The sequence below is a fragment of the Streptomyces sp. NPDC046862 genome (genome assembly GCF_040704615.1).
In the GTDB taxonomy this organism is placed as follows: Bacteria; Actinomycetota; Actinomycetes; order Streptomycetales; family Streptomycetaceae; genus Streptomyces.
In genome coordinates this window covers 19,367-69,674 of record NZ_JBEYXP010000062.1, presented here as the reverse complement: position 1 = coordinate 69,674, position 50,308 = coordinate 19,367, and the positions used below count along the sequence as shown (strand labels likewise).

General features: G+C 71.8%; 33 protein-coding genes. 25 read left to right on the top strand and 8 right to left on the bottom strand.

Annotation, left to right across the window (positions count from 1 at the left end; translation table 11 throughout):
- Nucleotides 1-655 precede the first annotated feature (655 nt).
- The 3 genes from AB0959_RS44670 to AB0959_RS44660 form a co-directional block, all read right to left on the bottom strand.
- Complete coding sequence (locus AB0959_RS44670) at nucleotides 656-1,345, bottom strand: peptidyl-prolyl cis-trans isomerase (RefSeq protein WP_366832623.1); 690 nt, start codon at nucleotides 1,343-1,345, stop codon at nucleotides 656-658.
- A complete protein-coding gene (locus AB0959_RS44665) occupies nucleotides 1,342-5,673 on the bottom strand; it encodes an NEW3 domain-containing protein (protein WP_366832622.1) in 4,332 nt (1,443 codons plus the stop codon). Before AB0959_RS44665 ends, AB0959_RS44670 begins: the two co-directional genes overlap by 4 nt.
- A gap of 171 nt (nucleotides 5,674-5,844) precedes the next feature.
- Nucleotides 5,845-6,732: a MurR/RpiR family transcriptional regulator gene (locus AB0959_RS44660; RefSeq protein WP_366832621.1), complete on the bottom strand. Its 888-nt coding sequence runs from the start codon at nucleotides 6,730-6,732 to the stop codon at nucleotides 5,845-5,847.
- 250 nt (nucleotides 6,733-6,982) lie between these two features.
- On the opposite strand from AB0959_RS44660, the gene AB0959_RS44655 reads away from it, so the two are divergent.
- From AB0959_RS44655 to AB0959_RS44615, 9 genes are all read left to right on the top strand, one after another.
- On the top strand, nucleotides 6,983-7,756 hold the full coding sequence (locus AB0959_RS44655; protein WP_366832620.1) for an SIS domain-containing protein: 774 nt from the start codon (nucleotides 6,983-6,985) through the stop codon (nucleotides 7,754-7,756).
- A gap of 850 nt (nucleotides 7,757-8,606) precedes the next feature.
- Entirely contained in the window at nucleotides 8,607-11,231 is a 2,625-nt protein-coding gene (locus AB0959_RS44650; protein WP_366832619.1) for a glycoside hydrolase family 2 TIM barrel-domain containing protein, read from the top strand.
- A gap of 317 nt (nucleotides 11,232-11,548) precedes the next feature.
- Nucleotides 11,549-14,941: a hypothetical protein gene (locus AB0959_RS44645; RefSeq protein WP_366832618.1), complete on the top strand. Its 3,393-nt coding sequence runs from the start codon at nucleotides 11,549-11,551 to the stop codon at nucleotides 14,939-14,941.
- A 7-nt stretch (nucleotides 14,942-14,948) separates the two neighbouring features.
- Nucleotides 14,949-16,625 carry a hypothetical protein gene (locus AB0959_RS44640; RefSeq protein ID WP_366832617.1) on the top strand — a complete coding sequence of 559 codons (1,677 nt, stop codon included), beginning with the start codon at nucleotides 14,949-14,951 and terminating at the stop codon, nucleotides 16,623-16,625.
- The gene (locus tag AB0959_RS44635; protein WP_366832616.1) at nucleotides 16,601-17,749 is read left to right on the top strand and encodes a hypothetical protein; all 1,149 of its coding nucleotides are present in this window, start codon (nucleotides 16,601-16,603) and stop codon (nucleotides 17,747-17,749) included. Before AB0959_RS44640 ends, AB0959_RS44635 begins: the two co-directional genes overlap by 25 nt.
- 79 nt (nucleotides 17,750-17,828) lie before the next feature.
- A complete protein-coding gene (locus AB0959_RS44630; protein ID WP_366832615.1) occupies nucleotides 17,829-19,190 on the top strand; it encodes a hypothetical protein in 1,362 nt (453 codons plus the stop codon).
- 68 nt (nucleotides 19,191-19,258) lie between these two features.
- The gene (locus AB0959_RS44625; RefSeq protein WP_366832614.1) at nucleotides 19,259-19,795 is read left to right on the top strand and encodes an SLATT domain-containing protein; all 537 of its coding nucleotides are present in this window, start codon (nucleotides 19,259-19,261) and stop codon (nucleotides 19,793-19,795) included.
- Nucleotides 19,796-19,962: 167 nt separating this feature from the next.
- Nucleotides 19,963-21,492 carry a tRNA (N6-isopentenyl adenosine(37)-C2)-methylthiotransferase MiaB gene (miaB, locus tag AB0959_RS44620; protein ID WP_366832613.1) on the top strand — a complete coding sequence of 510 codons (1,530 nt, stop codon included), beginning with the start codon at nucleotides 19,963-19,965 and terminating at the stop codon, nucleotides 21,490-21,492.
- An 80-nt stretch (nucleotides 21,493-21,572) separates the two neighbouring features.
- Complete coding sequence (locus AB0959_RS44615; protein ID WP_366832612.1) at nucleotides 21,573-22,307, top strand: class III extradiol dioxygenase subunit B-like domain-containing protein; 735 nt, start codon at nucleotides 21,573-21,575, stop codon at nucleotides 22,305-22,307.
- A gap of 196 nt (nucleotides 22,308-22,503) precedes the next feature.
- On the opposite strand, the gene AB0959_RS44610 is transcribed toward AB0959_RS44615, so the two are convergent.
- Nucleotides 22,504-22,776 carry an antitoxin gene (locus AB0959_RS44610; protein ID WP_366832611.1) on the bottom strand — a complete coding sequence of 91 codons (273 nt, stop codon included), beginning with the start codon at nucleotides 22,774-22,776 and terminating at the stop codon, nucleotides 22,504-22,506.
- A gap of 24 nt (nucleotides 22,777-22,800) precedes the next feature.
- A complete protein-coding gene (locus AB0959_RS44605; protein ID WP_366832610.1) occupies nucleotides 22,801-23,097 on the bottom strand; it encodes a hypothetical protein in 297 nt (98 codons plus the stop codon).
- A gap of 181 nt (nucleotides 23,098-23,278) precedes the next feature.
- Between AB0959_RS44605 and miaA the strand changes: the two genes are divergently transcribed.
- The 6 genes from miaA (at nucleotide 23,279) to hflX (ending at nucleotide 31,818) form a co-directional block, all read left to right on the top strand.
- On the top strand, nucleotides 23,279-24,217 hold the full coding sequence (gene miaA, locus AB0959_RS44600; RefSeq protein WP_366832609.1) for a tRNA (adenosine(37)-N6)-dimethylallyltransferase MiaA: 939 nt from the start codon (nucleotides 23,279-23,281) through the stop codon (nucleotides 24,215-24,217).
- A 108-nt stretch (nucleotides 24,218-24,325) separates the two neighbouring features.
- Nucleotides 24,326-24,850: a hypothetical protein gene (locus AB0959_RS44595; protein WP_366832626.1), complete on the top strand. Its 525-nt coding sequence runs from the start codon at nucleotides 24,326-24,328 to the stop codon at nucleotides 24,848-24,850.
- A 132-nt stretch (nucleotides 24,851-24,982) separates the two neighbouring features.
- The gene (gene dapF, locus AB0959_RS44590) at nucleotides 24,983-25,852 is read left to right on the top strand and encodes a diaminopimelate epimerase (RefSeq protein ID WP_366832608.1); all 870 of its coding nucleotides are present in this window, start codon (nucleotides 24,983-24,985) and stop codon (nucleotides 25,850-25,852) included.
- Between the two features lie 298 nt (nucleotides 25,853-26,150).
- A complete protein-coding gene (locus AB0959_RS44585; RefSeq protein ID WP_366832607.1) occupies nucleotides 26,151-28,373 on the top strand; it encodes an HD domain-containing protein in 2,223 nt (740 codons plus the stop codon).
- 112 nt (nucleotides 28,374-28,485) lie between these two features.
- Nucleotides 28,486-29,985 (top strand): M1 family metallopeptidase, encoded by a 1,500-nt coding sequence (locus tag AB0959_RS44580; protein ID WP_366832606.1) that lies wholly within the window; start codon nucleotides 28,486-28,488, stop codon nucleotides 29,983-29,985.
- Between the two features lie 336 nt (nucleotides 29,986-30,321).
- Entirely contained in the window at nucleotides 30,322-31,818 is a 1,497-nt protein-coding gene (gene hflX, locus AB0959_RS44575) for a GTPase HflX (protein ID WP_366832605.1), read from the top strand.
- A gap of 277 nt (nucleotides 31,819-32,095) precedes the next feature.
- On the opposite strand, the gene AB0959_RS44570 is transcribed toward hflX, so the two are convergent.
- The gene (locus AB0959_RS44570; RefSeq protein WP_366832604.1) at nucleotides 32,096-33,322 is read right to left on the bottom strand and encodes a hypothetical protein; all 1,227 of its coding nucleotides are present in this window, start codon (nucleotides 33,320-33,322) and stop codon (nucleotides 32,096-32,098) included.
- A gap of 286 nt (nucleotides 33,323-33,608) precedes the next feature.
- On the opposite strand from AB0959_RS44570, the gene AB0959_RS44565 reads away from it, so the two are divergent.
- From AB0959_RS44565 to AB0959_RS44550, 4 genes are all read left to right on the top strand, one after another.
- A complete protein-coding gene (locus tag AB0959_RS44565) occupies nucleotides 33,609-34,985 on the top strand; it encodes a diaminobutyrate--2-oxoglutarate transaminase family protein (protein WP_366832603.1) in 1,377 nt (458 codons plus the stop codon).
- A 61-nt stretch (nucleotides 34,986-35,046) separates the two neighbouring features.
- Nucleotides 35,047-36,915, top strand: coding sequence for an IucA/IucC family protein (locus AB0959_RS44560; RefSeq protein ID WP_366832602.1), 1,869 nt, complete (start codon nucleotides 35,047-35,049; stop codon nucleotides 36,913-36,915).
- An 81-nt stretch (nucleotides 36,916-36,996) separates the two neighbouring features.
- A complete protein-coding gene (locus AB0959_RS44555; protein WP_366832625.1) occupies nucleotides 36,997-37,776 on the top strand; it encodes a GNAT family N-acetyltransferase in 780 nt (259 codons plus the stop codon).
- 12 nt (nucleotides 37,777-37,788) lie between these two features.
- A complete protein-coding gene (locus AB0959_RS44550; RefSeq protein ID WP_366832601.1) occupies nucleotides 37,789-39,801 on the top strand; it encodes an ATP-dependent DNA helicase in 2,013 nt (670 codons plus the stop codon).
- 187 nt (nucleotides 39,802-39,988) lie between these two features.
- On the opposite strand, the gene lexA is transcribed toward AB0959_RS44550, so the two are convergent.
- A complete protein-coding gene (lexA, locus tag AB0959_RS44545; RefSeq protein ID WP_131563388.1) occupies nucleotides 39,989-40,765 on the bottom strand; it encodes a transcriptional repressor LexA in 777 nt (258 codons plus the stop codon).
- Nucleotides 40,766-41,333: 568 nt separating this feature from the next.
- Here lexA and nrdR point away from each other — a divergent pair.
- Nucleotides 41,334-41,897 (top strand): transcriptional regulator NrdR, encoded by a 564-nt coding sequence (nrdR, locus tag AB0959_RS44540; protein ID WP_366832600.1) that lies wholly within the window; start codon nucleotides 41,334-41,336, stop codon nucleotides 41,895-41,897.
- A 159-nt stretch (nucleotides 41,898-42,056) separates the two neighbouring features.
- On the top strand, nucleotides 42,057-44,951 hold the full coding sequence (locus tag AB0959_RS44535) for a vitamin B12-dependent ribonucleotide reductase (protein WP_366832599.1): 2,895 nt from the start codon (nucleotides 42,057-42,059) through the stop codon (nucleotides 44,949-44,951).
- Between the two features lie 114 nt (nucleotides 44,952-45,065).
- Here the strand turns inward: AB0959_RS44535 and AB0959_RS44530 are convergent, their stop codons facing one another.
- Nucleotides 45,066-45,599 carry a TerD family protein gene (locus tag AB0959_RS44530; RefSeq protein WP_366832598.1) on the bottom strand — a complete coding sequence of 178 codons (534 nt, stop codon included), beginning with the start codon at nucleotides 45,597-45,599 and terminating at the stop codon, nucleotides 45,066-45,068.
- 173 nt (nucleotides 45,600-45,772) lie between these two features.
- On the opposite strand from AB0959_RS44530, the gene AB0959_RS44525 reads away from it, so the two are divergent.
- From AB0959_RS44525 to AB0959_RS44510, 4 genes are all read left to right on the top strand, one after another.
- Complete coding sequence (locus AB0959_RS44525) at nucleotides 45,773-46,378, top strand: YdbC family protein (RefSeq protein ID WP_366832597.1); 606 nt, start codon at nucleotides 45,773-45,775, stop codon at nucleotides 46,376-46,378.
- 158 nt (nucleotides 46,379-46,536) lie between these two features.
- Entirely contained in the window at nucleotides 46,537-47,196 is a 660-nt protein-coding gene (locus tag AB0959_RS44520; RefSeq protein WP_366832596.1) for a histidine phosphatase family protein, read from the top strand.
- 11 nt (nucleotides 47,197-47,207) lie between these two features.
- Nucleotides 47,208-48,119, top strand: coding sequence for an ADP-ribosylglycohydrolase family protein (locus AB0959_RS44515; RefSeq protein ID WP_366832595.1), 912 nt, complete (start codon nucleotides 47,208-47,210; stop codon nucleotides 48,117-48,119).
- Between the two features lie 293 nt (nucleotides 48,120-48,412).
- Nucleotides 48,413-49,996 (top strand): DUF4173 domain-containing protein, encoded by a 1,584-nt coding sequence (locus AB0959_RS44510; protein WP_366832624.1) that lies wholly within the window; start codon nucleotides 48,413-48,415, stop codon nucleotides 49,994-49,996.
- Nucleotides 49,997-50,308: the final 312 nt, after the last annotated feature.

Below are 50,308 nucleotides of genomic sequence, written 5' to 3'. Positions count from 1 at the left end.
TTCGCCTTCCGTGACATTCCCGGCGCGGGGTGCTGCGATGGTTCGTTCCTCACCCCCGCCGCCCCTCCCCGTCCCATCCCCAGGGGCTCCGCCCCTTCGACCCCGGCCAAGGGGGCTGCGCCCCCTGGAGCCCCCGCCCTTTCGGGGCTCCGCCCCGGACCCCGTTTCGGGGGCCGGCCCCCGGACCCGGGTTTCCGGGCTCCGTCCCCTGGACTCGGGTTTCCGGGCTCCGCTCCTGTGGGGTCACGCGCGGCCCCGCCGGTGTGGGGCGTCTGCGCCCCGACCGCCCCAGCTTGGGGCTCCGCCACGGAGTCGGCGCCCGGGACGTCGCCGAGCTGTTCGAGGGCTTCGCCGGGGGCGGCCGTACGGCAGGGTGCCGCCACGGGACCCGCCGTGCGGCCGTCCCCGGGCCCCTCGGGGCTCGGTCACCGAGCCCGTCGTTTCGGCGCTCGCCTCCGGACCGCCGCATCTTGGGACTCCGTTCTGTAGCGCCGCAGTTCAAGACTCCGTTCCGTAGCACCGCGCCCTGGGGCTCGGCCACGGAGTGGTCGCGGGACCCGCACCGTGGGGTTTCGTTCCGGAGCACCGCACGCAAGGTTCCTCGGGGCTCCGTGACCAACCCCGTGGACGGCCGCTGCTCGAACGCCGGAGGCGGTCAGTGGCGGTGTTCGTGGTCCGGGTGGGTCGGGTCGCCGGGGTGTTCGTGGCCGGGGGTGTAGATCACGTGGGTGCGGGCCTGGTCGAGCCAGGCGAAGAAGGTCCGGTGGGCCGCCGCCCGCCGGAGTTCGCGTTGGATGCCCTCACGGGCCCGCTCGTACGGGAGTACGTCGGCCGGCGTCGGCTCGTCGAAGGGGTCTACGCCCCGGCGGAGGGCCTCCGGGGTGAGGAAGCGGTCGCGGTTGCGGTCGTAGTAGTCCCGTACGGCCGCCTCGGGGATCTCCTGCTCGTCCTCGAACCGGTCCAGCAGGGCGCGCGCGGCGGGGGAGTGGGCGAGCACCGCCGCGACGATGCTGCCCAGGTCGGCGACGTCCGCCTCCGAGGCGGTGAGCAGCCGGGACGGTGACACCTTCTCGGGGACCCGCAACCCCCGTGTGAAGCAGGCGCGGCGGGCCAGCTCGTCCGCGACCACCACCTGCGTCGCCCAGCGCCGCCGCTGCCGTTCGGCCCGGGCGAGGGCCTCGGGACGGGTCTCGCGGTCGCGTGAGGGGACGGTCTTCAGGAAGGCGTCCACCCGGGCCCGAGCGAGCGGTTCTCCGTGGACCAGGGCGGCGGTGTCTTCGGGAGGGTCCGTGCGCGGATGCGCGTGCGTGTGTGGATGTGCGTGCGTCGACGCCGGACCCGTCATGGGGTCACCTCCAGCACGATGGTCTCCGTGTAGGCGACGTTGCCGTGCCACGCCACCTTCGCCATCAGCCAGTACGAGCCCGGCGGCACGGCCTCGCCGTCCACCTCGATCACGCACACGGTCTGCTCCCCCGCGGCCACCGTGAACCCCTGGCAGCCCGGCGCCACGCCCGGCCACGTGCCCCACGACGACACGGCCCACAGCGTGCCGTTGACCGGCCCCCGGGTCGTGTTCCGCAGGGTCACCGGGACCCGGACGCGCTCACCCCGCCGCACGGTGACGCGTTCGGCGCCGAGTTCCGTCACGAGCGTCGGCCCCGTACGCCCGTCCGGCTCGCCCTCCGGTACGGGCCCCGGCACGTCGAGCGCGACCACGTCCTCGTACGTCTGACCGCCGTACGCGAGGTGTGCGGCGAGCCAGTGCCGGCCCGGCGCGGCCCCGGGCGGGGGAGTGACGGTCACCTCGGCGAGGGTGAAGCCGCCGGGGCCCAGCGCGTAGGGCAGTTCGGCGGGCTCCACGGACCAGCCCGGGGGCGCGGCGAAGGAGACGGCTCCGGACACGGGCGCGTCGGTGAGCTCCGAGCTCACGCGGACCGTCGCGGTGACCGGGCTGCCGGCGGATGCGGTGAGCGCCGTCGGCGACAGGTACACGGCCACCGGCAGGTTGCCGCGCGGGGCGGGACCGGAGTTGTGCAGCCAGTAGCGGGTGTGGACGGGCTGGGCGGGTTCGTGGGCGGCGACACCGGGCCCGGCGGAGCGCCGCGCGCGGTCCGGTGTGGCCAGGACGGTGGCGACCTCGAAGCCGGTCAGGTCGGCTTCGAGGCCGCCACCCGTGCCCGGGGTGAGGGGGAGGGGCTCCCCGGGCGTCTCCAGGACGTCGGCGCGTGCGCCCTCCGTCCATGCTCGCGGTCCGTGGACGCGGGGGCCGTGGAGGTGCGCCCGTACCGGCCGCCCGTTGACCTCGTGCATCCGTACGACGACGCCGTCCGCCGGGTCGGCGGGCGCCACGCTGCCCCGGGCGAGCGGGGAGCCGACGGGCTTGAGGGCGTCCAGGACGACCTCGCCGGCGGGTTCCAGGCCCAGCAGGGTGGCCGTCCTCGGCAGCAGCGCGTCTTCACCGTCCGCGCGCCGCCGTGCGGCCTCGCCGTCGGTGCGCAGCCGTGCGGTGAGCCGGTGGTTGAACTCGTGTCCGCGCGCGGGCAGTTCCAGCTCCCGCCAGTCGCCCTCGCCCGCGACGACGGCGTACTCGAAGGTGTGCGACCAGCGCTGGAGCTGGAAGCCCGAGCCGTCCGGTGCCGTGCGGCGCGGCGGGTCGACCCAGATGCCCGACGGCCAGCCCGTGCAGGAGCGCATCAGGGACATGTAGAGGTCGCCGGAGGCCGTGACCACGCAGCCGGGCGTGCCCCGGTTGAGGACGGCGAGGCTCCGTCCGTCCCAGGCGTCACCCGGCGGCAGCGCCTCGCCGCCGCCCGCCGCCGTGGCCGTGACGGTCGCGTCGTCGAGGTCGGCGATCAGCGCGTCCACGGCTTTCGCGTCGTCCTCGGGGCGGGCGCCAGCCACCACCAGCAGGGGCAGCCGCTCCAGGTCGCGCAGGTCGGCGCCGGGTACCCACTCCTCCCGCAGTGAGGCACGCGGAGCGACCCACACGGCCGCCACTCCCCTCTCGGCCAGCTGCCGCCGGAGCTCCCGCCCGGCCGCCGGATCCCAGCCGAGGGCCTCGGCGACCAGGGAGTTGCGCTCGGGCGCGCCGACGGCGATGCGGATGTCGGGGAGGTTGGAGTCGACTTCGAGGTCGCCGTAGCGCTGACCACCGGCGATGGTCGAGGTCGCCGTGACCCCGGCGCGCACGAGGGCCGCCGCGAGCGGAGTGCCCAGCTCGCCGGCCTCGTCCCAGTTCGCGTACACGAGCTCGGCGACCCCGATGGACCGGTGCCCGAGGAGCGTTCCGGAGTCGTCGTGGACCGCGACCCGCGCCGTGGACCCGAGCCCGAACCACGTGTTCGCCGGATTGTCGAGCGTCCACGGGAACTGCTCGCTGTCCACCTCAACGAACCCGAACCCGCGCCCGATGACCGCGTCGGCCACCTCGTGCACGGGCAGCCCGCCCTGCACGGAGGACGGCCACCGCACCCGGATCAGCCGGTCCGCACCCTCGTACCCGTCGATGGTGGTCGTCACGTCGAGGCGGTCCACGCCCTCCCACAGGCACAGCCGCTGGGTGTACCGGAACAGGCCGAGGTCGCCGGTGACGGTGATGCGGGAGCCGGCCGGAGAATGTTCCACTTTCGCGGAAACTGTCACATCGCGGCTGCGAGCCACCGTGGTGCCGGTCGGGGTCAGGTGCCAGGGCCCCTCGCCGAAGCGCGGATGCCTCGGGTACTCCTCCTGGACGACGAGCTCGTTGCCGACGTCGCCGGGGCGCAGCAGATCGCGCCCGCCGTCCTTCAGCGAGCGCAGTGCGCTGACGGTGCCGCCGCGTGCCGGGTCGACGGTCACCTCGTAGAACGCGTTGCGGATCGTCGTACCGTCGGCCGGCGTCCACCCGGGCACCGAACCCTCCGCCAGCGGAAGGGCCTTGAGGCCGATTCCGGGCACGTCCGGCACGACGACGCTGACGCGGCCGTCCTCGTCGCGCACGGCGGGCAGGGGCAGACCGGTGCTGTCGTCGAGCGGGACCAGGCCCCGGTCCTCGATGGTCACCACGTCGCGGCGCGACCAGGTCGCGGAGTTGAGGACGACGAGGTCGGGGGTGCCGCCGGGCAGCGGGGTGACGTGGTCGGTGAGGGTCTGTGTGGCGTCGGCGTGCACGGTCTCGGCGAGGTCGTACAACTCCCGCCAGCCGGTGAGCAGATCAATGTAGACCTGGTCGGACTCGGAGCCGGTGATGGCGTCGTGGTGGGCCCCGTAGATCAGCTGCCGCCACGCCTTGTCGAGCGCGGCGTCCGGGTACGGGCTGCCCGTGACGAGCGAGGCGAGCGTCGCCCAGGCCTCCGCGTCGGCGAGCAGCGACTCGCCGTACCGCTGCGCCTGCTTGGTGTCGATGTAGGAGACGTCCTTGCCCGTGTAGACGGGGTTCATGTCCCGCGTCTGCGGCGAGGCCCTGCGCCCCTCGGCCTCCAGCTCGGCCCGTACGGCGGCGAAGAAGTCGCGCGGTACGGCACTGATGAACCGCGGCCAGACGTAGCGGGCGTTCCAGTCCCGGTGGATGGCCATCACCCAGCGGCACGGAGGCGCGTAGTCCCCGCCGACCGGCAGCAGCACGTTGCGGGTGAGAGCGACCTGCTTGAGGCCCTTGAACAGCTTGTACGCGGCGGCCTCGGCCTCGGGCAGGGCCGGCGCGTTGTCGATGGCCCAGCCGGCGCCGTAGTGGTTGACCATGTAGGCGGTGAGCAGGCCGCGCCCGGACGGGGCGATCCAGCTGAACTCGGCGGGGAACTGCATCCGGTTCGGATCCCGCGGCTCCTCGCCGAACACGGAGAGGGTCGGCCCCCACTGGTGGAACGGCCCGCGCGCCCACGAACTGGAGGAGAGCCCCGCGTCCGCCATGAGCCCCGGGAACTGCGGGTCGTGCCCGAACGCGTCCAGCTGCCAGGCGGTTTCCGGCGAGGCCCCGAGGATCGCCCGCTGGAAACCGTCCCCGTACACGGCGTTGCGTACGGTCGCCTCGGCGCCGGTCAGGTTGGTGTTGGGCTCGTTGTAGGTGCCGCCCATGATCTCGACGCGGCCGGTGCGCAGCAACTGGCGCAGGAACGCCCGCTCCTCGGGGAAGGCGTCCCAGTACGGCTTGAGGTAGTCGACCTCCGCGAGCACGAAGGTGTACGCCGGGTCGCGCCGCGCGAGGTCGCAGTGGGCGCGGACCAGGCTCATGCCCGACTGGCCGCGCGAGTCGAAGGTGCGGGCCGGGAGCCCGCTGGTGGCCGGGTCGTCGGCGACGTCCCAGGTCTCCGTGTACGCGCCCTGGGTGTTCCACCAGACGGGGTCGTAGTGGAAGTGGCTGACCATGAACATGGTCCAGCCGGGTTCGGCGACCACGAGGTCCCCACTGCCGTGGGCCCGCTGCTCAGGGTCGCCGGTGTCCTCGACGGTGACCGTGACATGGTGCCGCTCGCCGGGGACGAGGTCGCCGGTCATGGGTATCTCGGCGCGTACGGTGCCGTCCTCGCCCACGGTGGCCGTCGTCTCCCCGGCGCCGCGCACACTCCCCGGGCCGGTGGCGGTGAGGCGGACCGTCCGTCCCGGCTCGTGGGCCACCTCGGCCACCAGCACCTGGTACGGCTGCTCGGGGGTGCCGACGAACAACTCGGTCGACTCGACTGAGGTGACGCGCATGGGTCTCCTACGAAGGCTCGGCGGAGCCCCATCCTGGCACCGGAAGGATGGTTCAAACAACCACCTGTAGCGTTCATTGGTGGTTCATCCATGCAGTTTCGGGCAGTGAAGCGCAGCGAAAAGCCGCCTCGCGCGGGCGGGGCGGCTTCGGCGGAGCGCTCGTCGGGCTCGTCAGGGGCGACTGCGACGGGACTTCACCGCGTGCTGTCCGGCGATGTGGTCGGTCAGGGCCAGCGAGGCGCTCGCGCGCTGGTACGACAGCTGCGCGACCCGTACGTACAGGCAGTCGATGAGGACCAGCACCGAGTGCCGGGCACCGACGATGCTCGTGGGAAAGCTCGTCTCCGACGAGGACGAGATGAGCCGGATGTCGGCGGCCCGGGCGAGCGGCGAGCGTGAGTCGGCCGTGACGGCCACCGTCGTGGCGCCCCGCTCCTTGGCCAGCTCGAACGGCTCGATCGTCTCCCGCGTGGCGCCCGACTGCGAGATGCCGACGGCGACGTCGGCCGGGGTGAGCAGCGCGGCGGAGGTGGCCGCGGCGTGCACCTCGGTCCAGCCGCGCACCGAGCAGCCGATGCGGAAGAGCCGCGTCTCGGTCTCCTGCGCCACCGCGCCGCTGCCGCCCACGCCGTACACGTCGACGCGGCGCGCGCGGGCCACGGCCTGGGCCGCGCGCTCCAGGGCGTCGAGGTCGATCCGGTCGATCGTCTGCTGCACCGCTCGCAGGTCCGCGCTGCCGACGACCTGGACGACCCGTTCGAGATCGTCGTCGGGGTGGATGTCCGGGCCGATCTCGGCGGTACCCCATTCGGAGACCTCGCCGCGGCCGCGCTCCTGGGCCAGCTCGATCAGCAGATGCTGGTAGGAGTCGAGCCCTATGGCGCGGCAGAACCGGGTGACCGTGGCCTGCGAGGTGCCGGTGCGGCGGCCCAGCTCGGCTGCCGAGACATGGGTGACGGCGGCCGGATCCTCCAGGATCAGTTCGCCCACCTTCCGCAGGGAACCGGCCAGGCGGGGCAGCTCGGTACGGATCAGGGTGGTGACGTCCGTCGGGGGCATGCGGTACCCGGTCTCCTCGGTGCTCTGAGTGGTGCGTGGTGCGTGGTGCGTGGTGCATGCGCGTGGCGCGTGGCGCATAGAGCTGACAGTGGAGAATGTACCAGCCACCATCAAGGCGGCAGGTTGAAATTCAGGACCGGAGGGGAGTCCGGCTGGGGCACTCCCGTTGCTCTCGGTGTGACGCGTGTGATTTATTGATTCACCGAGAGGTGTAGTTGAGGTGGTTCAATCCACCGGTGGGGAGTGTCGCGTGACCGTGGACTCTGTGGACTCCGTCAGCGCCGAGGGCTTCGCGCGCGCGAGCCTGGCTGTTCTCGACCGCATCACCGAGTCCGCCCGTGACGAGGTGCGGCGGGCCGCGGAACTGATCGCCGACTGTGTGCGCTCGGGTGGAGTCGTCCAGGCCTTCGGTACCGGCCACTCCCAGGCCATCGTCCTGGAGGTCGCGGGCCGGGCGGGCGGTCTCGTCCCGACCAACCGGCTGTCCATGGCCGACCTCGTCCTCTACGGCGGGGACGACCCGAGCGCGCTGGACGACCCCCTGCTGGAGCGCAGGTCGGGGGTCGCCGCCCGGCTCTACGACCTCGCCGCGCCGCACGCCGAGGACCTGTTCGTCATCGTGTCGAACTCCGGCGTCAACAACGTGATCGTCGAGATGGCGCTGCACGCCAAGGACCAGGGGCACCGCGTCCTGGCCGTCACCTCGCTGTCCCACACGCACGCCGTCCCGGCCTCCCACCCCAGCGGCCGCAAGCTCGCCGACATCGCCGACGTCGTCCTGGACAACGCCGCCCCGCGCGGCGACGCGCTCCTCGAACTCCCCGGCGGCGGCGCCGTCTGCGCGCTGTCCACCCTGACCGGCGTGATGCTGGTCCAGATGGCGGTCGCCGAGGCCGCCGCACAGCTCCTCGCCACGGGTGAGCGCCCGCCGGTGTACGTCTCGGCCAACGTTCCCGGCGGCTTCGAGGGCAACCTGGAACTGGAGCAGCGCTACAGCGGCCGCCTCCGCCGCACGGCCAGCTAGCGCACGGCAGACCGGCGCTCGGCCGGCTGTCGCACGATGGGCGGGCGCGCCGCTCGACTGGCCGGCGCCCTGCGCGGGTATCTGGCACGGCTGGCTGGCTGGCTGGCTGGCGCGCGATGGGCGGGCGCCCCGCGTGGAACGGCTGGCGTTCGGTCGGATGGCGCCCGCGCGGCCGGCCGGCGTGCGGTCGGCTGGTGCCCCGCTCGACTGGCTGGCGCTGTGCGCGGCCGACTGGCGCGCGGTCGGGAGGTGCCGCCATTCGGCCGGCTGGCGCGCGATGGGTCGGCGCCCCGCGTGGAACGGCTGGCGTTCGGTCGGATGGCGCCCGCGCGGCCGGCTGGCGTGCGGTCGGCTGGTGCCCCGCTCGACTGGCTGGCGCCGTGCATGGCCAACTGGCGCGCGGTCGGCCGGCGCCCGCACTCGGCCGGCGCCCGCACTCGGCCGGCTGGCGCGCGATGGGCCGGCGCCCCGCGTGGACGGCTGGTGCCCCGCTCGGCCGGTCAGCGCCCCGTACGGCCTACTGGTGCTCGGCCGGTCAGCGCCCCGACGGCCTACTGGCGCACGACGGGCAAGCGCCCCGCACGGCCAGTTGACGCCCCGCACGGCCGGCCGGTGCTCGGCCGGCCGGCCAGGATCGCTTCGGCGTCTTGACGCCACGTCCCGCCCCGTCTACTCCTGTCATGTCTATGCCGGTTCAGCATTCCGTTTCACGTTCGGTATATCGAATCCTCCTCACTCTCTTGAGAGGGCTGAAGACATGGCGATGCGGGAGCAGCGACACGACGGCGACGCGCAGGAGCACGCCGCCGACGGCTTACCCGGGAGGCCGCGCAGCACGACAGGCGGCGGCGTGACAAGACGTCAGGCACTGCACATCGGTGGCGCGGCGGGCGTGGGCGCACTGGCGTTGGATGTCGACCGGGCGGCCGCCGCGACCGGTACCGAGTCGCGGCCCGCGGGCGGACCGCGCCGGGAGCGGTCGTTCGACGAGGGGTGGCGCTTCCACCGCGGCGAGGCGACCGGTGCGCAGGACCCGGCGTTCGACGACGGCGCCTGGCGGTCGCTCGACCTTCCCCACGACTGGAGCATCGAGGACCTGCCCTACGCCCCCTCTCCCGACGGGGCCGCCACGAGCGACCCGTCGCTGCTCGTCCCCAAGGAACCGCCGACCGAGCCCGCCCCGCCCCCGGTGATCGGACCGTTCGACCCGGAGAACAGCGAGGGTGGAGGGTCGACGGGGTACACCGTCGGCGGGATCGGCTGGTACCGCAAGCACTTCACACTGCCGGACCCGGACGGCGACGACGACCACCACCACGAGATCCGGTTCGACGGCGTCTACCAGAACGCGGACGTCTGGCTCAACGGCGTGCACCTCGGCTTCCACCCCTACGGCTACACGTCCTTCGCGTACGACCTGACCCCGCATCTGAAGCGCACCGGGACCAACGTCCTCGCGGTCCGCGTCGACAACACCGGCCGGAACAGCCGCTGGTACTCGGGCTCGGGTATCTACCGGCACACGTGGCTGACCTCGACCGGGCCGGTGCGGATCCCGCTGTGGGGCGTCCACGTGAGCACCCCCGAGGTGGGCGAGCGACGGTCGCTCGCGCGCGTGGAGGTGTCCCTCGCCAACCTCGGCGAGCGTCCCGCGTCCGCGTCCGTGCGCGTCAGCGTGCGCGACCCGCACGGCCGCGTCGTCGCCACGGCACACGAGCCCGCACAGGAGCCCGCCCGGGACCTCGCGCCGGACGCCACGGCCACCGCACGGCTCGACCTCCCGATCAGACGGCCCGCGCTGTGGTCCATGGACGCGCCGAGCCTCTACAGCGCCCGCACCGACGTGCTGGTCGACGGCCGGGTCGTCGACACCCTCACCACCACCTTCGGCATCCGCTCGCTGGTGTGGAACGGCGAGGTGGGGTTCCTCCTCAACGGCGAGCCGGTCGAGATCATGGGCGGCAACGTCCACCACGACCACGGACCCCTCGGAGCCGTCGCGCTCGACCGCTCCGAGGAACGCCGCGTCGAGATCCTCAAGGAGGCAGGCTTCAACTCGATCCGCACCGCCCACAACCCGCCGACGCCCGCGCTGCTGGACGCCTGCGACCGGCTGGGCATGCTGGTGATGGACGAGATCTTCGACGTCTGGGACACCGGGAAGAATCCCGACGACTACTCGGTGCACTTCGCCGAGTGGTGGGAGCGGGACCTCAGGGGCACGGTGCTCCGGGACCGCAACCACCCCAGCGTGGTCATGTGGTCCCTGGGCAACGAGATCACCGACAACACGAACGGCCGCCGGGGAGCCGAGATGGCCGAGGCCCTCCGCTCCCTCGACAGGACCCGGCCGATCACCCTCGGCGGCGGCTCCACCCACTCGGCGCACGACCCGTCCTGGAACTACGTCGACGTCGGCGACGTGCACTACAACGCCAACGGCAAGACCTACGGCCAGATGCACGAGGCCAACCCCGGCAAGGCGATGACGCACAACGAGACGTTCCCGGCGACGATCCACCAGGACATCACGTTCGCCGCCGAGCACACCTGGGCCACCGGGACATGGGTCTGGGCCGCCTGGGACTACCTCGGTGAGTCCGGCATCGGCAAGACGGCGATCCCGCCCGTCGGAACGGCCGAGACCATCGGCGACCAGAGCGTCATGCCCGGCTGGTCGATCTCCCGCGAGCTGCACCACACCTGGGGCGGCTTCGGCTATCCGTACCCGTACTTCCAGGCGAACTGCGGGGACTTCGACCTGATAGGGCAGCGCAAGCCGCAGAGCCACTGGCGGGCCGCCGTGACCGGCCGGAGCCCCGTGGAGCTCCTGGTGGAACGCCCGACCCCGCCGGGCACCGAACAGGTGGCGCTGTGGTGGGGCTACTACGACGAACTCGCGAGCTGGACCTGGGACGTCGAGCCCGGCGAGCCGATGACCGTGCACGTCTACACACCGGGCGACAGCGCCCGGCTGCTGCTCAACGGCAAGGAGATCCCGGGCGGCGCCGCGACGGCCCCCGAGCGGTCCACGGCCACCTTCACCGTCCCGTACGAATCCGGGGAGCTCACGGCCGTCGCCACCCGCGACGGCAAGGAGATCGGCCGGAGGACGCTCCGAACGGTGGGCGCCCCGGCCGCACTGCGGCTCGTCCCGGACGTCGAGGACCTCACCACCGGCCGCGACGACCTCGCGCACGTGCTCGTCGAGGTGACCGACAGACACGGCCGGGTGGTCCCCGACGCGGCGGTCGAGGTGTCGTTCGAGGTGAGCGGCGCGGGCGAGCTCGCCGGCGTCGGCAACGGCAACCCCCACAACGTCGACAGCTTCCAGCGGCCCCGCCGCCACACCTGGCACGGAAAGGCACTCGCCGTCCTGCGCCCGGCGAAGAGACCGGGCCGCCTCACCCTCACCGCGAAGGCCCCGGGCCTGCGGCCGGCGAGCGTCACCCTCCCGGTGGGGCGTCCACGCTGACTTGAGGGGCCCGGGGGCGGCCCCGACACGGCCTCCCGGCCGGGGGCGGTGCCCGGGCCCGCCCGCGGCCGGGAGGCGATGGGCCGGGGTACTCCTGGGACCGCCCACCCTTGTGAGCCCACCCAACTAGTTGTGAAGCTCCGAAGGGTAGGTGCCGATTCACTATGTGAGAGGTCGTTGGCGGAGAATGCCTGACATCGGTCGCATCTCACTGCCACACTGACCCCAGTGTCACGGCGCTCGTGATCGGGGGAGCGGGACGGGCAATGGGCGATCAGGATTCTCAACCGGTGGACGTTGCCGTCTTGCTGGATTCGATGCCTCCGTTGAAGGAGCGCGACCAGGTCAGGCGTGCTTTGCTGTCGCCGGGGCAGCCTGCGTTCGCGTACGTCAAGAAGCGGGTGGCCGCGGAGGACGTCACGGCGCTGCAGGTGCTCCGGGACGAGGACACCCCCTTGCACAGGCTCCTCAAGCCGCGGGCGGCCGCCGCGTCGAGCGTGCGGTCGCTCGTGGGACAAGAGCCCTTCCGGCAGGAGGAGCCGGCCGCCGTGCAGGCGTTGCGGGCGTCGGCGGCGATGGGGCTGGCGCTCGTCGGGGAGGCGCAGCGCAGCGCCGGTGAGCTGGGAATCGGATTGCTGTGGCTGCACAGCAACAACGCCCATCCCAGGCTCGAGGAGGCCGACGTGCAGGCCCTGTTGGCCGGTGCCGACGCCGGCCACGCCAACCGCCTGCGCCGCCTGCTGGAAGGTGTGCCCTCGGCCGACGCGGGCTTCACCCTGTCCGCGATCACCTGGCTGCTGGCGCTCGACGACGCGCTGCCCGAGCCTCGGCCCGTGGGCGAGGTGAGCGTCCTGTTCGATGACGGGCGGGGCGGTGTACGCGGCACTCTCACCGGGGCCGTACTGCCGGAAGGACCGCCGGCGCTGCTGCCCGACCCGCGGACGATGTCGGGTTTCCGGGGAGACGAGCGGTTCGGGCAGTCGCTGCGCGACGCGTGGGCCGGCGCGGGCCAGGGCGTACGCACCACCGTGCTGTGGTCCCTGACTCATGGGGACGGCGTCGTGGGCATGGTGGAGGACAACTCGCTGGGCTGCGCCTTCGCGGTCCTGCTCGGTGAGGCCGAGAGGACCGGGCGCCGATTACGACCGCCCGCCCTGCGAAGGGTCAATCCGCGGACTGCGCTGGTCGGGGGTCTGGACGCGGCCCGGCCAGGCGTCCTTGTGTCGGTGGGCGGGTACGAGGCCAAGCTGAGGGCGGCGGGGGAAGGAACCAACGTCGTCGTGCCCGCCGCGGACCGTGATGATGCCCTGCGTGAACTGCCGGGCGGCAACGCGGACCGTCTCCTGTTCGCCGCCACCGTCGAAGACGCGGCGCGCCAAGCGCGTGCCTGGGACTACCCGGTCGTCAAGCGGTGGGGTTCCGGCGTGGTCGCCGTACTCGTCGCGCTGTTGCTGATCAGCCTGTTCGTGGTCGACCAGCTCAACGCGACGAGCGAGGCGGAGGGACGCAAGGCACTGGCGTCCGACCTGGCGGCCGAGGCGATGCTGCTCAAGGAGGCCGATCCCAGGCTGGCGGGTCTCCTCGGCCTCGCGGGGTACACGATCGAGCCGGACACTCCGCGCGCCGTCCAGGCCATGCGGGACGTGCTGGAGGCCAACTCCGGGGTGCGTATGTCGTGGCGGGCGAGTCCGGCGGACGTGACGAGCATCGCGGTCGACGACGAGCGCGGCCGGGTCTACACCACCGGCGACGACCCCTACCTCAAGTCCTGGGACCTGCTCACGGGCAAGGAAGTCGGCAGGGTCGGCGGGCGGGTCACCGACCTGGTGCTCCACCACGACAGCAGCCTGCTCGCGGCCCGGGACGACACCGCGGTGTCCGTGTACTCGACGCTCGAACCAGTGCCCCGGCTCATGGGCCGCCTCTCCGCCCCGTCGTGCGGTGGCGCGGACAGCGCACCCGTCGCCACAGCGTTCGCCAACAAGGGGGTGCGGCTGGTCGAGGTGCGCGACGACGGGGCCGTGGCCCAGTACGACACCACCACACTGGAGGAGATCTCCTGCCGCCGGATCAGGGACATCGCCTCGGACGAGCAGCTCATCCCCGGGGGCAGCGGCGCCGTGATCGACGCCACGGCCGCCCCCAGCCCGCCACCGGACCTGGCCGGAAAACTCCCAGGGGAGGACAAGGCCCTGCTGCTGCTCAGGTCCGGGGACGTCATGGCGCTCGGACTGGACTCCCACAAGCTCACCACGGAGATCGGGCACAGCGATCTCCAGGGAGGGCCGCGGCAGATCGGCGCGACGGACAAGGCGGTGCTCCTGGCGACAGCACAAGGGGTACAGGCATGGGACCGCCGTAAGCGCCGACCCCTCGCCTTTCCCGTCGGCGGGCTGGCGTACACGCCGCGTGCCATGGCCGAACGGAATGGAAGCGTGGCGATCGCCGGGGACAACGGCACCGCCCTGGTCCCCTTCGGGACCGGAGACGACGCGATCTTGAGCCGCGACCTCGAAGAGCCGCGCGGCGGCCCCGCCGACGTCGCCGCGGTCGGGGACCGCTTCACCGTGGTCGTCGGCGGCCGCGGCGGACGGGTGAACGTACTCGACCGGCGGCCCGGGCCCCTCAGCCTCACCCCCGCCGGGAACTCGCCTGTCGCGTCCTTCGGCCGGAACGGGCTTCTGCTGCTCGCCCACGGCAGCTTCGACGGCTCCGACGGTGTGTACGCCATCGATCCGGGCACCACCCCGAAGATCACGCGGGAAACGTGGTCGGAGGTGTACGACACCGTGGCCGACTACTCGTCGCAGGCGTTCGACATCCGCGCCGCCGCAGTGTCGGGAACGCGCGTCGCGGCCGTCGGCCGGTTCAAGGAACAGGCGGTCGTCGGGGTGTGGGACAAAGCGGCGCAGGCACCGACCCGCACCCTCCGGGTCCCGGCCCTGGACGAGAAAACGCCCGACGGCAGCCAACGAGCCCTTACCGCAGTCGCCTTCGTGCCGGGGAAGCCTCTGCTCGTGGCCCGGCATGCCACCGGTCCGCTGGCGATCTGGTCCACCACGTCCTGGAAGCTCCTGGCCACCGTAGATCTCGGGGCAGGCTCCGGGCTGGCCGTGCACGGCCGGCAGGCCCTCGCCCTGGAGGACTCGGGAAAGGGCGGCCGCCGCATCGTCCTGATCGATCTGACGACCCGTACAACCCGGACCGCGAACGCGCCGGGAGCCGAGCGTCTCGCCTGGAGCCATGACGGTTCACGCATCGCCGTTCTGGGCCGGGACAACACCGTGCGCTACCGGGACGCCGACCTGAAGGAGACGGGGGAGCCGCTCGTCCTGCCCGAGGCCACCGATACGCCGACGGCGCTGACCCTGTCGCCCGACGGCGGCCACATCGCGATCGCGGTGGGCGACGAGGTGCTCGTCCACGACACGGTCACCGGCCTGCGGGCGCTGCCGACCCTGCACAGCTCCAGCAGCCCGGGCATCACCGGCCTGGCCTGGTCTCCGGACGGCGAGTTCCTCGCCGCCGTGACCCAGCCGGTCGGCGAGAACGACGTCGCCGGGCCCGTGAGCCTGTGGCGTGTGGACAGCATCGACTGGAGCGAGCAGATCTGCCAATGGACCGGCAGGACCGGCCTCAGCACCAAGGAATGGAGGACCCACATCGGGGACCGCCACGCCTACATCGACCTGTGCGCCGAGACGAAATGAGCCGCCCGTGCCCCTGACCGGACGCAGCCTGCCGAAGCTGCTGCCCTTCGCCCTGGCCTCGGTCCTCGCGGCCACTGCCTGCACCTCCGGCAGCGACGACAAGCCCCCGGCGCCCCGCGCCACCGCATCCGCCCCTGCCACCGCCACCGGGCAACCCGACAGGCGGCGACCGGTCGTCGCCTTCCTCCAGCCGGAGCGGCGGGCGGTGATGATGGCAGACGCCGCCGGCCGTACCTGGAAGGCCGCCGATGCGGCGCCCCGCGAGTCGACGTCCATCGGCGCTACGCGGTGGCCGTCCGAGCTGGTCTGGTCGCCCGACGCGAGCCGCCTGGCATGGACCGATCGCATGGAGGCGGGTGGGACGGCACAGATCCACCTCCTCGACGTGCGCAGCGGAGAGAAGACCTCACGCCCGTGCCCCTGTGAGGGGGTCGGTTTCCTGGGCGACGACGTCGTCAGCCTCAGCAGCGACGGCAGTTCCCTGTTGCTGTTCCCGCCGGAGGGCAACGCGCGGCGCATCGCCCTGGACGAACGCCTGCGCCCCTACTCGCGACTGGCGACCGGCGGAGCCGACGACGTCACCCTGTTCTCACCGCTGCCCGACGGGCCCGGTGTAGCCCGCGGGGAGGGCACCCTCGCCGTGGCCGGTCGCCGGGGCAAGGTCCGCGAGCTGGTGACCGCCAAGCAGCCCACCACTTTCGCCGGGGCCCTGCGGCAGCCGGGCGGTCAGGCGCTGGCGTGGTCGAACAGCGATTCGGGCGGAGCGTGTTGGAGCAGGCAGACCGTGCTCACGCACCGCGTCACCACGGGCGGCCCCCGCCGCTCGCTGCCCGACGACGCCGCGTTCCGCCACGCGCTGGTGGACCAGGCCCGCCTGGTCACCTTCCTCGCGTGGGCGGGTGACGGCCTCACCGCCACCTTCAGCGCTCTCGCCGGCTGCCAGGTCATGTACCCGGAGCGGAGTGCGTCCTACTACCTGCGCGACGGCCGGTGGACGTACCTCGGCAAGGGGATGCTCGGCATCGCGTTAGGTGCCGACGGCAGGGTGGTACGCCTGGAGGATCCGGTCTACACGTCCGGTGACGCGGAGGCCACCGCCCCCACCACAGGCACGCTCACCCTCACCACCGGCGGCCGCAAGCAGGTCCTGGCAAAAGGCGTGTCCCTGTTCTCCCTCACGCCCGCCGAGACGGAAGCCGCACGGCCGCCCACAGCCGTGGCGGCACAGCCCAGGGCAGTCGTGACTGCTGAGGACGACCACGGCGACCGCCTGCCCGCCGCTGTGCGCGAGCTGGCCCGGACCCTCGAGGCCGCGGCAGCCGAGGGCGACAGGGACCGCCTCGTCGAGCTGTGCGACCCGTGCACCAAGGGGGAACACGACTGGATCCGCTCCGACGACGGACCGCGGACGGTGCTGCGTGCCATCCGCACCCACCCCACGAAGGCAGCCGAGGACGAGCTGATCTATCCCAACCTGACCACGTGCGTCGACGAGCCCCACAAGGACATCAGCTGCACGCCCCAGCAGCTGACGGACGCCGCCGCCCTGGGTGTGAAGCCCGGACTGTCGCCAGGTCTGGAGTACGGAGGGTCCTCCTTCCACGCGGGCGAAGGCGTCTCCGTACCGCTCACCGTGCACATCGAGGGAGGGACCGCGCAATGGACCGGGCTCGCCGCGGGGTGACGCACCCCGCAGCCACACCGTTCGTTCCCCAGCAGGCCACCGCCCCCGAGAGCGCCGGACCGCCGATCCTCACCGGCGACACCGTCGAGGGCCGACGCGTCCTGGGCTTCACCTGCACCGCGGTGTCCGCGCCCACGTCCGCGGACGACCAACTGCTCCTCAGCGGAGACGGGGACGGCACGCACCCGCCGCGGCGCAGCACCGACCCCGCATGCCAGCCGACGCTGGAACGAACAGGCCGGCGACCGGATGAGCAACTCGACGCCCCCGCCCGCACCTACCAGGCCGACGACCTCGGTGCCGGCCTGGCCGACCGCTTCCAGGAACTGCTCCACGGCCCGCACACACCCTCCTTCACCGCGGCCCTGATCGAGCGCCTGGCCGCAGCGGGGCATCACACCTGGGTGAGCGGAGGGGCACCCCGCGATCTGTTGTCCGGAGCCGCGCCCGACGAGATCAACGACCTGGACCTCACCGGCACCGCACCCGCCGGGGCGTTCACCGAAACGACCCGTCAGGTGCTGGATCTGGAAGGTGCGAGCGCGGAACACCCCCAGCGGTTCAGCCCCGACACACTCGCCTGCACCGTCCTCGACCCGGTCGCCCGCACCGCGGGCCCCAGCCTCGACTACCGGGGCCTGGGCCTTGGACTGACCGGCTTCGGATTCCCGGCCACCGGCACAGATCTGCTTCAGGACACCCTGCAGCGCGACCTCACCGTCAACACACTCCTCTACGATCCCCTCCAGGGCCGGCTCGTCGACCCGCTCGGACAGGCCCTCGACGACCTCGCCGACGACCAGGGCCGGCGTCGTCTCGTCCCCGTGAACGCCTCGGCCGATCCGCTGGTACGCGCCGAAGTGCTGTTGCGCGGACTGAAGTTCCGGCTGCGCTGGCGCACGCGGGACTTGGAGGAGGAACCGCTGTGCGCATGGACGCAGTCCCTGCCCGCCGACCTGCTCACCCAGCTCGACCAGCGCGGCGAGGAAGCGTGGCACCGCCTGCGAAGGCTCTGGGCCCAGTGCGTCCCCGACCCCACGGCACCCGACGTGACCGAGACACTGAGCCGACTCGGAACCGTCGCGACCGAGTTGGGCGCCCGCTGCGAAGGGGCCCGCGGATGACGGCCGACCGACCCTCAGCGGCCGGTGCGCGGACCGTCGCGACTGAGTTGGGCGCCCGCTGCTGCGAAGGGGCCCGCGGATGACGGCCGACCGACCCGAAGCGACCCGCCTGCCCGCGCACCGGCCGCTGAGCGACTGGATCGCCCGCGTTCGGCCGGCAGAGCCGGGGCGGCTCCCCGTCCTCGGGCGTATCAACGACGGGGACGAACGCGCCGACGCCCGTGCCATGCCGCGCTTTCGCGCCCAGCCCTGGACGCGCACCAGCCTGATCGTCGAACGGAGCGGCGCACCCTGCCGCGCCCTGGCCCTACGCGCGCCCGACGGCACGGAAGTCGTCGAACTCGACGACTTCGGCGCCCCTGTCCCCGTCTCGGAGACCGGCATCGCACTGATCGCAGACCTGGAGCAACACTGGGCGCTGCCCCACACCGGCCCGGACGTGGTCGCCGGGCTCCGCGAGGAGAGCCTGGTCCTGCGCTACTTCCTCCTGCACCGGCTCAGCCGCGAAACCCCCGTCCCACCGCAGCTCTTCCACTGCCTTCCCTGGGAACGCGTCGATGCCGCGGCGCGCTCGGCCGCCGCCCTGCTGCATGCCGGAACCGACGCCTCCGCACAGCTCCCCGAGACACCACCGGACGAGGAGCTGCGCCACTGGTTCACCCCCGCCGCAGCACTCCTCGCCGGGCCCCTGCAGGTCCTCGCGTCAGGTCTGCGCGGGAGCCGGACCGGCCCCTGGTTCGGCCGGGAGGCCGCGAGCCTGCTGACCGGTCTGCTCACGGCGCAGCCCGAACGCCTGCCCCACGCGACCCGGCACACCCTCGCGAGGCTCGCCGAAGCCCTCGGTGCGGCGGACCGGGCACTGCAGCACAGCGCACGCCTGGCAGCCATCCGCATGACCGGGCTCCAGCCCATCGCCCCGCTCGCCCTGCGCAGGCGCCTGGACTCCGACTTCGTGCTGCGGGCCTCCTCCGGAGAACGGCCGTCCGGTCATGATGAATTCCTCGAACAGCCGCCGATCGCCGCGAGGACGACCATGACCCGCAGCGGGCTCTTGGAGATCGAGATGGAGATCGAGGACCACGAAACCCCACCGGCCCGGCGCCTCGCCGACGGCACGCTCTGCCACCCGGTGACCCTGCGGCCGGTCACGGACACGGGCGAAGAGCAGAACACCCGGTACTGGATGGTGCTCAATGCCGGCGCGGGCACACTGCACGGCTTCGTCGCGGTGACAGTCCCGGACGTCACCTTCGAGGTCGACCTCGACGCGCCGCCCGTGCCCCTGCTCTTCCTGAACCGCGTCCCCCGCGCGGAACTCGAGGCATCCCTCGACGCCAATGAGCACATCACGCTGTCGAGGTGGCACGAGTTGATCGACGACCTGCCCCCGCACCATCCGGCACACGCAGCACTCGCTGCCCACGCATCCCGCCACATCTGACGCCAACTACCGGGTCTGCGGCAGTATTTGCATCCCACCTGGGACCGCTTCACCGATACCGTGTCCGCATGGACAGCCAGGACACTGCCGGCCACGACGGCGACACGCGGCGTCGGCGCGCCATCGAGGCGGAACTCCGGCGCATCGAGGAGAGCGCCATGTACAGCGCGCAGTGCCAGTTCGAGGAGACCAAACGCTGGCGCGCGGTCCATCTCCTCCTGGGCGTCCCGGCCACGCTGCTCGCCGCCATCGCCGGCACCACGGCCCTCGTCGAGTCCACCGGACGGACCGCGGCCGGCATCCTCGCGCTGATTTCCTCCGGTCTGGGCGCCGTGCTGACCACCGTCAACGCGCCCCAGCGCGTCGCCCAGGCGTCCGCATCGGCCAACGCCTACCTGGAGATCCAGACCGCCTCCCGCCAGCACCGCGAGATCGACCTCGACCGCTGGACCGCGGACGAGGCCCGCGAGGCCCTGGCAGCGCTGACGGCCCGCCGTGACGACCAGAACGCCAAGGCGGAGGTCCCCAGCCGCCGCGCCTACCGAAAGGCGCAGGCGAACCTGCGGTCGGGGACGCAGAGGTACGCGGTGGACGGGGAGACCTGACGGCAGTCCTGGGGCCGTGAGGAAGGACCGGCAGCGACCGGCGGAGCCCGGACCCCGCTACACGCTCGGGGGCGTCGGCACCCGATTCGCAGCACTGGAACGCGCTCACCTTGATCGCCGACCCGACTCCAGCCGGACATCTCCCGACGAGCGCCTACCCTTGACCCATGACCAGCAGCAGCGACCGGAGCCCGGCAGTGGATGTTCGATCATCTAAGACCTACGAAGTACGCACCTACGGGTGTCAGATGAACGTCCACGACTCCGAGCGTTTGTCCGGACTCCTGGAGGACGCCGGCTACGTGCGCGCACCCGAGGGCTCCGACGGCGACGCGGACGTCGTCGTCTTCAACACCTGCGCCGTCCGCGAGAACGCCGACAACAAGCTGTACGGCAACCTCGGCCACCTCGCCCCGAAGAAGGCCATGCGGCCCGGCATGCAGATCGCCGTCGGCGGCTGTCTGGCGCAGAAGGACCGCGACACCATCGTGAAGCGGGCGCCCTGGGTGGACGTCGTCTTCGGCACGCACAACATCGGCAAGCTGCCCGTCCTGCTGGAGCGCGCCCGCGTCCAGGAGGAGGCGCAGGTCGAGATCGCCGAGTCGCTGGAGGCCTTCCCCTCGACGCTGCCGACCCGCCGTGAGAGCGCGTACGCGGCCTGGGTCTCCATCTCCGTCGGCTGCAACAACACCTGCACCTTCTGCATCGTCCCCGCCCTGCGCGGCAAGGAGAAGGACCGCAGGACCGGCGACATCCTCGCCGAGATCGAGGCCCTGGTCGGCGAGGGCGTCTCCGAGATCACGCTGCTCGGGCAGAACGTCAACGCGTACGGCAGTGACATCGGCGACCGCGAGGCGTTCAGCAAGCTGCTGCGCGCCTGCGGCACCATCGACGGCCTGGAGCGCGTCCGCTTCACGTCCCCCCACCCCCGCGACTTCACCGACGACGTGATCGCCGCCATGGCCGAGACGCCGAACGTGATGCCGCAGCTGCACATGCCGCTCCAGTCCGGCTCGGACCCCGTCCTCAAGGCGATGCGCCGCTCCTACCGCCAGGAGCGCTACCTGGGCATCATCCGCAAGGTGCGCGAGGCCATCCCGCACGCGGCGATCACCACGGACATCATCGTCGGCTTCCCCGGCGAGACCGAGGAGGACTTCGAGCAGACCCTCCACGTGGTGCGCGAGGCGCGCTTCGCCCAGGCCTTCACCTTCCAGTACTCCAAGCGGCCCGGCACCCCCGCCGCCACCATGGAGAACCAGATCCCCAAGGAGGTCGTCCAGGCGCGCTACGAGCGTCTCGTCACCCTCCAGGAGGAGATCTCCTGGGAGGAGAACAAGAAGCAGGTCGGCCGCACCCTGGAGCTGATGGTCGCCGAGGGCGAGGGCCGCAAGGACGGCGCCACCCACCGCCTCTCCGGCCGCGCCCCCGACAACCGGCTGGTCCACTTCACCAAGCCCGACCAGGAGGTCCGCCCCGGCGACGTGGTCACGGTCGAGATCACGTACGCGGCCCCGCACCACCTCCTCGCCGAGGGCCAGGTGCTGGCCGTGCGCCGCACGCGCGCGGGTGACGCGTGGGAGAAGCGCAACACGGCCGAGGCCGCCAAGCCGGCCGGCGTGATGCTGGGCCTGCCGAAGATCGGCGCGCCGGAGCCGCTGCCTGCGGTCGCGGGGAGTGGCTGCGGCTGCGACTGAGGTCCTGCCGCACCGCGTACCGTCGGCGGTGACGGGAGTGATGTGATGCCCGGCCCGCCGACGGGGTTACGCTGCCGATCATGCTTGTCGCCGCCGCCGTCTGTCCCTGTCCGCCGCTGCTCGTGCCCGAGGTCGCCGCGGGGGCGGCGCCCGAAATGGACGCCGCGCGGGCCGCGTGCGCGGACGCGCTCGCGGTGCTCGCCGCGGCACGCCCCGACCGGCTGATGGTGGTCGGTCCGGCCGGCGAAGCCGGACGCGGGCCGTACCCCGAGGGCACGCCGGGCTCGTTCCGCGGCTTCGGCGTGGACGTCGACGTACGCCTGGGCCGCCGTGAGCCGCCCCCGTCGGCCCTGGACCGCACGGCCCCCGAGCGCGAGCTGCCGGCCTCCCTGGCTGTGGCCGCCTGGCTGCTGGCGCGCGCCGACTGGGCCGAGGCGCCCGTCGAGGGCCTCGGCGTGGGCGAACCGCTGGAGGCCGAGCGGTGCGTCCGGGCCGGGCGGGAGATCGTGGCGCCGGACCAGCGGGTGGCCCTGCTGGTCATGGGCGACGCCAGCGCGTGCCGCACCCTCAAGGCCCCCGGCTACCTCGACGAGCGCGCCGCCGGCTTCGACGCCGAGGTCGCCCGCGCGCTCGGCTCGGCGGACGTCCCCGCCCTCAAGGCCCTGGACACCGCGCTGGCCTTCGAGCTCAAGGCCTCGGGCCGTGCCCCCTGGCAGGTCCTCGCCGGCGCGGCCGAGCACACGGACCTGGAAGGCACACTCCTGTACGACGAGGCACCGTACGGCGTGGGCTATCTGGTGGCGACCTGGTCGTAACGACAGCCTCACGCCGCACGGCGGTACGACAGCCTCACGCCGCACGGCGGTACGACAGCCTCACGCCATCGCGGCGGCACGACGGCGCTGACACCACACGGCGGCACGACAGCGCTCACAGCACACGGCGGCACGGCGGCACGGCGGACGGCCGGGAACCGTCGGGTTCCGCGGCCGTCCGCCGTACGGGTGACGCTCAGGAGGCCGGAGGCGGTGTCGGCGCGTCCGGCGGGGGCGTGGCGTCGCCGCCCTCCTTCTGCGCGAGTCGGTCCATGGCGCCCTTCGCCTTGTCCGTCCCCGAGTGGATCCGGTCGCTGTACTTGCCCTTGGTCCTCTTGTCGACCGCGTTCGCGGCCTTGTCGAGGCCGCGCTCGATCTGGTCGATCCGTCCTTCGTGCTTGTGCGCGAAGTGCGAGACCTTGTCCTTGGCCGGGGCGAGTTTGGACTTCACGTTGTCCAGGAGACTCATGGTTCACCTTCCCGCAGGGGACAGTTACTTGCGGGCGCCCTCGCCGGCCTCGTTGTCCGCGGCCTTCTCGGCGGTCTGCTGCTGGGGGATCTCCACGTCGTCACCCGTACCGGACCCCTCTGACGCGTCCGACGCGGCCTCCTCCGCCTTGGCCTCGCCCGCCCCGGCCTCGGCCCCGGACTCCGTGGACTCCTTCGACCCCTTGGCTTCGTCCGCCCCCTCCGCCTCGGACTCGGCCGTCGGCGTGTCGGCCTGCGCCTCGGCGGTTGACGCCTCCTCCGCTGCCTTCGACCTCCGCAAAAGCCGTGCAAAAACGCCCATATCCACTCCAACGTTACTCGTGCGGGCGAAATCCCGCGTCGCCCGGTGCGTCCGATTGCGTCGCCCGGGTCACCGGTACTCGAAACCGGCGGTCCGAACCTCGCAACAGGCAACGACCCCACTCCCGTGGCGTCACGTAACTCGTTCGAGAGCGGGCCCCGACGTTTGCGAGACTGGGTCGGTGAGTACCGCACCCCCCGCCCCTCGTGTCATCGCCGTCGTCGGACCCACCGCCGCGGGAAAGTCCGATCTCGGCGTCTTCCTCGCCCAGCGCCTCGGCGGAGAGATCGTCAACGCCGACTCGATGCAGCTCTACCGGGGGATGGACATCGGCACCGCCAAGCTGACGCACGAGGAACGCGGCGGCATCCCCCACCACCTCCTGGACATCTGGGACGTGACGGTCACGGCCAGCGTCGCCGAGTACCAGCGGCTCGCCCGCGCCCGCGTCGACGCCCTGCTCGCCGAGGGCCGCTGGCCCATCCTGGTGGGAGGCTCCGGGCTCTACGTCCGCGGCGCCGTCGACAACCTGGAGTTCCCGGGCACCGACCCCGAGGTCCGCGCCCGCCTGGAGGAGGAACTCACCCTGCGCGGCTCCGGCGCCCTGCACGCCCGCCTGGCCGCCGCCGACCCCGAGGCGGCCCACGCGATCCTGCCCAGCAACGGCCGCCGCATCGTGCGCGCCCTCGAGGTCATCGAGATCACCGGCAAGCCCTTCACCGCCAACCTCCCCGGCCACGACTCCGTCTACGACACCATCCAGATCGGCGTCGACGTCTGCCGTCCCGAACTCGACGAGCGCATCGCCCGCCGCGTCGACCGCATGTGGGACGCCGGACTCGTCGACGAGGTGCGGGCGCTTCAGGCGCAGGGGCTGCGCGAGGGGCGTACGGCGTCGCGCGCGCTCGGATACCAGCAGGTTCTCGCCGCGCTGTCCGGTGAGTGCACCGAGGACGAAGCGCGCGCCGAGACCGTGCGTGCCACCAAACGCTTCGCGCGCCGCCAGGATTCATGGTTCAGGCGCGACCCCCGCGTGCATTGGCTCAAGGGGGGAGCCGCCGACCGCGCGGAACTTCCGGAGCTCGCCCTCTCGTTCGTCGAACGACCGGTCACAGCCTGATCACGTCATGGCATCGGGACGCACCGGCCGCCATCCGGGCCTCCGGGACCGTGCCATCATCGAGCTTCGATCGACCAAGTGGAGTCCTAGTTGGGAGGGCGCGTGGCGATGGAGGCCGGCCCTCGCAACACCGCACAAGGCGCGGAGTACGGGACCGCGGAGAACGGGGAGCAGCAGGCCCTGGAGGGGTACCGCTCGAGCCCGGACGCGGATTCCCTCAGCTCGGACGGCCCGGACGAGCAGTCGCCGGGCGGCGTGACGGACGACGGACCGGAACCGGACGAGATGTCCGGCCCCGAGGTCGAGGTCGAGCTCCGGCCTCAGCGTCGGCTGCGGATCTGGCAGCTCGCCCCCATCGTCGCCCTGGCCGCGCTGGGCTCGCTGATGTTCGCCTTCCCGCTCGCCTTCGAGTTCGGCGACGGCGGCGCCGTGGTCGCCATGCTCGGCCTGCTGATCTGCTCGTGCGCGGCCGGCTGGGGCATGATGGCCGCCCGCCGTGTGGGCTCCACCTGGCCGGGACTGCCGCAGCGCGGCTCCGGACGCCGCCCCGACTGGCGAGTGGTCCTCGGATACGCGGTGATCGTGCTGGCGGTCGTGGCCCTGGCCGTCTGGCGAGTGGCCCGCCTGCGCTGACGCGCCTCGTAAGGCGCGCCTCGTAAGGGGCGCGGGGAACTGCGCGACCAGCCACAACGGACCAGCACTCACCCACCGGCCCCGCACTCTCCCGTCGGCCTGCCAAGCGGAGCGCTACCGTACGATCGAGGAATGAGCACGCCGATCGCCTTCCTCAAGGGCCACGGGACCGAGAACGACTTCGTGATCATCCCGGACCCCGACAACACCATCGACCTGCCCCCGGCAGCCGTGGCCGCCCTGTGCGACCGGCGCGCGGGGCTGGGCGGGGACGGCCTGCTGCACGTCGTGCGGGCCGCCGCGCACCCCGAGGCGAAGGCGATGGCGGCCGAGGCGGAGTGGTTCATGGACTACCGCAACGGCGACGGCTCGATCGCGGAGATGTGCGGCAACGGCGTACGGGTCTTCGCCCGCTACCTCCAGCGCGCCGGACACGTGACCGAGGGGGACCTCGCGGTCGCCACGCGCGGAGGCGTGAAGACCGTGCACATCGCCAAGGACGGTGACGTCACCGTCGGTATGGGCAGGGCGCGCCTCCCCGAAGGGGACGTCACCGTGAGCGTCGGCGAGCGCAGCTGGCCCGCGCGCAACGTGAACATGGGCAACCCGCACGCCGTGGCCTTCGTCGACGACCTCGCGCACGCCGGCAACCTGTACACCGCGCCGCCGTTCGGCCCGGCCTCCGCCTACCCGGAGGGCGTCAACGTCGAGTTCGTGGTCGACCGGGGCCCGGCCCACGTCGCGATGCGCGTACACGAGCGCGGGTCCGGCGAGACCCGCTCGTGCGGCACGGGCGCGTGTGCCGTCGCTGTGGCGGCCGCCCGCCGCGACGGCGCCGACCCGGCCGTGACGGGGACCCCGGTGACGTACACCATCGACGTCCTCGGCGGAACGCTCGTCATCACCGAACACCCCGACGGCGAGATCGAGATGACGGGCCCCGCGGTGATCGTCGCCGAAGGCGAGATCGACGCCGACTGGCTGGAAACAGCCGCGAGTTGACGTGCGGTCGGGTTGAGAATCGCAGTGCCAGGGGGTTACTGAGGCTGCGATGTCGCACCTCGGTGGGGTGCACGGGTTCGATTCCATGGCCAACTGCCCTACCTGTGGCTCAAAATCGTAAACCTCTGAATCGTCGCTCGAATGGGTGATCCGTTTCACGCTCGGCGGGAGGCGGTCAGTCGGGCGTGGTGGGCTCGATAGCATCAAGCACCGGCACGGACGGGGGAACCACGCCACACCCTGAGCCGCCGTACGCCAAGGGGTGTCCGTCCGCCGGTCGACGCTGCCGGAGGTGCCCATGAGTGCGGAGGCCACGAACCCTCTCACGCCCGCCCCCGTGACGCCCCCTTCCACACACTCGGGTTCGCACGAGCGGGGGAGCACGCACGAGCAGGTGGGGCCGCCGGCCCACCGCAGGAAGGGCCGCCCCCGCATCGACCTGCGCCGCCACGTCCGCGCCGCGCTGCTCGGCACAGCGGCCCGGGACCGGCTGCCCGACGCCATCAGCCACGTGGTCGAGGCCCATCGCGCCCACCACCCCGACGCCGACCTCGAACCCCTGCGCCGGGCCTATGTGTTGGCCGAGTCCTCGCACCGCGGCCAGATGCGCAAGAGCGGCGAGCCCTACATCACGCACCCGCTCGCCGTGACCTTGATCCTCGCCGAACTCGGCGCCGAGACCACGACCTTGACGGCGTCCCTGCTCCACGACACGGTCGAGGACACCGACGTGACGCTCGATCAGGTCGGCACGGAGTTCGGCGAGGAGGTCCGCTACCTCGTCGACGGCGTCACGAAGCTGGAGAAGGTCGACTACGGGGCCGCCGCCGAACCCGAGACCTTCCGCAAGATGCTCGTCGCCACCGGCAACGACGTCCGCGTGATGTCGATCAAACTGGCCGACCGGCTGCACAACATGCGCACCCTGGGCGTCATGCGCCCGGAGAAACAGGAGCGCATCGCCAAGGTGACCAAGGACTTCCTGATCCCGCTCGCCGAACGGCTCGGCGTCCAGGTGCTCAAGACCGAACTGGAGGACCTGGTCTTCGCGATCCTCCACCCCGAGGAGTACGAGCACACCCGCGAGCTGATCGTCGACAACGCCGCGCACGGCGGCGACCCGCTCGCCGAGATCGCCGACGAGGTGCGCGGAGTGCTGCGCGAGGCCGGCATCCAGGCCGAAGTCGTCATCCGCCCGCGGCACTTCGTCTCCGTGCACCGCGTCTCACGCAAGCGCGGCCCGCTGCGCGGCGCCGACTTCGGACGCCTCCTCGTCCTCGTCAACGAGGACGCCGACTGCTACGCGGTCCTCGGCGAACTGCACACCTGCCTCACGCCCGTCGTCTCGGAGTTCAAGGACTTCATCGCCGTACCGAAGTTCAACCTCTACCAGTCGCTGCACACGGCGGTCGCACGTGCCGACGGCGAGGTCGCCGAAGTCCTCATCCGTACGCACCAGATGCACAAGGTCGCCGAGGCCGGGGTCATCGCCCTCGGCAATCCCTACGCCCCTCCTTCGGAAGCAGTGGCCCTGGAGCAGTCCGACGGCGACGGCGAGCGCGTCGACCCGACCCGTCCCGGCTGGCTGTCCCGACTCCTCGACTGGCAGGAGGCGGCCCCGGACACCGACATCTTCTGGTCCACCCTGCGCGAGGACCTCGCCCAGGACCGCGAGATCACGGTCTTCCGGCCCGACGGGGGCACGCTGGGGCTCCCCGAGGGCGCGAGCTGCGTGGACGCCGCGTACGCCCAGTACGGCGAGGACGCGCACGCCTGCATCGGGGCCCGCGTCAACGGCCGTCTGGCCACACTGAGCACGGTCCTGAAGGACGGCGACACCGTCCAGCTCCTCATGGGCCAGGACCCGGCCTCCGAGCCCTCCCGGGAGTGGCTGGACCACGCCCACACGCCCGCCGCGCGCATCGCCATCCAGCGCTGGCTCGCCACCCACCCGTCGCCCGACGACGGGGCGGCCGGTGAGAGCCGCACCGCCGCCGAGGGCCGTCCGGCCGGTGACGCCCCCTCCGCCCGGCCCACCCCCGACACGCCCGCCGCCCGCTCCGCCTCCGACAGCGTCGCCGTGGACCAGCCCGGCGCGAGCGTACGCCTCGCCGGCTGCTGCACGCCCGTACCGCCCGACGAGGTCACCGGCTTCGCCGTACGCGGGGGCGTGGTCACCGTCCACCGCGTGGAGTGCGCCGGAGTGGAGCGGATGAAGAGCGCCGGGCGCGCGGAGGTCGGCGTGAGCTGGGGCGACACCACCGAGTGCCGCGTCACGCTGGTCGCTGAATCCTTCCAGCGGCCCCACCTGATGGCCGACCTCACCGAGGCCATCGCCCTGGAGGGCGTCGAGATCGTCTCCGCCATGGTCGAACCCCCCACCCAGCAGCGCGTCCGCCACACCTACACCGTCCAACTCCCGGACGCCGCCCACCTCCCCGCCCTGATGCGCGCGATGCGGAACGTGGCGGGCGTCTACGACGTGGGCCGCACCCAGCACCAGGCTCCGGCCACGCCGTAGCGGCAGCCGGGAGGGGGGCCGCCGTTCGAGCTGCCGCCGGGGGCCCGCCGTTCGAGTGGGCCCGCCGCGCGTCGCCACCGTGGGGTGGTGGGGGCGCTGGTAGCGGTGGTTCATGCTGCTCACCGCCCGCTCCAGAGCCCGTCACGCCAGAGCCCGTCGCGCCAGTGCCCGTCGCGTCAGGGCCGCGCTGCTCACCCCCGCCGTCTCCGTCTGCCTGATCGCCGCGGGCGTCCCGTCGCCGGCCGTGCCCCTCGGCGTGGGCGACCGCCTCTTCCCCCACCTCGGCAACCCCGGGTACGACGTCCAGTCGTACGACCTCGCCTTCACCTACTCCGGCACCAACCGCGAACCGCTCACGGCCGTCACCACGATCGACGCCCGGACGACCGCGCCCCTGGAGCACGTCAACCTCGACTTCGCGCACGGGACGGTGCGGTCCGTGGAGGTCAACGGCGCGCCGGCCGCGTTCACCAGCGCGGGCGAGGACCTCGTCCTCACCCCGCGGGCGGAGCTCCCCGAGAACAGCGCACTGCGGATCACCGTGCGCCACACCAGTGACCCCACCTACGCCGAGGGCAAGGACGGCGGCTGGGTGCGCACCGCGGACGGCCTCGCGATGGCCAACCAGGCCGACGCCGCCCACCTGGTGTTCCCGTGCAACGACCACCCCTCCGACAAGGCCCTGTTCACCATCCGGGTCACCGCACCCCGGGGCCACACGGCCGTGGCCAACGGCCTGCCGGTGGGCGTGCACCGCGACGCCAGGACCACCACCTGGGCGTACCGCACCGCGCACCCCATGGCCACCGAACTCGCCCAGGTCTCCATCGGCCGCTCCACGGTCCTGCGCCGCACCGGACCGCGCGGCCTGCCCCTGCGCGACGTGATCCCCGCGAAGGACCGCAGGACGCTGGGCCGCTGGCTCAGGAAGACCCCCGCCCAGATGCGCTGGATGGAAGGGAAGGTCGGCGCTTACCCCTTCGAGACGTACGGCGTGCTGATCGCCGACGCGCGGACCGGCTTCGAGCTGGAGACACAGACCCTCTCCCTCTTCGAGAGGGAACTCTTCGCCCGGTCCGAGTACCCGAAGTGGTACGTCGAGTCGATCATGGTGCACGAGCTGGCCCACCAGTGGTTCGGCAACAGTGTCAGCCCGCGCACCTGGTCCGACCTGTGGCTCAACGAAGGACACGCCACCTGGTACGAGGCCCTGTACGCGCAGGAGAAGGCCAACAGGTCGATGCAGACCCGTATGAAGGCCGCCTACGGCGCCTCGGACCGCTGGCGGGCCGCCGGGGGTCCACCGGCGGAACCCAAGGCACCCGGGACCGACCAGAAGACCAGCATCTTCCGCCCCGTCGTGTACGACGGCGCCGCGCTCTTCCTCTACGCCCTGCGCCAGGAGATCGGCCGCCCCGCCTTCGACAGCCTGGAACGCTCCTGGGTGAACGTCCACCGCGACGGCGTCGCCGGCACGGACGACTTCCAGGACCTCGCGTCCCGCACCGCCGGGCGCGACCTGAGCGGGTTCTTCCGTGCCTGGCTCTACGGGAAGAAGACGCCGCCGATGCCGGGCCACCCGGACTGGAAGCCGGAGCCCGCACGGAAGTGACCAGGTGAGGAGCCCGGATGTTACGGGGCGGCGAAACGGGAATAACCCGGGTGACGAGACGAGCCGTGTCGTGCGACCATCTTCTCCGTCAGCGGCGCGGCCCGGCCCCTCGGGGCGGGCCCCGGGAATCTCCGGGGGTACTCGGACGTTGTGCACAGTGACGGACAGGCCCGTCGCGGGCGGCGGAGGATGCGCCGCCAGTGGCAGGACCCGCTTCCGTGACGGAACGACCGTCGCCCGTGACGGAACGCCGTCGTTGACGACGGACGACAGCCGTCAGTGGTCAGTGGCGAAAAGCCCCTCGCCGCATCCGTTTCCCATCGACGTAAGGATCCAATGACCTCCTCTTCTTCCCCTTCCCAGGCCGCGCAGCGCGCCCTCGCGCAGAACAACACCGAAGGTCTTCGGGCCGATGCCCTGATGGAAGAGGACGTCGCCTGGAGCTACGAGATCGACGGAGAGAGGGACGGCGACCAGTTCGACCGCTCCGACCGCGCGGCCCTGCGCCGCGTCGGGGGCCTCTCCACCGAGCTCGAGGACGTCACCGAGGTCGAGTACCGCCAGCTCCGCCTGGAGCGCGTCGTCCTCGTCGGCGTATGGACCTCGGGAACGTCGCAGGACGCGGAGAACTCGCTGGCCGAGCTGGCCGCCCTCGCCGAGACGGCGGGCGCGCTGGTGCTCGACGGCGTGATCCAGCGCCGCGACAAGCCGGACGCGGCCACGTACATCGGCTCGGGCAAGGCGTACGAGCTGCGGGACATCGTCCTGGAGACCGGCGCCGACACCGTCATCTGCGACGGTGAGCTCAGCCCGGGTCAGCTCATCCACCTCGAGGACGTCGTCAAGGTCAAGGTCATCGACCGCACGGCCCTGATCCTCGACATCTTCGCCCAGCACGCCAAGTCCCGCGAGGGCAAGGCGCAGGTCGCGCTCGCGCAGATGCAGTACATGCTGCCGAGGCTGCGAGGCTGGGGTCAGTCGCTGTCCCGGCAGATGGGCGGCGGCAAGGGCGGCGGCCTCGCCACCCGTGGTCCCGGTGAGACCAAGATCGAGACGGACCGGCGCCGCATCCGAGAGAAGATGGCGAAGATGCGCCGGGAGATCGCGGAGATGAAGACCGGCCGCGAGATCCAGCGCCAGGTGCGCAAGCGCCACAAGGTGCCCTCGGTCGCCATCGCCGGCTACACCAACGCGGGCAAGTCCTCCCTGCTCAACCGCCTCACGGGCGCGGGCGTCCTGGTCGAGAACGCCCTGTTCGCGACCCTCGACCCGACCGTGCGCCGGGCCGAGACCCCGGGCGGACGGCTGTACACGCTGGCGGACACCGTCGGCTTCGTACGCCACCTGCCGCACCACCTGGTGGAGGCCTTCCGCTCCACCATGGAGGAGGTCGGCGACTCCGACCTGATCCTGCACGTGGTCGACGGATCGCACCCGGCGCCGGAGGAGCAGCTGGCCGCCGTGCGCGAGGTGATCAGGGACGTCGGAGCCACCGATGTGCCCGAGATCGTCGTGATCAACAAGGCGGACGCTGCCGACCCGCTGACGCTCCAGAGGCTGCTGCGGATCGAGAAGCGCGCCATCGCGGTCTCGGCCCGCACCGGCAAGGGCATCGACGAGCTGCTCGCGCTCATCGACCACGAGCTGCCCCGTCCCTCGGTCGAGATCGAGGCGCTCGTGCCGTACACGCTGGGCAAGCTGATCGCCCGCGCCCACACCGAGGGCGAGGTCATCTCCGAGGAGCACACCCCGGAGGGCACCCTGCTCAAGGCGCGGGTCCACGAGGAACTGGCGGCGGAACTCACGCCGTACGCTCCGGCACCGCTCGCCTGACACGGTACGTACAACGGCGAAGGCCCGCCCTCTCACACAGAGGGCGGGCCTTCGCCCTATGCCGGGCGTCCGAGGACGATCGGCGGGCGGCCGGTGCCTTGGGGGCGCGGGGAACTGCACGTTCTTCAAGGGGCGCGGGGAACTGCGCGACCAGCCCCCACCCACCCGCACCAATCCAACCCGCCCCGCCCCCCACCCGGGGGCATGGGGCGGAGCCCCCTGGGATGGGACGGGTAGGGGCGGTGGGGGCGAACCCCGCGTCAGCCGCAGGCGCTGGTCACCGCCCGGCGAACTTCCGGCTCACCTCGTCGTACACGCTCTTCGCCTCCTCGCCCAGCCGCGGACCCGCCAGCCAGCCGGCGCTCACCGGACCGATCGACGTGTTGGAGACGAGCGCCGGCTTGCCGTCCGAGCCGGCCGCCACCCAGCCGCCGCCGGACGAACCGCCGGTCATGGTGCAGCCGATGCGGTACATCGTCGGGTCGGACTTCAGGAGCGAGAGCCGTCCCGGCTTGTCCGTGCACTGGTACATCGTCTCGCCGTCGAACGGCGCCGCCGCCGGGTAACCCGTCGCCGTGATGCTCTTCACCTGCGGGACCGCGGGTGCGTTGAAGTCCACCGGGAGCGCCGAACCGACCGTCTCCTCCAGGGACTTGCCGGTGCCGCCGTCCTCCGGCGTCACATGGATGACCGCGAAGTCGTACGGCGCGCCGTCACCGCCCGTCCTGCCGCCCTGCGCGATCCACTGGTCCGAGGTCCGCGCCCCGTCGCCCCACCAGACACCGTACGGAGCGACCTCCTCCTTGGTGGCGGTCGCCAGCTCGGCCGCCGTCCTCCCGCTGTCGTTGTACGACGGCACGAAGGCGATGTTGCGGTACCAGCCGCCCGACTTGCCGGCGTGCACGCAGTGGCCCGCGGTCCACACGAGGTTCGACTTGCCGGGGTTGGCGGGGTCCTCGACGACCGTCGCCGAGCAGACCATCGTGCCCTGGGGCCCGTCGAAGAACACCTTGCCCGCCTCGGGGGCGTTGTCGTGGTAGCCGGTCGGCACGGCCCGCGCCTTCACCGCCGCCGGCGTCGGGTCGGTGACGCCCTGGTCACCGGAGAGGTCGTTCTCGTCGACCTCCTTCTCCGGCTCACGCGCCTTCCGCATCCGGTCCGGGTCCCACAGGTCCTTGATGATCGGGTTGACGAAGTCCTCGGCCTCACGCAGCCAGTCGTCCCTGTCCCAGTTCTTCCAGGCGCCGTTCTTCCACTTGTCGAGGTCGATCCCGTGCTCTTTGAGCTTGTCCTTGATGTCGTCCGGGATCCGGATCCTGCCGTCGCCGTCCGAGGCGCTCTGGGACGCGGACGCCTTGGCGTTCGCCTCGTCGTCGCCGGGGCCGCAGGCGGTGGCGGTCAGCGCGAGCACCACGGCGAGACCGACGGCGGCCGGCGCGGGGGAGGTTCTGCGGCGTCCGTCCCCGACTCGGCGAGCGGCGAGGAACGGGCGTATGGATCGCATGGTCTGAACTCCCCCTGGGGCGTGTGACAACTCTGTGCCGCCGAAGCGGTCGCGTACGTCCACGTACACGCCTGCCGGCCGTGTTGGTCGCGGTGTCGCTGAACGGCACCACACACTATTCCGTCGCTGTGGGGGACATCCGGGGGAACGGCAACGGTTCCATCACGGCGTGGATCTTCGAGGCCGCACCCGCTTCCCCGCGAGGGTCGCGTCGTTGGTATGTGCGGGGGCCTGCCGTCGTACGGAGCCCTCGGCCAACTCGCCTCTGGGGAGCGGAGGAACCGCCGTGGCTGTGACCGAGTCTGTGGGGCGTGCTGCCGAGGGGGCGCGCGTGACGCACGAGGGGATCCTGCGGCGGCAGTCGGCGCGCGAGTCGGCGGCGCGCACCTATGCGCGCGCCCTGCCGATCGTTCCCGTACGGGCCCGCGGACTGACGATCGAGGGCGCCGACGGGCGCCGCTACCTCGACTGCCTCTCCGGCGCGGGCACCCTCGCCCTCGGCCACAACCACCCCGTCGTGCTGGAGGCGATCCGCAAGGTGCTCGACTCGGGCGCCCCGCTGCACGTCCTGGATCTGGCCACCCCTGTCAAGGACGCCTTCACCACCGAGCTGTTCCGCACCCTGCCGCCCGGGCTCGCCGACCGCGCGCGTGTGCAGTTCTGCGGGCCGGCCGGCACGGACGCGGTCGAGGCGGCCTTCAAACTGGTGCGGACCGCGACCGGCCGTACCGGCATGCTGGCCTTCACCGGCGCCTCCCACGGGATGACCAAGGGGGCGCTCGAAGCATCCGGGGGAGCGACCGACGTACGAGTCGCGCGCCTGCCGTACCCCCAGGACTACCGCTGCCCGTTCGGTGTCGGCGGCGAGCGGGGCGCCGAACTCGCCGCCCGCTGGACCGAGTCCGTCCTCGACGACACCGGATCCGGCGTGGCCCGGCCCGCCGGGATGATCCTCGAACCGGTCCAGGGCGAAGGCGGTGTGATCCCCGCACCGGACGGCTGGATGCGCCGCATGCGCGAGCTCACGGCCGACCGCTCCATCCCCCTGATCGCGGACGAGGTCCAGACGGGCGTGGGCCGCACGGGCCGCTTCTGGGCGGTGGAGCACAGCGGCGTCGTGCCCGACGTGATGGTCCTGTCCAAAGCCATCGGAGGCAGCCTCCCGCTGGCCGTGGTCGTCTACCGCGCCGACCTCGACGCCTGGCGGCCCGGCGACCACGCGGGCACCTTCCGCGGCAACCAACTCGCCATGGCCGCCGGCACGGCCACCCTCGCCTACGTCCGCGAGAACCGCCTCGCCGAGCACGCCGAGACCCTGGGCGCCCGCATGCTGGCCCAACTGGGCTCCCTGACCGAGGAGTTCGACTGTGTCGGAGACGTACGCGGCCGGGGTCTGATGATCGGCGTCGAACTGGTGGACCCGGAGGGATCACCCCAGGGCCCCTTGCCGGCCGCACCCGAACTGGCCTCCGCGGTACAGCGTGAGTGCCTGCGACGAGGGCTGATCGTGGAGCTGGGCGGTCGGCACGCCGGCGTCGTACGCCTCCTCCCGCCCCTGACCCTCACGGACGAACAGGCCGACGCCGTGCTCGACCGCCTCACGGACGCGGTGCGAGCGGTGGCCCGCGGAGGCGGTGAGCGAGGTGGAGGCGGAGCACGGTGAGTCACGACGCATTCGCATGAGCCCATCGCGCAGCCACCCGCGACCACCTCACGAGGCCCCCTTGAACGCGATCCCCCTGCCCGACGGCCACAGCCGCCCCCATGCGCAAGGAACCGAACAGGTCCCCCAGCAGAAGGACGGCCGACAAGAAGCCGACTGGTCGCACGCCGTCACCACCGATCCGCTGAACCACCCCGACCCGCACACCGCGGCCCGGACCGCAGCCGTCGAGAACCTCCTGCGCTGCTGGGCACGGGAACACAACGCAACCGAACCCGCCGACGGCACCTACCGCATCCCCCTTCCCGCCACCGGCACGACCCTCCTCGCCCCTGTCCACTACTGGTCCCCCACGGGCTGGCACCGCTTCGGCCCTCCCCGTCCGGCCGGCGCCCCCGACACCGCACCCCCGGTCGACGCGACGACACTGGCAGCCCTGCTGGCCAGGGAGGCCGCTCCCGACCCCCGGGAAGGCGCCGACCTCGTCGGCCGGGTCACCGACTCGCTCCGCCGCACCGCTGGGTTCCTCAGCGACCGGCGCGACCACCCCACCGACACACCCGATCTCTTCCTCGCCGCCGAACAGGCACTCCTCCTCGGCCACCCCCTGCACCCCACCCCCAAGAGCCGTGAAGGGCTCACCGAAGCGGAGGCACGGCTCTACTCACCGGAGTCGCGCGGGTCCTTCCCGCTGTACTGGATCGCGGTCGCCCCGCCCGCCCTGGCGGCCGACTCGGCCTGGACGGAGCGCGGCCGGCTCATCCCCGCCGAGCAGCTGACCGCACGTCTGGCCGGCTCCGGGCTGCCTCTGCCCGAGGGCTCTGCCGCCCTGCCCGTGCACCCCTGGCAACTGCGCGAGATCCAGCACCGCCCGGACACCGCGGCGCTGCTGGACGCAGGGCTGCTCCAGTACCTCGGCCGGTTCGGTCCTGCCTGGCACCCCACGTCCTCCGTGCGCACCGTCTACCGTTCCGGCGCCCCCGCCATGCTCAAGCTGTCGCTGGGCCTGCGCATCACCAACTCCCGGCGTGAGAACCTCCGCAAGGAACTTCACCGCGGAGTCGAGGTCCACCGCCTCCTCCGCACAGGCCTCGCCAAGCGGTGGCAGGAGGCCCACCCCGGCTTCGACATCGTCCGGGACCCGGCCTGGCTCGCGGTCACCGGACCGGACGGCCGGCCCGTGCCCGGCCTGGACGTGGTGATCCGGCACAACCCGTTCGACCCGGCGGACGACGTCTCCTGCATCGCCGGCCTCGTCTCCCCCCGTCCGTCTCCGACCGGTCCGGGCAACCGGTCCGGGCTCGGCCGCCCCCGGTCCAGGCTCGACGACGTCATCACCCGTCTCGCCGGGCGCACCGGCCGCCCCCTCCAGGCCGTCGCCGCCGAGTGGTTCCTGCGCTACCTGGAGCATGTCGTGCGCCCCGTGCTGTGGCTCGACAGCGAGGCGGGCATCGCCCTGGAGGCCCACCAGCAGAACACCCTGCTCCTGCTGGACTCCGAGGGCTGGCCCAGGGGCGGCCGCTACCGCGACAACCAGGGCTACTACTTCCGCGAGTCCCGCCGCGCCGAGCTCGACGCCCGGCTGCCCGGCATCGGTGAGCTCAGCGACACGTTCGTCTCCGACGAGGTCACCGACGAACGCTTCGCGTACTACCTCGCCATCAACAACGTGTTCGGGCTCATCGGCGCCTTCGGTTCCCAGCACCTCGCCGACGAACGGCTGTTGCTCGCCGCATTCCACCGCTTCCTGGCCCGTGCGGCCACCGGACCCGCCCGGCTGCGCACCTCCCTGCCCGCCCTGCTCCTCGACTCACCGGTCCTGCGCTGCAAGGCCAATTTGCTGACCCGGCTGCACGGCCTCGACGAACTCGTCGGCCCGGTCGACACCCAGTCCGTCTACGTCACCATCGCCAATCCCCTTCGCTCCTGACCCACCCCGTTTCCTGAGAGGAGCGTCGCCGTGCCTCCCACCGACGCGAGCGCCGACGCCGAGACCGCCGACCGGCCTCAGATCGCAGGCAGTGCCACCGCAAGCCCCGACGCCGAGGACACCCTGGACCTGCGCCTGCCCGACGAGTTCGTCGCGTTCCTGGCGGAGGAGGCCCGGAAGCACGGCGGGGGACCGGACGGGGGCGGGGACATCGGCGAGGGGGACAGCCCGGAGAGGCGCCCGACGCCCGTCGACCCCACGGCCATCGACCTGCTCGACCGCCTCGCCGACTGGGGGCCGACCAGCACCCCGGTGGGCGTCCTGCACCTGGTCCCCGTCCGCGTCGAGCAGGATCTCCCGCTGATCAGCCACTGGATGAACGACCCCGCCGTGGCCGCCTTCTGGGGACTCGCCGGACCACAGTCCGTGGCCGAGGAGCACCTGCGCCGCCAGCTGGACGGGGACGGACGCAGCATCCCGTGTCTCGGTCTGCTGGACGGCACCCCGATGAGCTACTGGGAGGTCTACCGCGCCGATCTCGACCCCCTGGCCCGCCACTACCCCGCCCGCCCGCACGACACGGGCGTCCACCTCGTCATCGGCGGTGTCGCCGACCGTGGGCGCGGTCTGGGCTCCGCCCTGCTCAGAGCGCTGGCCGACCTCGTCCTGGACAAGCGGCCCTCGTGCGCGCGGGTCATCGCGGAACCCGACCTTCGCAACACCCCCTCCGTCTCCGCGTTCCTGAGCGCCGGCTTCCGGTTCTCCGCCGAGGTGGACCTGCCCGACAAGCGAGCCGCCCTCATGGTCCGGGACCGCGCCCTGCGCGATCTTCTGTACCCACCTGTCAGTGCGGGGTCGTAGGGTGGTCGCGCTATGACGAAGCCCTCACTCCCCGAACTCCTGCACGCAGCCGTCAGCGCCGTCGGCGGCACGGAGCGCCCCGGCCAGGTGACCATGGCCCAAGCCGTCGAGGAGGCCATCGACGACGGCTCCCATCTGCTGGTGCAGGCCGGCACCGGAACCGGAAAGTCGCTGGGCTACCTGGTGCCCGCGCTCGCACACGGGGAGCGGGTCGTCGTGGCGACGGCCACCCTGGCGCTGCAGCGCCAGCTCGTGGAGCGGGACCTGCCGCGCACGGTCGAGGCGCTGCACCCCCTGCTGCGCCGCCGCCCCGAGTTCGCGATGCTCAAGGGCCGGTCGAACTACCTGTGCCTGCACCGCCTGAACGAGGGCGTGCCCCAGGACGAGGAGGAGGGCCTCTTCGACCAGTTCGAGGCGGCCGCGCCCACCAGCAAGCTGGGCCAGGACCTGCTCCGGCTGCGGGACTGGTCGCAGGAGACCGAGACCGGAGACCGCGACGACCTCACTCCGGGCGTCTCCGACCGCGCCTGGTCCCAGATCTCGGTGTCCTCCCGTGAGTGCCTGGGCGCCTCCAAGTGCGCGTACGGCGCCGAGTGCTTCGCCGAGATGGCACGCGAACGCGCCAAGCTCTCCGAGGTCGTCGTCACCAACCACGCGCTGCTCGCGATCGACGCCATCGAGGGCGCTCCGGTGCTGCCGCAGCACGAGGTGCTGATCGTCGACGAGGCACACGAGCTGGTCTCCCGGGTGACGGGCGTGGCCACCGGCGAGCTCACTCCGGGGCAGGTCAACCGGGCCGTGCGCCGCGCCGCCAAGCTCGTCAACGAGAAGGCCGCCGACCAGCTCCAGACCGCCGCCGAGGGCTTCGAGCGGCTGATGGAGCTGGCCCTGCCCGGCCGCCTGGAGGAGATCCCGGAGGACCTCGGGTACGCCTTGATGGCGCTGCGTGACGCCGCCCGTACGGTGATCTCGGCCATCGGCAGCACACGCGACAAGTCGGTCCAGGACGAGGACGCGGTCCGCAAGCAGGCGCTCGCCTCCGTGGAGAGCGTGCACGACGTGGCGGAGCGGATCAGTAACGGCTCCGAGTGGGACGTCGTCTGGTACGAGCGCCACGACCGCTTCGGTGCCTCCCTGCGTGTCGCCCCGATGTCCGTCTCGGGCCTGCTCAGGGAGAAGCTCTTCGCGGACCGCTCGGTGGTCCTCACGTCGGCGACCCTGAAGCTCGGCGGCGACTTCAACGGCGTGGGAGCCTCGCTGGGCCTGGGACCCGAGGGCGTGGAGGGCGAGGACCTGCCGGAGTGGAAGGGCGTCGACGTCGGTTCGCCGTTCGACTATCCCAAGCAAGGCATCCTGTACGTCGCCAAGCATCTGGCACGGCCGGCGCGCGACGGTGACCGCGCCGACATGCTGGACGAGCTGACCGAGCTCATCCAGGCGGCGGGCGGGAGGACGCTGGGCCTGTTCTCGTCGATGCGTGCGGCCCAGCTGGCGGCGGAGGAACTGCGCGTCCGGATTCCCGAGTTCCCGATCCTGCTCCAGGGCGAGGAGACGCTCGGCGAGCTGATCAAGAACTTCGCGGCGGACCCGAAGACCTGTCTCTTCGGCACGCTGTCCCTTTGGCAGGGCGTCGACGTCCCCGGCGCCAGCTGCCAGCTCGTCGTCATGGACAAGATCCCCTTCCCACGGCCGGACGACCCCCTGATGAGTGCGCGGCAGAAGGCCGTCGAGGACGCGGGTGGCAATGGCTTCATGGCCGTCGCCGCCACCCACGCGGCCCTGCTCATGGCCCAGGGCGCCGGCCGTCTCGTACGCGCATCGGGGGACCGTGGGGTGGTGGCCGTGCTGGACCAGCGGCTGGCCACGGCCCGCTACGGCAGCTATCTGAAGGCGTCACTGCCCGACTTCTGGTACACGACGGACCGTAACCAGGCGCGGAAGTCGCTGACGGCCATCGACAAGGCGGCCCAGCAGACGGAAGAGGTCCAGCAGACCGAAGAGGCCCAGCAGACCGAAGAGGCATGAGTATGAGGGGGCTTGTTACCCCGCTCCGACCGGAGCGGGGTAACAAGCCCCCTCATGGCCACGGAAAACCATGGCCACGGAAAACTGGAGCCGGGGCCACCGAAGCGGAGCCGGACAGCGCAGGGCCCCGGAACCGGCGCAGGGGTCCCGGGGCCCGGATCATGGGCGGTCGACGCCCGCCATGGGGCTACACGCGCCGCAGTACCGCCACCACCTTGCCCAGGATGGTCGCGTCGTCGCCGGGGATCGGCTCGTACGCCGCGTTGTGCGGGAGGAGCCAGACGTGGCCGTCCTCGCGCTTGAAGCGCTTGACCGTGGCCTCGCCGTCCAGCATGGCCGCCACGATGTCGCCGTTCTCGGCGACCGGCTGGCGGCGGACCGTCACCCAGTCCCCGTCGCAGATGGCGGCCTCGATCATCGAGTCGCCGACGACCTTCAGTACGAACAGCTCACCGTCACCGACGAGTTGCCTCGGGAGCGGGAACACGTCCTCCACCGACTCCTCGGCGAGGATCGGACCGCCGGCGGCGATCCGGCCGACGAGCGGGACGTACGACGCGGCCGGCTTGCCCGCCGTGTCCGTGGGCTGTGCCGATGCCTGGTCGGAACCCCGGACCTCGTAGGCGCGCGGGCGGTGCGGATCGCGACGCAGGAAGCCCTTGCGCTCCAGGGCCATCAGCTGGTGCGCCACCGAGGACGTGCTGGAGAGGCCGACCGCCTGGCCGATCTCCCGCATCGACGGCGGGTAGCCACGCCGCTGCACGGAGTCCCTGATGACCTCGATCACCCGGCGCTGCCGGTCCGTGAGACCCGAGCTGTCGGCCCGGATGCCTGGAGGTCGGCCAGGCAGGGACCGCTTGGGTCCCTCATGGTTCGTGGCTTCGTTCATCGCATGCACCGGCTCGAATCGGTCCTGGGAGCGGTCCTGGGCAGTGATGGCGGCACTGTCTGCGGTGGTGGTCACGTCGGCCCCTCTCGATGGTCTCCCGTGCAGCACAACGGTAGTTGCTTTCGAAAGGTTGCGCCAAACACACGTTCGAGTGAAAATTCGCGGATTGCCAGACGCGATCAGATGCCTGGGTGTATGGCCGACGTCGGATGTCCGGGTGGGTGGCCGGCGTCGCTCCCGGCGGGCGCAAGCGCTCATTGCTGTACTGTCCGCCTCCGGGGCGATGGCCTTGTGGGCCACAGCCGCTTCGTGGGTCAGTCTGCCACCAGGCGCCTCGTCGGCCGGGCACCGACCCCCTCCCGTGCGGCGCCCACCGTATCCCCGTCCGTTCCCCGGCGGAACGGGCCTGTGCCACATGCCTGTACGTGCGCGACACGCGCCTCTCCGTGTGCGACACGCGCGGCGTGGGCGGATTTACGTGCCAAGCCCTACATGTAGTGCTTGGATTGCGGTGACGGCCCAGAAGTTGTGGTCCCCCGGGTCTCCGAGCCCGCGATCATCGCCTATGCTGGGGGCTGCTTCGCGGGGGTTCAAGTGGCCCGTGAGGCTATTGAGTCTGCTGTGAAAGGGGGTTGGAAGTTCTATGCATTGCCCTTTCTGCAGGCATCCCGACAGCCGTGTCGTCGACTCCCGTACGACCGATGACGGTACGTCGATCCGCAGGCGCCGTCAGTGTCCGGACTGCTCCCGTCGTTTCACGACGGTGGAGACCTGTTCGCTGATGGTGGTCAAGCGGTCGGGCGTCACCGAGCCCTTCAGTCGCACGAAGATCATCAATGGTGTGCGCAAGGCATGCCAGGGACGGCCCGTCACCGAGGACGCGCTCGCCCAGCTGGGCCAGCGGGTCGAGGAGGCGGTGCGGGCCACGGGGAGCGCCGAGCTGACCACCCACGACGTGGGGCTGGCCATACTCGGCCCGTTGCAGGAGCTCGACCTCGTCGCCTATCTGCGATTCGCCTCGGTGTACCGGGCGTTCGACTCGCTGGAGGACTTCGAGGCGGCCATCGAGGAACTCAGGGAAGAGCAGGGGGAGCGCCCCGCCGGTGACGGCGAGGACTGCAAGGACGCAGTCGAGGAGCGTGGGGAACCCGAGCGCGGGCCCGGGGGGACCGGAAGGGTCCCCGAGCCCGCCCGCGCCGCCGACTGACGGCGGACTGCCCGGACGGACTGACCGGACCGGACGGTCGGCGGCGACCAGGATCTGTCGCGGACGGCCGCGTGAGCGGCGTCGCGACGCACGACAGAACACCGTGTCACGGGAACAAAGTGGCACTTCAGGGCGTTTTCGCCCGTACAGGGAGGCGGCATGACAGAGACGGCGAGCGGTCCGGCACGGAGTTCCCGCGCCAAGGGCACCAAGGCGAGCAAGGGCCTGCGTATCGAGCGCATCCACACCACCCCCGGCGTGCACCCGTACGACGAGGTCGAGTGGGCGCGCCGTGACGTCGTCATGACCAACTGGCGCGACGGCTCGGTCAACTTCGAGCAGCGTGGCGTCGAGTTCCCCGAGTTCTGGTCGGTGAACGCGGTCAACATCGTCACCAGCAAGTACTTCCGCGGTGCCGTCGGCACCCCGCAGCGCGAGGTGAGCCTGAAGCAGCTCATCGACCGCATCGTGAAGACGTACCGGAAGGCCGGTGAGGACTACAAGTACTTCGCCTCGCCCGCCGACGCCGAGATCTTCGAGCACGAGCTGGCGTACGCCCTCCTGCACCAGATCTTCAGCTTCAACAGCCCGGTCTGGTTCAACGTCGGCACGCCCCAGCCGCAGCAGGTCTCCGCCTGCTTCATCCTGGCCGTCGACGACTCCATGGAGTCGATCCTCGACTGGTACAAGGAAGAGGGCATGATCTTCAAGGGCGGCTCCGGCGCCGGCCTGAACCTCTCCCGCATCCGCTCCTCCAAGGAGCTCCTCTCCTCCGGTGGCAACGCCTCCGGTCCGGTCTCCTTCATGCGCGGTGCCGACGCCTCCGCAGGAACGATCAAGTCGGGCGGCGCCACCCGCCGCGCCGCCAAGATGGTCATCCTCGACGTCGACCACCCCGACATCGAGGACTTCATCGAGACCAAGGTGAAGGAGGAGGAGAAGATCCGCGCCCTGCGTGACGCGGGCTTCGACATGGACCTGGGCGGCGACGACATCACCTCCGTCCAGTACCAGAACGCCAACAACTCGGTCCGCGTGAACGACGAGTTCATGAAGGCCGTCGAGTCCGGCGGGAAGTTCGGGCTGCGCGCGCGGATGACCGGCGAGGTCATCGAAGAGGTCGAGGCCAAGACCCTCTTCCGCAAGATGGCCGAGGCCGCCTGGGCCTGCGCCGACCCCGGCATCCAGTACGACGACACCATCAACCACTGGCACACGTGCCCGGAGTCCGGCCGCATCAACGGCTCGAACCCCTGCAGCGAGTACATGCACCTGGACAACACGTCCTGCAACCTCGCCTCGCTGAACCTGATGAAGTTCCTGAAGGACGACGGCCTCGGCAACCAGTCCTTCGAGGTCGAGCGCTTCGCCAAGGTCGTCGAGCTCGTCATCACCGCGATGGACATCTCCATCTGCTTCGCCGACTTCCCGACCCAGAAGATCGGTGAGAACACCCGCGCCTTCCGCCAGCTCGGCATCGGCTACGCCAACCTCGGCGCCCTGCTGATGGCGACCGGCCACGCGTACGACTCCGACGGCGGCCGCGCCCTGGCCGGCGCCATCACCTCCCTGATGACCGGCACGTCGTACAGGCGTTCCGCCGAACTCGCCGCGGTCGTCGGCCCGTACGACGGCTACGCGCGCAACGCGCAGCCGCACCTGCGCGTCATGAAGCAGCACGCCGACGCCAACACCGGGGCCGTCCGCATGGACGACCTGGACACCCCGGTCTGGGCCGCCGCCACGGAGGCCTGGCAGGACGTGCTGCGCCTCGGCGAGAAGAACGGCTTCCGCAACTCGCAGGCGTCCGTCATCGCCCCGACCGGCACCATCGGTCTCGCGATGTCCTGCGACACCACCGGCCTGGAGCCCGACCTCGCGCTGGTCAAGTTCAAGAAGCTGGTCGGCGGCGGGTCGATGCAGATCGTCAACGGCACCGTCCCGCAGGCCCTGCGCCGCCTCGGCTACCTCGAGGAGCAGATCGAGGCGATCGTGGCCCACATCGCCGACCACGGCAACGTGGTCGACGCGCCGGGCCTCAAGCCCGAGCACTACGAGGTCTTCGACTGCGCCATGGGCGAGCGCTCCATCTCCGCGATGGGCCACGTCCGCATGATGGCCGCGATCCAGCCGTGGATCTCCGGCGCCCTGTCCAAGACGGTCAACATGCCGGAGTCGGCGACTGTCGAGGAGGTCGAGGAGATCTACTTCGAGGCTTGGAAGCTGGGCGTCAAGGCACTCGCCATCTACCGTGACAACTGCAAGGTCGGCCAGCCGCTCTCCGCGAAGACCAAGGAGAAGGAGAAGGCCGAGATCACGGAGAAGACCGAGGCGGCCATCCGTGAGACGGTCGAGAAGGTCGTCGAGTACCGCCCGGTCCGCAAGCGCCTCCCGAAGGGTCGTCCCGGCATCACCACGTCCTTCACCGTCGGCGGTGCCGAGGGCTACATGACGGCCAACTCCTACCCGGACGACGGCCTGGGCGAGGTCTTCCTGAAGATGTCCAAGCAGGGTTCGACCCTCGCGGGCATGATGGACGCCTTCTCCATCGCGGTCTCCGTAGGCCTCCAGTACGGCGTGCCGCTGGAGACGTACGTCTCCAAGTTCACCAACATGCGCTTCGAGCCGGCCGGTATGACGGACGACCCGGACGTGCGGATGGCGCAGTCGATCGTCGACTACATCTTCCGCCGTCTGGCGCTCGACTTCCTGCCGTTCGAGACGCGCTCCGCGCTCGGCATCCACTCCGCCGAGGAGCGTCAGCGTCACCTGGAGACGGGCTCCTACGAGCCGAACGAGGAAGAGGTCGACGTCGAGGGTCTGGCCCAGTCGGCGCCCCGCGCGCAGGAGCTGAAGGCCGTATCCACCCCCAGGGCGGGCATCGAGGCGGCCCAGCCCGCCCCGCAGCAGGCCCACACCAGCGCCGAGCTCGTGGAGATGCAGCTGGGCATCCAGGCGGACGCCCCACTCTGCTTCTCCTGTGGCACGAAGATGCAGCGGGCGGGTTCCTGCTACATCTGCGAGGGCTGCGGCTCGACCAGCGGGTGCAGCTGAGCCCGGGCGCCTTCTGAGGCGCGTCGGTTCGTAGGCGCAGGTCAGCTCGTCAGGGCGGTGGAGCCGGAAGTCCGGCTCCACCGCCCTCGGCGTTCGAGGTGTGCCCTGAGAGGGTCAGGACTCGTGCGGCTTGCCCATGACGAGGGCGAAGGTCGCCGGGTCCTCCTCGTAACCGTGGACGCCCGGCCGGAACGACCACTCTCCGGAGCCGTCGCGCACGAACTCCGCGACGGTCGCCGCCGTGGCCCCCAGAACACCGCCGAAGTCGTCCTCGGCCAGGACGGTGTAGCCCTCACGGATGCGCAGCGCGGGGTTGTGGACGTTCACGAAGGTCTTCCGGCCGGTCCGCTGCTGTATGGCCACACCCACCACCACGCGCGCGTAGCGGCTGTCGAGCCGGCCCAGCTCGACGACCATGACCTCGTCCCAGCCGAAGCCCTGACCGGTCTTGCTGTCGCGGTCGAGATTGATGGTCCCGTCGGGGGAGCGGCTGTCGAAGTGCACCACGTAGTCGGGGTCTCCGTGCGGCTCGGTGGCCAGATAGGTCGCCGCGACGAGGTCGAGGTCCGTGGGGGTCTCTCCCGTGGGACTGGGATCCCACTTCACCGCAACCTCGACCTTGCTGATGCCCTTGTTGAGGCCGTTCACCAGATCTCCCTCCCCGTTTCCTGGGCCTGCCGCCCGAATTTCTGGGCCTGCCGCCCGAACTGCCGCACAGTCCAGGTCAGTTGTCCATCCTCCCACGCGCGCGGGGGCGCTCGCTCGGGTGCACTGCGCCGGAGCGTGACCGACGCCACGTTCCCTGGCCTTACGATGGCGCGGTGCTGGTCAAGTGGATTCGCTGCACCGTGGTCGACCGCCGCGGTTTCGAACGGGGGCAGCGAAAGTGGGCGGGGCTTCTGGGGGAGCCGGGTTTCCGTGGGCAGGGTGGCGGCTTCAGCCGTGCCCGGCCCGGCGTGGCCCACGTCTTCTCCTTCTGGGAGAGCCGTGCCTTCTACGACTCCTTCATGGCGCGTTCCCACGACCGGCTCGCCGCCTCGCAGTCCGGCACCTTCAAGGACGCGCAGGTCAGGCTCTTCGACCACCGCTTCGACGTGAAGACCGGCTTCGAGCCCCGCTTCACGGACGCCGATCTGGTGCGGGTGGCGCACTGCCGCGTCCACGAGGAGCGCGCCGAGCACTTCGCGCTGATGCAGGAGAAGGTCTGGAACCCGGCGATGGCCGGCTCTCCCGGCATGGTGCGGGGCCTCTTCGGGGAGGCGCCGGGCCACGAGTTCATGATCCTCTCCATGTGGCAGTCGGCCGCCGAGCACGGAAAGTACCGGACCGAGCGTGTGGAGCGGCTAGCCCTGCGCGCCCAGATCGAAGCCGATGTCGCGGCACTCGCGGGTGACATCGTGGACCTGGAGTCCGCCTGGACCGTTTGAGATCCGGATACGTCTTGAGATCCGGATACGTCAGCAGGCGTCGCAAAAGCACTGAAAGATGCAAAATGCGACGCTTGGTGTGCAGGGCCTGTGTGACCTACACCGTATGGAGCCCGTACGGGTGCTCGATCGGCCGTCACCCGATCTAGGGTTTTGGCATGGCACGACCACGGCGCATCGTCCTTGTCCGGCACGGCGAGTCAACGGGCAACGCCGACGACACCGTGTACGAACGCGAGCCCGACCATGCCCTGGGGCTCACCGAGCTCGGCTGGCGACAGGCGGAGGAGACGGGCAAGCGGCTCCGGGAGGTGTTCGGCGGTGAGCGCGTCAGCGCGTACGTCTCCCCGTACCGCCGCACCCACGAGACGTTCCGGGCCTTCCACCTCGACCCCGATCTGGTGCGCGTCCGCGAGGAGCCACGGCTGCGCGAACAGGACTGGGGCAACTGGCAGGACCGCGACGACGTACGGCTCCAGAAGGCGTACCGCGACGCGTACGGGCACTTCTTCTACCGCTTCGCGCAGGGTGAGTCCGGGGCCGACGTGTACGACCGGGTCGGCGGCTTCCTGGAGAGCCTCTTCCGCAGCTTCGAGGACCCCGACCACCCCCCGAACGTGCTCCTGGTGACCCACGGCCTGGCCATGCGGCTGTTCTGCATGCGCTGGTTCCACTGGTCGGTCGCGGAGTTCGAGTCGCTGTCCAATCCCGGGAACGCGGAGATGCGGATGCTCGTTCTGGGGGAAGACGGCAAGTACACGCTTGACCGCCCCTTCGAACGCTGGCGTGACCCGGAGTCGTACGGAGTCACCGGCTAGAGTGGCAGGCCATGACCGCTGACTCCTCACCCGACGTGCGCCTGGACCGCGCTCTGAGCAGCCTGCGCGGACTCTCGGTGGGGGACGCGCTGGGCTCGCAGTACTTCGTGCCCGTGAACCTTCCGCTGCTCAAGCGCCGCGAGACACCGGCCGGCCCCTGGCAGTGGACCGACGACACGGAGATGGCCTGCTCCGTGGTGGCGATCCTCGCCGCCCACCGCAGGATCGATCAGGACGAGCTGGCCCGCTCGTTCGCCGAGCACCACGACTTCGACCGCGGCTACGGGCCGGCGGTCAACCGGCTGCTGCGGCTGGTCAGGGAGGGCGGCGACTGGCGGGAGCTGGCCTCGGCGCTCTTCAAGGGCCAGGGCTCCTGGGGCAACGGCGCGGCGATGCGGATCGCCCCCTTGGGAGCCTGGTACGCGGACGACCCCGAACAGGCCACCCACCAGGCGGAGGTCTCGGCGTACCCCACCCACCAGCACCGCGAGGCCGTCGTCGGCGCGATGGCCGTCGCCGCCGCGGCCGCCCTCGCATCCGACCCCGCGGGGTCGCCGAGCGCCGAAGCGCTCCTCGACGGCGTGATCGCACTCATACCCAAGAGCGCCGTCGGCGCCGGACTGCGGCGCGCCCGCGACATGCTCGACTACGCGGACGCGAGCACAGTCGCCGCCGTACTCGGCTGCGGTCGGCGTACGTCGGCACACGACACGGTGCCGTTCGCGCTCTGGTCGGCCGCGCGGGCGCTCGGCGACTACGAGCAGGCGTTCTGGGTGACGGCCCAGGCGGGCGGTGACGTGGACACGACCTGCGCCATCGCCGGGGGAGTGGTCGCCTCCGGCAAGGCGGGGGCGCCCCCGGAGGAGTGGCTGAGGCAGACGGAGGCGTTGCCGGACTGGGTTCCGGCGGGCGAGGTGCACTGATCACGGCCCAGTAGCCGTAAGCGCCCCTACTGTCACAGGCGTGCCACAGAAGACTTTCGCCCCGCTGTGGTGTTCGAGGGGCGGCATACCCTTGCGCCACGCCGCCTGTCGATCATGAAGGCGTGCGCCGACGAGACACCGGTCACGAGCCTTCTGCCGCAGCGGCGCGCTGCGTACGGTGAGCGTACGAGGGCCGGTCGGGAGGGGGTCCCGTGTCCGACACATCGTCCGTGTCCGAGCCGAAGGACGAGGCGCCCGGAGGGCGCACCTCGCCTGCCGACGCACCCGAGGACATGTCCAGGTCCCGGGCGGCCTCACCGGGGGCGGCTCCCGTCGCCGGACCCGCGACCCCGGGGGTGTCGCCCGTCGCGGTGTCCCCGCTGGTCGGTCCGGCTTCCTGGCTGGCCGACCTCCAGGTCGACGAACCCGCGCCCGTCCGTAGCGCGACCCTGTGGGCGGCCCTGGCCACGGGCGTCCTCAGCATGCTCCTGCTCGGCGACGGAGTGGCCGTCAACCTGCTGATCGTCGCGCTTCCGGCCGTGCTCGCCGCGTACTTCGCGGCGCGGAGGGCCGGCCGTCGCCCGCGCGCGTGGACCCTCGTATGGGGAGTGGCCGGACTGGCGCTGCTGATCGTGCCCGCGCTGCGCGACGCGGACTGGCCGTCGTTCCTGGCCGTCGTCACCGCGGTCGCGGCGGGTTCCCTCGCCCTGCACGGGGGCCGCAGCTGGCCGGCCGTCCTGCTCGGCCCGATCGGGGTGCTCAGCGCGGTGGTCACCGGCCCGACCTGGGCCTGGCAAGGGGTGCGCAACCTCTCCGGCGGTGTCCGGGAGCGGCTGGGCCCGGTACTGCGCGCGCTCGCCGTCGCCGCGGTGCTGCTGCTGGTGTTCGGGGCGCTGTTCGCGGGGGCGGACGCCGCCTTCGCGGACCTGCTCGGCGACCTGGTGCCGGACACGTCGGTGGGCGAAGGCCCGTTCCGCGTGGTGCTCTTCGCCCTCGGTCTGGTCGGGGCGCTGGCCGCGGCACGCACGGCCGCCGCACCGGCTCACTGGGACCAGGTCGAGGTGCCCCAGGGACGTGCTCGGGGGCGCGTCGAGTGGGCGCTGCCGCTGATCGTGCTCAACGTGCTGTTCGCCGTGTTCAACGCCATCCAGCTGGCCGTCCTGTTCGGCGGGTACGACGCCGTACTCGAGAAGACCGGCCAGACGTACGCCGAGTACGCGCGGCAGGGCTTCTGGCAGCTGCTGCTGGCGACGCTCCTCACCCTGCTCGTCATCGTCCTCGCCCTGCGCTGGGCGCCGCGCACTCGATCGGGTGATCGCACCCTGGTGCGCTCCGTGCTGGGAACTCTGTGCGCGCTGACCCTCGTTGTGGTGGCATCCGCTGTGCGGCGGATGGACATGTACGTGGAGGCGTACGGACTGACGCGGTTGAGGATCTCGGTGCTGGGTGCGGAGCTGTGGCTCGGCCTGGTCATCGTGTTCATCATGGCGGCCGGGGTGTGGGGAGCCCGATGGCTGCCGCGTGCCGTGGCCGTCAGCGCTGCCGCCGGGGTGCTGGCGTTCGGGCTCGTGTCGCCGGACGAGCTGATCGCCGAGCGCAACGTCCAGCGGTACGAGGACACGGGCCGCTTCGACCTCGACTACGCGGGCGGTCTGTCCGCGGACGCCGTGCCGGCCCTGGACAAGCTGGCCGAGCCGCTGCGGTCCTGCGCGCTGCGGTTCGTCGCGGCCGACCTCGACGAGCGGGACGCGCCCTGGTACGCGACGAGTTGGGGCGAGGCCAAGGCGCGACGGATCCTCGACGAGCGGCCGCTGTCGGACAAGGCGAACGTGACGGTGTGCGCGCGGTTCAGGAACGAGGTCATGTATCGCGAGTAGCGGTGTTGATTGGTAAGGGCCGGAGGGCCGGAGGGCGGGACGAGGGGGGAGGGGCAGGGCAGAGGTACGGGCCGGGGCGAGGTCGCGTGGCGGGGCCGGGACGCGCGGGTGGGCTCGGGGTCCCTTCCGGTGTCAGGGTGCCGCGGATGGCCGGGGCTGACGCCCTGGCGGTCGGCCCGGCGGGCGTGGTCGTCTGCCGGGCATCTCGTCCGCCAGACGTGGTCGTCTGCCGGGCATCTCGTCCGCCAGACGTGGTCGTCTGCCGGGCATCTCGTCCGCCAGACGTGGTCGTCTGCCGGGCATCTCGTCCGC

Bases quoted from the DNA above. Each gene is read 5' to 3' on its own strand.
- AB0959_RS44660 (WP_366832621.1), bottom strand. From the start codon at position 6,732: ATGCCCCCGACGGACGTCACCACCCTGATCCGTACCGAGCTGCCCCGC.
- AB0959_RS44585 (WP_366832607.1), top strand. From the start codon at position 26,151: ATGAGTGCGGAGGCCACGAACCCTCTCACGCCCGCCCCCGTGACGCCC.
- AB0959_RS44670 (WP_366832623.1), bottom strand. From the start codon at position 1,345: ATGACGGGTCCGGCGTCGACGCACGCACATCCACACACGCACGCGCAT.
- hflX (WP_366832605.1), top strand. From the start codon at position 30,322: ATGACCTCCTCTTCTTCCCCTTCCCAGGCCGCGCAGCGCGCCCTCGCG.
- AB0959_RS44605 (WP_366832610.1), bottom strand. From the start codon at position 23,097: ATGGGCGTTTTTGCACGGCTTTTGCGGAGGTCGAAGGCAGCGGAGGAG.
- miaB (WP_366832613.1), top strand. From the start codon at position 19,963: ATGACCAGCAGCAGCGACCGGAGCCCGGCAGTGGATGTTCGATCATCT.
- AB0959_RS44570 (WP_366832604.1), bottom strand. From the start codon at position 33,322: ATGCGATCCATACGCCCGTTCCTCGCCGCTCGCCGAGTCGGGGACGGA.
- AB0959_RS44550 (WP_366832601.1), top strand. From the start codon at position 37,789: ATGACGAAGCCCTCACTCCCCGAACTCCTGCACGCAGCCGTCAGCGCC.
- AB0959_RS44535 (WP_366832599.1), top strand. From the start codon at position 42,057: ATGACAGAGACGGCGAGCGGTCCGGCACGGAGTTCCCGCGCCAAGGGC.
- AB0959_RS44635 (WP_366832616.1), top strand. From the start codon at position 16,601: ATGGACCGGGCTCGCCGCGGGGTGACGCACCCCGCAGCCACACCGTTC.
- AB0959_RS44665 (WP_366832622.1), bottom strand. From the start codon at position 5,673: ATGCGCGTCACCTCAGTCGAGTCGACCGAGTTGTTCGTCGGCACCCCC.
- AB0959_RS44510 (WP_366832624.1), top strand. From the start codon at position 48,413: ATGTCCAGGTCCCGGGCGGCCTCACCGGGGGCGGCTCCCGTCGCCGGA.
- AB0959_RS44580 (WP_366832606.1), top strand. From the start codon at position 28,486: ATGCTGCTCACCGCCCGCTCCAGAGCCCGTCACGCCAGAGCCCGTCGC.
- AB0959_RS44595 (WP_366832626.1), top strand. From the start codon at position 24,326: ATGGAGGCCGGCCCTCGCAACACCGCACAAGGCGCGGAGTACGGGACC.
- AB0959_RS44520 (WP_366832596.1), top strand. From the start codon at position 46,537: ATGGCACGACCACGGCGCATCGTCCTTGTCCGGCACGGCGAGTCAACG.
- dapF (WP_366832608.1), top strand. From the start codon at position 24,983: ATGAGCACGCCGATCGCCTTCCTCAAGGGCCACGGGACCGAGAACGAC.
- AB0959_RS44610 (WP_366832611.1), bottom strand. From the start codon at position 22,776: ATGAGTCTCCTGGACAACGTGAAGTCCAAACTCGCCCCGGCCAAGGAC.
- AB0959_RS44515 (WP_366832595.1), top strand. From the start codon at position 47,208: ATGACCGCTGACTCCTCACCCGACGTGCGCCTGGACCGCGCTCTGAGC.
- nrdR (WP_366832600.1), top strand. From the start codon at position 41,334: ATGCATTGCCCTTTCTGCAGGCATCCCGACAGCCGTGTCGTCGACTCC.
- AB0959_RS44615 (WP_366832612.1), top strand. From the start codon at position 21,573: ATGCTTGTCGCCGCCGCCGTCTGTCCCTGTCCGCCGCTGCTCGTGCCC.
- AB0959_RS44645 (WP_366832618.1), top strand. From the start codon at position 11,549: ATGCCTCCGTTGAAGGAGCGCGACCAGGTCAGGCGTGCTTTGCTGTCG.
- AB0959_RS44625 (WP_366832614.1), top strand. From the start codon at position 19,259: ATGGACAGCCAGGACACTGCCGGCCACGACGGCGACACGCGGCGTCGG.
- AB0959_RS44630 (WP_366832615.1), top strand. From the start codon at position 17,829: ATGACGGCCGACCGACCCGAAGCGACCCGCCTGCCCGCGCACCGGCCG.